The organism is Nannocystis sp. (genome assembly GCF_016714285.1).
GTDB lineage: Bacteria > Myxococcota_A > Polyangia > Nannocystales > Nannocystaceae > Nannocystis.
On the sequence record NZ_JADJNN010000001.1, the window covers coordinates 344,885 to 402,555 of the forward strand.

The window sequence follows — 57,671 nt, forward strand, 5'->3', positions numbered from 1 at the left end:
ATGGGGCCCTGCGGCGGGAGTGCGTTCTCGAAGGTGCTGAAGGGCCAGAGCAACCAGTTCATCGTCAACGTGGCCTTCGCCAAGGACAAGACCTTCATCGCCGGTCGCAGCTACCGCCTGGTGATGGCCGGCACGGCGGGGGTGGAGTTCAAGGTCGGGTTCAATGGGCCGGTGTTCGGGGGCAGCATGTGTGGGGTGCCGAACGGCGGCTTCGTCGGCGCCTGGGTGACCGCGCAGAAGCCCTGAGCCGCGGCGACGGAACATGGGTCCTGGGGCCGCGGTGATGGCCGTGGGGGCCGTCTGCTGGCTTGTTGTCGATTTCGCTCCGGTCGTGGTATCGGTCGCGACTTCCGCATGCGCGAGGTGCAACCATGAGATCGACCGTAGTTTCGCTGAGTCTCCTCTCCACGCTCCTCGCCGTCGCCTGCGGCAAGGACTCCAACCAGACGCAGGGCCCGACCAGCGACACCACCGGTGACGCGAGCACCAGTGCGGGGCAGTCCGAGACCAGCGCCGGGAGCACGGGCGGGCAGTCGACCAGCGAGGGCCCGCCGACCACCAGCGTGGCCGACACGGGCGGCGTGACCGGCGGCACCTTCATCATCCCGACCGACGCCGGCGCCGGCGGCGTGAAGGAGTGCGATGTGTTCGGCCAGGACTGTCCCAAGGGGCAGAAGTGCATGCCGTGGGCCGACAGCGGGACCGCCTGGAACGCGACCAAGTGCGTCGACGTCGACCCGGCGAAGGGCCAGCCGGGCGACTCGTGCACGACCATGGGCGGGGCGGTCAGCGGCTTCGACACCTGCGACCTCGGCGTGATGTGCTGGGACGTGAAGCCCGACACGATGATGGGCACCTGCGTGGCCCAGTGTAAGGGCACCCAGGCGGCGCCGATGTGCGACGCGCAGACCAGCTGCTTCGTGTCGAACGACGGCGTGCTCAACCTCTGCCTGCCGCGCTGCGACCCGCTCGCGCAGGACTGCGCGAACGACAACCTGTGCATCCCGAACCCGAACAACCAGGAGGAGTTCGCGTGCGTGCTGGACGCGTCGGGCGACATGGGCAAGGCCTTCGACCCCTGCGAGTTCGTGAACGCGTGCGACAAGGGCTTCATGTGCGCCAACGTGATGCTGGCCAAGGAGTGCAAGCCGGACGCGATCGGCTGCTGCCTGCCGTTCTGCGACGTCACCGAGATGCCGGCGATGTGCCCCGGAGCCGGTCAGGAGTGCATCGTGTGGTACGAGATGGGGACTGCGCCGCCCGGGCTCGAGAACGTCGGGATCTGCGGCATCCCGATGGGCTGAGGAGCGGAGCTCCGTGGCGCTGCGCGGCGCAATTCCGTTGCGCCGCGTGGGGCCTCAGTTGCGCTGCGTGGGGCCGGGTCCGGGAGCGGGCTCGGCGGCGGTGAGGCGCTGGAACTCGGGGTCGTCGGCGAGGGCTTCGAAGTCGGCGTCGTCGCGGATCGCGGCGCGCAGGACCGGATCGATGGCGACGGCGCGGGCGACGTCGGCGATGGCCGGCGTGGGCTCGGACTGCAGCGCGTGGGCGCAGGCGCGGGCGTAGTGGGCGTTGGCGTGGTCGGGGTCGATGGCGATGGCGCGGGTGAGGGCGGCGATCGAGTCGGCGTGGCGGCCGAGCTTGACCAGAGCGAGGCCGAGGCTGTACCAGCCCTCGGCGAAGTCCGGGTGGTTGGCGGTGAGCTGCTCGAGCAGGCCCAGGGCCTCGTTGCGGCGGCCGATCATCGCCAGGCAGGTGGCGCGGTTGGTGATGGCCTGGAGCGGCTGGTGGCCGAGCTCGGCGGCGCGGGCGAAGGCGGCCGCGGCCTCGGCTGGTTCGGTGTGGACGACGACGAGACCGCGGGTGAAGTGGGCGGCGGGGAGCAGCGGGTCGAGGGCGAGGGCGCGATCGAGGGCGATGAGCGCCTCGGGGTTGTCGTCGCCGGCGTGGAGCGCCTGGGCGAGCTGCTGCCAGACGCCGGCGTCGTTCGGGGCGAGCTCGGCGGCGCGGCGCAGCAGGCCGACGGCCTCGCCGGGGTTGTGCATGTGCACGCGGTGAAAGCGAGCCTGGGCGGCCAGCTCTGCGGCCTCATCGCGGACGATCGGGAGGCCGAGCAGGGCGGCGAGCTCGTTGCGCTGGGTCGGGATGCCGTAGCTGCGCAGGACGAAGAAGAGGTTGCCGATGGTCCACAGCTCGTGGGTGGTGGCCATCGCGGTGAGGGCCTGGCGCTGCTCCGGCGTGAGCAGCTGCGGGTCGAGCGTGGGGGTGGCTGTCTGTTCAGACATGTCCTCGAGGTCATCCTCGCTGCCCAGCTCGGGGCCCGGCTCGGGGCCCGGCTCGCCGAAGGTGAAGGCGAGCAGGGCCTCGACCAGGCCCATGGTGCCGAAGTCCTCGGCGCGCTCGAGGGCGGCGCAGAGGGCCGGGAGGGCGCGCAGGCCGAGCGCGGGCGGGAGGCTGCGCAGGACGTAGCCGATGTCGCCGGGGAGGTCGCGCTCGCCGCAGGGGAGGTCGTCGTAGCCGGGCACGCTGTCGGGGTCGTGGACGGCGGCGATGAGGGTGGCGACGGCGGCGGCCTGGGCCTCGCCGTCGGCGGCGCGGACGAGGCCGACGGCGGCGATGAGGCGGACCAGGGGGGCGGGGTCGTGGGCGTGGAGCTGGAGCAGCGCGGGGTCGGGGCCGCCGGCGCCTTGCAGGCGACCGAGGGCGAAGGCGAGGCTGGCCCGCGCGGGGGTGCTGGTCTCGCGGGCGAGCTGGGCGCGCAGCAGCGGGACGGTGACGGCGGCGCGGGTCCACAGGCACGCGAGCAGGAAGCTGGCGGCGGCGCGCAGGTGGGCGGTGTCGGCGTGCTGGACGAGGCCGAGGTAGAGCGGGAGGCCGGCCTCGGCGGCGCGGTAGATGTCGCGGAGGATCGTCGCGTCGTCGTCGCCGTCGCGGGCGGCGAGGCTCAGGCCGTCGTCGGGCTCACCGGCGTACATCACGGGGTCGGCGGCGACGCTGAACTGGCCGGTGACGAGGTGCGTGAGGAGGAGGAGCAGCTCGTGGCGATCGGGGGTGTGCGGGTCGGCGAGCAGCTCGAGCAGGAAGGGCACGGCGGGGGCGGTCGCGGGGTAGCGCGTGCCCTGGTGGAAGATGTTGCCGTAGAGCTCCCAGTAGGCGTCCTTGCGGGCCTGGTGGTCGTCGGCGGCGAGCGCCCGGAGCAGGCCGGGGACGTCGGTGGCGGCGCCGTAGGCGTGCGTCAGGCTGCTCCAGTCGATGTTGTGCAGGCGTTCGAGCATCGTTCCCTCGGCTGTCTGGCTATCACGGCCGCTTGATCGGCCGGTGATCATGCCCGGCTCGCGCGGCGGACGCGAGGATCGTGCAGTCCCGGCGGACGCTGATTCGTGGCGGGCGCGCGGGGCCGCGCTGGCCGTGCTAAGAGGCGGCGATGTCCGCGACGCTGCAATTCTTCGCCACCGCGCCCCGAGGTCTCGAGGAGCTGCTGGCGGCCGAGCTCGCGGCGCTGGGGGCCGCGGCGATCAAGCTGCAACCGTCCGGGGTGTTGTTTCAGGGGCCGCTGCAGGTCGGCTACCGCGCGTGCCTGTGGTCGCGGGTGGCCGGACGCGTGCTGCTCGAGCTCGGGCGCGGGCCGGCGAGCGACGCGGAGGAGCTGTACGCGGCGGCGCTGGCGATCGACTGGGCCCGGCACATGGACCGCACGGCGACGCTGGCGGTCGACTTCACCGGGACCAACGCGGCGATCGTGCACACCACCTTCGGGGCGCAGAAGGTGAAGGACGCGGTGGTCGACCAGCTGCGCGCGGGGACGCAGCGGCCCTCGGTGGACAAGCTGCGGCCCGACCTGCGGATCCACGTCCACCTGCGCAAACGGACAGGTCCTCCGGGACAGGCGCGGGAGGGCGGGCGCGACGAGGCGGTGCTGTCGATCGATCTCTCGGGCGAGAGCCTGCACCGCCGCGGGTATCGCGAGGAGGGGGCGATGGCGCCGCTCAAGGAGAACCTGGCGGCGGCGGTGCTGCTGCGGGCGGGCTGGCCGGCGATCGCGGCCGCGGGCGGGCCGCTGCTGGACCCGATGTGCGGCTCGGGGACGCTGCTGATCGAGGGGGCGTGGATGGCCGGTGACCGGGCGCCGGGGCTGGGGCGCGAGCACTTCGGCTTCCTCGGCTGGCGCGGGCACGAGCCGGCGATCTGGGCCGAGCTGGTCGCCGAGGCGAGCGCGCGCGCGGCCGCGGGGGCGGCGAAGATCCCGGACATCCGCGGCTACGACACCTCGGGCCTGGCGATCGCGGCGGCGCACCGAAACATCGAGCAGGCCGGGCTGCGCCGGGTGGTCCACGTCGAGCGCTTCGCCCTCGGTGAGCAGCTGCTGGCACCTGCCCCAAAGGACAGGCCCGAGGGGGCCTCCGTCGGCCTGGTGGTTTGCAACCCGCCGTATGGCGCGCGGGTCGGCGAGGGCGAGGACCTGCGCCCGCTGTACCGCGAGCTCGGCGAGCTGCTGAAGACGCGGCACATGGGCGGGGCGGCGGCGGTGCTGCTCGAGGACCGCGAGCTCGGGCACGCGATCGGGCTGCGGGCCCGCAAGATCTACGACCTCTACAACGGGGCGCTGCCGGTGCACCTGCTGCTGTTCAAGCTCGAGGAGGCGGCGATCCAGCGGCCGCGCGTCGATCGCCCGCAGGTCCGTAGCGAGGCGGCGGAGGCGTTCGCCAACCGGTTGGCCAAGAACCGCAAGCAGCTGGCGCCGTGGGCGGCCAGGGAGCAGATCAGCTGCTACCGCGTGTACGACCAGGACATCCCGGACTACGCGGTGGCGGTCGATGTCTACGGCGAGCACGCGCACGTGCAGGAGTACGCGGCGCCGAAGGAGATCGAGGCGGAGCGGGCCGAGTCGCGGCTGCGCGACGTGATGGCGGTGGTCCCTGAGGTGCTCGGCATCCCGCGAGATCAGGTGCACCTGAAGATCCGCGAGCGCAGCCGCGGCGGCTCGCAGTACGGCAAGCAGGCGGCGACCGGCAAGCTGCTCGAGGTCCGCGAGGGGCCGGCGCGCTTCTTCGTCAACCTCACCGATTACCTCGACACCGGGCTGTTCCTCGACCATCGCCTGACGCGCGCGGGTCGGGCAGCTGGCGAAGGGCCGTCGCTTCCTCAACCTGTTCGCGTACACCGGCTCGGCGACGGTGCACGCGGTGAAGGGCGGGGCGCTGGCGACGACGACGGTCGACATGTCACCGACCTACACGGCGTGGGCGCGCAAGAACTTCGACCTGAACGGGATCACGGGGCCGGAGCACCGACTGATCACGGCCGAGTGCCGGGCCTGGATGGCGCAGGAGCTGCGCCGCTACGGGCTCATCTTCCTCGACCCGCCGACCTTCTCGAATTCGAAGCGGATGGAGGACAGCTTCGATCTGCAGCGCGACCACGTGCAGCTGATCCGCGAGGCCGTGCGCCTGCTCGAGCGCGGGGGGATCCTGGTGTTCTCGAACAACAACCGCCGCTTTCGCCTCGACGCCGAGGCGCTCGCCGAGCTGGCGATCACGGACATCACGCGCGAGACGATCCCGCGGGACTTCGCCCGCAACCCGCGGATCCACCAGTGCTGGCAGATCGAGCGCCGGGGTTGAAGCTGGCCCCAGGGACAGGTTGTGGACAGGCGGTGATCAGGGCTTGCAGGCCTCGCGCAGGGCGTCCTGGACGCGGGGGACCTGGGCGCGGTTGGCCTCGCTGCGGGCCTCGTCGCGGCGGCCGAGCGCGCACAGGGCCCGCACGCGCAGCTCGGCGCGCTGGGTCGCGAGCTGGCTCTGCGGGTAGTCGCGGGCGTGCTGCTCGGCGTAGGCGAGGGCCTGGCGCGGGTTCTGGGCCAGCGCCTTGCGGCCGGCGCCGATCATCTCGAGCTCGATGATGATGGCGCCGGGGTCGCGGGCCTTGGCCAGCTGCTCGCGCTCCGCGAGGCGATCGCGGGCGGGGCGAGCTGGGCGGCGGGTCGGCTTGCGGGCGACGCGGACAGGCGAGGCTGGCTCGGGGGGCATGGCCGGAGGGACAGGTACGGGGAGGGGCGGGGCGACGACCGGCGCGGGGGGCAGCGGCGTGGCGCGGACGACCGGTGGCGGCACGAGGCGGGGGCGGGGCGCCGGCGGGGCGGGGCGCAGGAGCAGGAGGACGGCGATCGCGGCGAGGCCGAGGGCGAGGATCGCGGGCGGGCGGCGCAGGGTGTCGGCGAGGCTCGGGGCGGGCCGCGGGAGGCGGGCGATCAGGCGGGCGGCGTGGCGGCGCTGCCACTCGGGGTCGGCGACGAAGGGGGTGAGGCTGCCGAGGAGCAGCGCACGCGGGCCACCGAGGGCGAGGACCTCGCGATCGTCGGCGAGGGCGCGACGCAGGCGGGTGAGCTCGCCGCGCAGGACGTCGGGCTCGCGGCCGAGGACGACAGCGAGGGCCGGGACGGAGAGGCCGGCGAGCTCGGCGAGGATGAAGGCGGCGCGCTGCTCGTGGCTGGGCGCGTGGACGGCGAGCAGGCGCGCGAGCAGGTCGGCGGCGGGCGGCAGGACGGGGATCGCGGGCGTGGACTCGCCGGCGTGGCAGCGGGTGTCGTCGTGGTCGCTGCGGCCCGGGTGATCGCTGCGGCTGGTGACGCGCCAGGCGAGGCGGGCGAGCCAGGGCAGGGCGCTGGCGTCGGACGGGGTGCGGGCGTGGCGATCGGCGAGCAGGAAGGTCTGCAGGACGGCGTCGTCGATCGCCTCGAGCTCGGCGCCGAACCAGTAGACGAGGGCGCGTACGCGGCCGGCGTGGCGGCGGTGCAGGGCGAGCAGGCGACGGCGACGCGCGGCGAGTTCGGCGGGCGCTGGCCGCAAGGGGGATGCGGGCGTGGGCATGCGCGCGGGGCCATGGTAGCGCAGGCGCGCCCGCGGGAGGGGCCGTCGTCGCGGCGCCTGGTCGGGCGCTGGCGTTGGTCGGGCGTTGGTCGGCTCGGTCGGGCGTTGGTCGGCTCGGTCGGGCGTTGGTCGCAGCGAGGCTTGTGCGGGCGAGGGTCGGCGTGCGAGAGTCGTGCGCTCCGATGGGGATTCGCTCCGGTCTCGTGTTCCTGATGTCGGCGTCGTCCGCATCATTGCTGGCGATCTCGGCCTGCGGGGCGCATCTACATCGCCCGCACGACGCGGAGGCGGCGGATCAGGCGGTGACGGAGCTCCAGGGGGCGCGCCTGACCGAGGGCTTCGCGCCGGAGCTGGCGCTGGCGGCTGACATGCTGACGCAGGAGCTGGCGGCCGCCCGGTCGTGGGCGCAGACGGGCCGCGATCGCGACCTGCTCGACGTGCTCTCGGCGACGGCCGTCGACGAGAACGATCCGGACACGGAGATCCTGCTGCACCCGCGCTGCCGCGGGCGCTTCAAGGGCGACGGCTGGACCACGCTGTGCAGCAAGCTGACGCGGCGGATCGAGGAGCTCGGCGGGTTGACCTTGCCTTTCGGACAGGTCGTCGCGGAGCCGAAGCCGAGCCCCGGCCGCGGGCGCAAGGAGCTGCAGGCGCGGGCGCCCGCGGGGCCGGACGCGCTGGTCTCGCTGCTGGTCGCGCTGCGCGAGCAGATGCGGGCGTGGCAGGGGCCGCAGAGCGACGCGGCGCGGCTGGCCAAGGCGGGCACGGACTTCGTGGTGACGGCGCGGGCGGCCGGGTTGTCGGCCGGGAGCTCGCCGTCGCCGCGCTGCCCGGACGCGCCGGCGCGGCCCGGGGTGGTGCGCAGCCCCGAGGTGGAGGCCGAGGCGGCGCGGGTGCGCGGGCTGTGTGCGAAGCGGCGCGACAACCTGGTCGCGCTGGGCACGGCGAGCTGCGCGGGCGCGGCGGGGTGCAGCGGCGGGCGCCTGGCCGAGCAGGCGAACGTTGTGCTGGCGGTGCACGACGCGCTGGCGGCCTACGATGTCGAGCTGGCGCGGAGCCTCGACGTGTACACGGCGGCGCGGCGGCGCTGCGAGGAAGTGGCTGTGGCGGGTCCGGCCGGTCCAACGGGTTCGGGCGCGGCCGCGACCTGACGCGGCCCAGGTCGAGCGGGCCTTCGCGGGGCTCGCCCAGATCGCGGTGCCCGCTGGTTTGCGGGGGCGGGGCTTCGGTGTGCTCGCGCGGCAGGGGCGGGCGATCCAGCTGGGCGAGCAGATCGGGGTGCTCGACGAGCTGATCGAGCGCCGCGAGGATCGGGTCGCACGGTCACCCCCAGCGACGGGCGAGCTGCCGCGTTCGCGGGCGACCCCGGCGCTGATCCGGGCGCTGCACAGCACGATCACCGGCATGGATCGCGTGGAGGCGGCGGTCGACGCGTTTCATCTGGCGGTGCTGACCCTGATCCGCGAGACGCTGCGGGTCGAGCGGGCGGCGCTCGAGGCGGCGATCGGGCACGCGGAGCGTCGGCGCCGCATCGACGTGGCCAAGCTCGCGGCGCAGCTCGACGAGTACACCCAGCTGATCGCCGCGTACGCCGATCTGCAGCGGGCCGAGCGGGCCGGCTGCGGGGCGCGGCCGCTGGTCGCGGCCCAGGCCCAGGACGGCTGCCGCGACGAGACGACGCGCATGCTCCTGGCCTACAGCAACGCGTGGACGCTCGGACGCGCGGGCCAGCAGCAGGCCGACGTGCTCGAGCTGGGGGTGCACCACGAGGCCAGCATCGACCGCTCGCGCGCGGCGATGGCGGTGCGCGAGGTCTACCTGGCGGCCGGCGTGGCCGAGCTGGCGAAGTTCAACCACGGCGGGATCCGGCCCGAGGCGCTGGCGCAGATCATCGTCAGCGCGGTCGGCTTCGGGGTCGTCGCCGGGGGGGTGTACTGAGATGTCCCGAAGGACAGGTATCATCGCGGCGCTGGTCATCGCTTGGACGGTGGAGTCAGGGTGCGCGACGAAGGCGATGCGCGAGCAGGCCGGCGTGCTGGCGTGGGCTGGCGAGCGCCTCGAGGTCGAGACGGCCGCGTTCACGGCGGCGCGGACTGGCGTCGTCCAGCTGCGCCAGCGGGGTCTGGTCCAGCGCCGGCAGGAGGTCGCCGAGCAGGGCCAGTACAACGCGCGCACGCTGGCGCAGTGGAAGGTCGCTGGCACGGAGGATCGGAAGCAGCGGCTCACGCTGTTCGAGGGCGTGGTGGCGGCCAGCGAGGCGACGTACGAGGTCCGTGACCAGGGCCTGTTGTGGGAGGAGAGCGTGCTCTACTCGCGCTCGGCCCTGGCGATCGACCGCGCCGCGCTGCACCGCTTCATCCGCGGCCTGGTGAACCTGTCGCGGCCGCTCGGCTTCGTCGACGGCGCACGCTTTTACATCGAGTACGGGGCGCAGGTCGGTGCGCAGGTCGACGAGGACCTCGCCGACGTGAAGGCCGGGCTCGCAGCGGCGCAGGCGTCGACTCGTCCGCCGAGCGTCGGGACCATAACGGGTGGCACCGGTGGGGGCGGCACGGTGAACCCGACGCCGACGCCGACGCCGACGCCGACGCCGACACCGACACCGACGCCGAGGCCGACGCTGTCCGATACCCCGGTGCCGCCGACGCCTCCAGGACCGGAGCGTCCGGACGGGCTCAAGCCGGACCCTCACCGCGACCCGGCGGCGCCTTTGACCGCCAAGCCCCCCCAGCCGTAGGAGCGGACGATGAGCACACCACGCGATTCCACGAGCCTCGATGACATCGCCCGCGCGATCGACCGCCTCTCCGAGGTGGGACAGCTGCTCCGCACACGGCTCGACGCGATCGATCCGATCGAACATGCTGCGCGCTGGGCCGGGGTGAACGACGAGATCCGTGCGCTCGACGAGCGCATCAACGGCCTGCGCGACGAGCAGCAGCGGGTCGCGCTGCTGGGCGCCGAGCTGCGGCCGCTGCACCTGCGCGAGCTGGCGGCGCTGCGCACGGCGACCGAGGCGGTCGCGGAGCTCGTGCAGTCGGCGGCGCGGGTGGCCGCGGTCGCCGAGGCGGCGGCGCGCCTGGCCGACGCGACCGGGGCGGCGCTGCAGCAGCTCGGGCGCCGCGGCGCCTGAGCCCGCTGGCTCTCACCCCCCGGTCAGCTGGCGCTCACCTGTCTCTCAGGGCAGGCGACAGATGTAGGGCCGGGGGGAGCCGCAGCCGAGGTCGTTCCACTGGCCACCGGCGCCGGCGGTGATGTTGGCGCAGTCCTCCTCGCCGGCGTTGTTGGGCTCGCCGCCGTTCCAGTGGGTGTAGTCGAGCTTGGTGGCGTCGCTCCACACGAACTTGCCCTCGGCCTGGAGGTCGTTGAGGCCGATCCACCAGTCGCTGCCCTGGATCGCGAGGGCCTCGGTGGTCAGGAAGTCCTGCAGGGCCTGGCTGTGCACCGAGATGAGGTGGCCCTTCTGCTTGACGCAGTCGGCCTCGGCGGCGGGCCAGTCGCGTGCGCCGAAGCAGAACGCGGCGTTGCCGATCAAGGGGGCCGGCAGCTTCTTGGTGACGCACTGCGGGCACTTGGGATCGTTGTCCCAGATCCCGTCGCAGTTGTCGTCGTCGAGGTCGCACACCTCGGCGGCGCCGGGGTGGACGGCCTTGTTGTTGTCGTCGCAGTCCTCGCTGCAGCCGCTGTAGCCGTCCTTGTCGGCGTCGATGGCCTTGGGGTCGGTGCACTTGAGGGCGTCCATCACCGACTGGCCTCGGTTGGTCAGGAAGTCGATGTTGCTGGCGACGGTGCCGTCGACGCTGTCGATGCCGTACTCCTTGCGCGGGTCGGCGACGGCGGCGTCATGGAGGGCGTCGGCGAGGGTCTGGGCCTGGGCGGCGAGGCCGAGCTCGTCGACGCGGGCGACCACCGCCTTGAACTGCTCGGCGAGCAGCACGCGGCACTCGAGCGACGCGACGCACATCTGCTGGATCCGGCCGGTGCCGCCGAAGGCGTCGAGGTGGTCGACCATGATCTGGTCGATGCCCCAGGGGATGAAGACCCAGCGCTGGTCGCTCGGGCGGCGGTAAATGTAGTAGTTGTTGCGGGTCCAGGCGTAGCCGTCCCAGTGCCCGAGGTAGATCTCGGTGGCGGCGAAGGCGAGGAAGAGGTCGAGGTCGATGACCTTGCTGACCTCGGTGACGAAGTCGGCGGGGTCGGTGATCGCGTCGAGCGCGGCGACCAGGGCCTTGAGGTCCATGAAGTCGATGTTGGCGCCGTTGTCCTGATCGAAGGAGGTGATGCTGTCGGCGAACAGGTCGCTGCCGTAGGCGCCCTCGTAGAGGTTGCCCTTGTCGTCATCGAACCATTGCTTGAGGAAGTTCTCGTTGTCCGTGGCCTCGACGAGGGTGTAGAGCCCGTAGGGCGCGCCGTTGACGGTGACGACGGCGCTGCCGCTGCGCGGGGCCGGGACGGCGCCGGCGCGGAACAGGACGTAGCCGAGCTGCTCGCGCTGCATGCTTGGGTCCTGGACCATGTTGTTGACGGCGAGCTTCTCGATGTCGAAGAGGCGCTGGCCGTCGACGTAGCGGTCGAAGTTGAGGAGGAAAGCGGCCTTCTGGTCGAGGGTGCGGAACGATCCGTAGACGCCCTTGAGGCGCACGCCGATGTCGGTGAGCACGGTCGCCTCGCCGGCGATCGTGACGGTGAGGTCGCCGGCGACGTAGAGCTCGTGGTCGGCGTTGAGGCTGGCGATCGCATCGGGTGAGAGCTTGATGTCGAACTGCGCCAGCCCGGCCGGGTCGAACAGGGGCGCGGCGGGATCGGGCGCTTCACCGGTGGTGCCCGGGTCGCCGCTGCTGCCGGCCTGGGTGTCGCTGCCGCTGCTCGTGCTGGGGTCCGGCGTGCCGGTGCTGCTGGTCGGGGTGGCGCCGGTGCTGCTGGTCAGCGCCTCGCCGGATGTGCTGCCTGGGCCGCCGCTGGTGCTGGTGCTGGACTGGCCGGGGTCCTGGACCGCGTCGCCGCAGGCTGCCGCGAGGGACAATGTGACAGCGAGGATAGGCTTGATTGCGCGCATAAGCATGACGAACTCCCGAGCAAGACGGCCACTACAGCGGCGCTCCTGGGGGCTGTCAAGCGAGCGTCACGAGCCTGTGACTCAACCGAGCTTGAGGAGGTTGCCGCTGGCGTCCAGGAGCGCGCGCAGCAGCTCGGCGCGGTGGGCCTGCGCCTGCTGCACCATCTCGCGGTGCAGCGCCCACAGGCGATCGTCGAGGACGTCGCCGGTGGCGGGCACGCAGCTGTCGACGTCGCCGCCGACGCTGACGCGGGTGAAGGCCCGCAGCTCGGCGTGGCCGGCGAGCTCACCGGCCGACGCGGCGCCGGCGGCCTTGAGATCCTGGGCGACGAAGGTGCGGACCTCGAGGGTGCCGAGCTCGGCGAGGGCACGCTCGAGGGTCTGGGCGAGGGTCTGGGCGAACTGCTGGAAGGGGCCGAGCTCGGCGCCGGTCTTGCCGCGCAAGAGGGCCAGGAGGCCGAAGGCGCCGGCGGGCTCGCCGGCGGTCGCGGTGGTCGCGGTGGTCGCTGCCGCGGCGGGCGATGCGGGTGCGGTCGGTGTCGGCGTGGTGGCGGTGGTGGTCACGGGCGTGGCCGGTGGGCTCGCGGCCGGTGTGCTCACAACGGTCGTGGCGGGCGGCGTGCTCGCGGGTGCGGGCGCGGAGGCTGCGACCACCTGGGTCGCCGCGACGCTGGTGGTCGGGGCGGCGCTCCGCAGCGAGATCGAGGGCAGCTCAAGACGTCGCGTGGCGCCACCGGTGGGCGCGAGCGGCAGGCGCACGGCGGGGTCGCCGATGATCGTGTAGGAGCGGGCGTCGTTGTTGGCGGTCCACATGTCCGTCAGCTCGAGCGCGTTGTAGGCCCGGTTGAAGCTGATCTCCTCGAGCTCGACGCTGAGGTCGGAGGCGAGCTCGGCGTAGCGTTCGTTGAAGCACTCGAGCGCCGCGCCCACCGGAGCGCCGGACATGAGCTCACGCATGGCGCTCTCGAAGACGGCGAGCTGGGCGCTCGAGCCCGACTTCTTGCCGCTGCCGCGCCAGGCGAAGCTGGTGCCCCACGCGCGCTCGACGTGGCCGATCGTCGCCAGCGCGCCGCCGGTCGGGTGCGCGAGCAGGCGCTGCGGCAGCGCGGCGAGGAAGGGGTGGTCGGCGATCTGCTCGCGCTCCTTGGCGCCGCTGCGTTGACCGTAGTCGTTGTACAGCGGCGTGCCGGCGCCGTAGCAGGCGAAGTTGAACATGATGAGGCCGTGCGGGCGCGCGGTGGCCTGGACGTCCTCGCCGGCGTAGTAGAAGTCGGGCGTGAGGGGCTGCTTCCACGCGACGGGACCGGGCCAGTCCTGACAGAGGAGCGCGCCCTGGTGCGAGCGCTGACGGGCGTCGCCGCGATCGAAGCCGGCGCCGTGGCTGGCGGTGAAGAGTAGGGCAGGGGTCGCGTCGCCGCCGAGCAGGCGCGCCAGGTTGGCCTTGGTGGCGTGGGCGCCCTCGTAGCGGGTGATCTTCCAGTCGGGCAGCGAGGGGACCAGGAGGTCGGCGAGCGGCGCGACGAGGTTCTCGGCGCTGAGGCGAGTCGCGGGGTCGTCGCTGTTGGCGACGCCGAACATCGCCAGCTCGCGCGAGAGCTGGAGGCCGCCGGTCTCGGCCGCGACGACGCTGCGGGCGTAGTTGGCGTACGCGGCGACGGTGTCGAAGTGGATGCGGCCGACGGCGTATTGCACGTCGAGCTGGAACTGCACCGAGTAGGGCAGCTCGTCGGGACCCCCGACGATGAGGAGGTAGTAGGGCACCTTGATCGGGTCGGCCGGGCCCGGGCCCGCGCCGAGGCGGGCGAGGTACTTCTGCTTGGTCTCGTTGGGTCGGTAGCCGTCGATCCCGCGGTAGATCTTGAACAGGCGCTCGTCGCTGGCGGTGGCCTGCTCGCGGCGCAGCTGGAACAGCGGCATCAGGGCCTCGGCGATCTCGTCCTGCAGCCTGGCCTCGGGGGTGTCAGGGCGGTAGGCGGGGAACACGGCGGCCCAGCCGGTCTGCCCGAGGTTCTTGACGTCGATGCCGGACTTCACGCCGTAGTGGGCGGTGCGCTTGTTCTCGACGCGGTCCTTGAGCTCCGCGAGGTGGTCGCTTCGCGGGTCCTCGGGCGGCGGCTCGCCGGTGAGCTCGCGGGCGAGCGCCTCGGCGGTGACCGGTGGGAACAGGTAGGCGCCGGTGCTGGCGTTGATGCCGTTGAAGTAGAGCGGGTCGCTGGAGTCCATCGGTCATTTTCCTTGGGCGGCTGCGTGTTCGGCGAGCAGGTCGTGGAGGAAGCGCCACGCGAGTGGCAGGGCCAGGGCGGCGGTGCCAGGGCCGGAGAAGGCGAGGATCGTGGCGGCAAGCTCGAGGGTCGAGCGCGCCGCGTGCACGAGCGTGACGCGGGTGCGCAGGGCCGCCGCGACGGCGCGACGGTGCAGGTCGATCGCGGCTGTGGGGGCCGCCGCGTCGATTCGCGTGGCGCCGGGGCCCGTGGCGCCGAGATCGCTGACGAGGCAGAGCTGCTCGCCGATCCACGTCTCGACGCGGGCCGGAGCGGTGGCCCGGCGCCACAGCTCGACGAGGCCGTCGCTGATGCTGGCGAGGTCTTGTGGTTGAGTGCGCAGCTCGGCCTCGGCCCGCTGGAGCGAGGAGCCCGGCTGGCCCAGCGCGGCCCGCAGACGCGACGCGGCGTCGGCGAGCACGAGGTGAGGATCGCTGGCTAGCGAGAGCGTCGCATCGGCGCCGAGGCGCACGCGAAACAGCTCGAGAGGATCGTCGGCTTGAGGGGCCCGGTCGGCGCGGCGCCAGGGGCCCGCGAGCCACGCGAGCGCGGCCGGGCCCGCGGGGCTCGACCACTCGTGGCCGGCCTCAGTCACCTGCGACCCCCACACAGCCGTGCAGCTCGCGAAGCATCCCCATACACGCCACCGAACCCGACGACGATATCGAGGGGGGGGCAGCGGCGCAAGCGGAGGGGCGCGTGCTAGCGTCGCCGCGATGACGGGTGACACTGACGCGCTGCGTTGCCCGGCCTGCGGCGCGGAGGGGCCGAAGGTCGAGCCAGCGCGCGCGAGCGCCTGCCTGCCGTTTCCGCCGATCGAGACGCTGCTTTGCTGGCGCTGCGGTAACACGGGCACGCGCCTGCGGCTGCGCGAGCGCACGGTCGTGCAGTGGTCGCGCGGGGGGTGACAGCCGCCGCCCTGCGGGCGATCCTGTGTGCATGCACAACTCGCAAGCGCGTTCGTGGTCCGTCGCCCGAATGTCTGTCGCCCTCGCTGCGCTCGCGCTGGCTTGTCGCGCTGACACTGAGTCGAGCGCGGGCGCGAGCTCGACGGGCAGCGGCGCTGAGGCGACGAGCGGGACGGCGAGCACGAGCGGGACGGCGAGCACGAGTGAGGCGAGCAGCACGGCGCCGACCAGCGCCGGCCCCGACTTGCCGGCGGCGCGCGCGTGCAACGGTCACGCGGCGCTGTGCGAGCGGCGCTTCGACCAGGTCGTGTTCCCGTGCACGCACAACGCCTTCGCCGCGCGCGACGACGGGTTCGGGCAGATCAACGCGAATCAGCGCCACGGGGTCGCGCAGCAGCTCGCGGACGGCGTGCGATGCATGATGCTCGACGTGTCCGACGACGCCGGCACGACGGTGCTCTGCCACGGCGGCTGTATCCTCGGTCGGCTCGAGCACGCGGCGGTGCTGGCGGACATCGCCGCGTTTCTCGAGCAACACCCGGATGAGGTGCTGACGATCATCTACCAGGACGACCTGCCGGCGGATCGGGTGGTCGCGGACCTCGAGGCGAGCGGTCTGGCGGCGCGGGTCTATACCCACGAGGCGGGCGCGCTGTGGCCGACCCTCGCCAGCATGATCGATGCGGACACGCGGCTGTTCGTGACGGCGGAGAACGGCGGGCCCCCGCCCGCGTGGTTCCACCACGTGTGGGACTTGACCTGGGACACGCCCTACACCTTCCACAGCATCGAGGAGTTCACCTGCGCGTTGAACCGCGGCAGCGCCGACAACGAGCTGTTCCTCATCAACCACTGGGTGAGCACCGTGCTCGACACGCCGTCAGAACCAGACGCCGCGACCGCCAACGCCTACGATGTGCTGCACGGGCGAGCGACGCAGTGCCAGCGCGAGGTGGGTCAGCTGCCCAACTTTCTCGCGGTCGACTTCTATGATCAGGGCGACCTGTTCGCCGTGGTCGCGGCGCTCAATGGGCTGCCCTGAGGGTCAGCCATCGCTGCCGGGATCGTCGCTGCTCTCTGGCTCAGTGTCAGCTTCGGTGCCGGAACCAGCAGCTCCGTCTGCGGTCTCGGGCTTCGCCGTGGCGCCTTCCTGGGCGATCTGCTGGTAGAGCTCTTCGCGGTAGACAGGCAAGCCCTGGGGCGCCGAGATGCCGAGACGAACCTGGCGACCGCGGATCTCGCGGACCACGATCTCGATATGGTCACCGATGCGGATCTTTTGGCCGACTTTTCTCGTGAGCGTCAACATCAGGCCCCTCCGTGGCAGTACGGGTGCATTGGCGAGGACACAATCATCGCGCTCCTAGCTATTGGGGAAGTCGGTGATTTCTGCAAGAGCTAAATTCGCTTCACGTGGCTCTGGATGAGGCGTTGCCGCGGCCGAGTGTTTCCGCGCGCATGTCGCTGTGACGGCAGGCCGTGGCCGATGTGCTCGCGGGGGTCGATCGACGACATGGCCTTTGGGACAGGTCATTCGCGACACTGCGCCTGCTCGCGGCTGCGCTCGTCGGGGTCGTCGGCGAGGCGGGCGAGATCGCAGTGCAGCGAGGGGATGAAGGGGTTGACGCGGATCGCCCGGTGGAGCGCGGCACGAGCTCCGGCTCGGTCGTCGGTCTGCAGCAGGGCGCGTCCCTCGGCGGCGGCGACGTTGGCCTGCTCCGGGTCGTCGACGCCGGCGAGGCGGAGCAGGGGGACAGCGCGGGCTGGTTCGCCGAGCTTGAGGTAGAGCTCACCGAGCCGGCGCGCGAGCTTCGGGTCGGCCGCGACTCGTGGTTCGGCGGCGCGGGCCTTCTCGTATTGTCGGGCGGCCTGCCGGAGGTGGCCGCGCAGCGTCAGCAGCACTCCGAGGCGCGCGTGCTGGCGGGCCTTGCCGCCGCCGAGATGGGAGAACACGTCGCCGAGCAGCGAGGGATCCGCGTCCTCGGTCTCGCTCGCGGCGACCGTGGGCTTGGCGTCGCGAAACTGCAGCTTGCGGAGCGCGGCGTCGCTGGCCTTGCCGGCAGTGCGGCGGCGCATGGTGGTCTTCCAGTGCTCGTCGAAGGCCGTGAAGCTGCCGCCCCACGCGGCCGCGAGTGCGTCCTCGGCGACGCCGCCGGCAGCGACCTGGTCGAGCAGCGCGGCGAGGCCGGGCTGGCCCTTCTCCTCGCGCAGCAGCTCGAGCATGGTCTGGACCTGCGCGTAGGCGAGTGCCGCCCGCTCCTGCGAGGGCAGCATGGCGAGCGACGGGTACATCTCGGCGAAGCTGACGAGGTCGTTGCGGGCGAGGCCGCGGGCGAGCAAGCGGCGTGGGGCTGGCTCGAGCGGGAGCGGTGTCGGGCTGCGCCAGCGCGTCTCGAGCAGCTTGGCGAGGCCCTCCTGCAGCCACACGGGGGCACGGTTGCGGGTGCGCAGCGTGACGAGGTAGTGCACGTACTCGTGCACGGAGGTGTCGAGCCAGCCGTAGCCGTAGAGGAGCACGCGCGGGCTGACCATGATGATGCGGCGATACTTGGTGATGCCGACGGTGCCGGTGGTGTAGACGTTGTCGAGGGTGAGCGGGGAGACCAGCGCGAGCTTGGCGGGGTCGTCGAGGATCTCGAAGCGGATCGGGTGGTCCGGGAGGACGCCGAGTTCGCCGCCGAGAGCCGCACGCGCCGCGGCCATCGCGGCGAACAGGTAGGGCGCGAGGATCGCGTCGCGGGCGTCGGCGCAGACGAACTCGACGTGGCCGTCCGGACTCCGCTGTCGCAGGGCCGGGCCGAGCGCGCGTTGCTCCCCACGCGCGAGGTTCAGGTAGTGCTGGGCCTCCTGCGTGATGGCCCCGGCGTCGGGGAGCTGGCCCGAGCCGAGCGCCGCGCTCAGCAGGGCCTCCGCCTCGCGGTACTCGTCGCGGTGCAGCGCGAGCGCGCCGGCCTTCACGTCTCGCGCCGAACCAGCGGGCAGATCGGCGAGCAATGCCTCGGCCGCGCGCAGGTCCCAGGCGTCGATCGCCTGGTCGAAGCGCGTCGCAGCGTCGCTGAACGCCTCGGGCTCCGGTGCGTCGGGGCCCGCGGCCGGTGGGCTCGCGGCGACGGCGGGTCCGGCCAACGCGGTGACGAGGAACATGGCTGTCCGAAGGGACAGGTTCTTCAAGGCTGTCCGAAAGGTCATGTTCATCGCAGCAGCTCCTCATAGTAGCGCTCGACCTCGAGATCGAAGCCGTCCGGGGCGCCCTCCTTCATGGCGTCCATCAGCTCGTCTCGCAGCGAACGATCGCGCTCGGTCTCGGTGCTGGCCTCGCTGTGAGCCGCGGGGCGGGCGGACGGCGAGGTCTCGCGGAGGCTGTCGAGGGCGCGCTGGAGCGCGGCGATCGCCTCGCTCTGGGCGTCGATCGCGGAGCCACCGCGGCGCTGCTCGAGCGCCCCGGTGCTGGCCTGCATGCCATCCAACGCGGCGCGAAGCGCCTGCTTGCCGGTCTCGGACAGCTCGCTCGCGTCACTGCCCTCGAGCAGATGCGAGGCCCGTCCGCGCAGGCTCGCCTGGCGTTGCTGGGCGCCCTGAAACTGGGCTTGTTGGGCGGGGTCGAGGCCGCTGTCGGGGGCTGGCAGGGCCTCGCCGAGCTGATCGAGGAGGCGCTGGGCCTGGGCGCCGACGCGGTCGAGCGTACGTCGCTCGCTCGAGGTTTCACCGGCGCCGGCGCTGGCGCGACGGAGGGCCTGGGAGGAGCGTTGCGCGGCCTCGAAGCTGTTGAGGGCGCGTGCCGGGTCGGCGGACGCCTCGCCCTCCAGTTGTTGCAGCTGCTCGCGTGCCTCGTCGAGCGCGCGTCGACCGTCGCGGCCGAGGCGCGCGTCGTTGACGGCGTCGAGCTCCTTGCGCAGCGCCGCGGCCTTCTGCGCGACCTTCCGCGCCAGACCAGCCTCGAGGGGCTTTGCCTGGGCCTGCTGGCGCCACGCTCGATGCAGATCGCGGGTCTCGCTGCGAAGTCCGACCTCGTCGTCCTGGATGCGGCTGAGCTCGCGCATCAGCTCCATGCGGGCGCGCTCCTGCGGGGTCATCGAGGCGGCCCGGTTCGGCTGGTCGCCGCGGCGCTGTTGCACGTCGTCGCGGAGCTTCTTCAACTCCTCGAGGCCGTCGCGGGCCTGGTCGAGGGCGCCGTCGACGTCGCCCCGGCGCAGCTGCTCGCCGATGTCCTGGTTGCGCATGCGAGCCTCCATCGCCTGGAACGCGTCGACGTTTAGGAACTCCTGGCCGACCTCTTTGTCGAGCCGGGCGCGAGCCTCGGCGAGCCGGCGCAGGTCCTCGCGGCTGCGCTGTTGCAGCTGCTCGAGCTCGCCACGTACAGAGGTATCGCCGGCCTTGAGCGCCTCGAGCAGGTCGACGATCTTCTGTTGCGAGGCCTGCAGTCGGGCCACCAGCGCCTCGATCTGGGCGACGACCTGGTCGTCGACGAGGTCATCGAGGCGGATGATCTCATCCTCCAGCTGGGCGAGCTGCTCGCGGTTCACGGCGGCCATCCGCGAGAGCATGGGCGTGAGCGGACGACGATCTTCGCTGCCGGGCGGGAACTCGGCGTGGAGCTCGGCCTCACGGCGGTGGAGTTCGAGCAGACGGCGGTGGATCGCGGTGAGGGTGGCGATGTCGCGGGGCGGCGTGAGGGCGTCGACGGAGAGGGCGTCGATGGCGGACCGGAGGGCGACCAACAGCCGCTCGGATGCCGCGAGCAGCTCGCGGGCGGCTCGCAGCGCGCGCAGACCGGGGGCAGACTCCGGGCTCGCAGCGGGCAGCGGCGCAGTGGGCTCTGGGGCCAGATCTGGCGCTTCGGACAGCATCCGGCGTGCCAGCAGGTCGACCGTGGCGTCGCGTAGCGTGATCAGGCTCGCGAGGTTCTCGCTGTGCTCGCGCTCCTCGTCGCGGATCGTCAGGCGCATCCGAGCCGAGCGAGCCGGCTTACCCGGTGGATCTGTGAGCGGTAGGAGACCAAGGCCTGGGTCGTTGTCGCGGACTTCGATCCAGTAGCTGAGCTCACCGCGATCACCGAGCGGAATGCCGGCGAGGTCCCAGAGGTAGGTGCGTTGCCACGTCCGCGCCCCAGGTGGCGGCGGCCCGGCGTCGAGGCGGATCTCCTCCTCGTCTGTGCCGACGAACACGAGGGTGGCCTGTGCCAGGCCGAAGTCGTCGCGGGCCTTGAAGCGCAGCTCGACGGTGTCGCGCTCGCTCGGATCGCTCTGGGAGCGCGCGAGGGGGGAGAGCTCGACCTCGGGTGGCTCGTCGGGTTCGATCGCCACGGAAAAGGCGGGGCTGTCGTCGCCCGTGTCGGGCACCAGGCGCCAGCTTCCGGCGCTGCGGACGACGAAACTGCCGAGCCAGACGCCCTCCGGATCGAGCTTCAGCTCCGTGTGCTCGGGTGGCGGGGTCACGAGGGCAGCTTCGGGAGCGTGGGTCAGGGTGACGCGGAGTTGGGTGAAGGCTCGGCGAGGCGTGAGTGCGATCTGGACGCGGGTGCCAGCCAGCAAGCGCAATTCACCGCTCGGGTTGGTGAGCGCGCGTTCGGGCCGGGCCGCATGGGGGGGCGCGATGAGCGTGAGCTGCAAAGCCGACCACAGCGGCTCCGGCGGGCTCGGCGGACGGCCGTCGGTGGCCAACAGCAGCAGGGAGAGTCCGTGGGCAAACTCCGCGGTGCCGGACAGGATCGCCACAGCCAGAGCAAGGACGCCCAGAATGAGGGCTGGTGCGCGGAGACGTGGCGGCGGTGCCGCAAGCTCTGGCTCGCAGTCGCGCAGGCGCTCCGCAACGGCCTGAACGTAGACGGTGGCGAGCTCCAGGGAGCCCAGGGAGGCCCTCTGCGGCCGATCTCGGGGATGGTCGAGGCCCGGCGTGAGTTCGACAGCGCCAAGGATCTCGTGCCGCAGTGTAACGTCAGCCCGAGATTGAGGACTCGAAGCCCCGGACCTTCGAGTGAGCGGTCGTCGGTTTTGGGCTATGGTATGCGCCGCCCGATGCTTCGAGCCCACCAGCCGTCGTGTGCGTCGCAACGCCCGCACAAGCAGCAGTCCCGCCGTCAGGCCGGCGACTGCGGTCGTCAGGCGTGCGCCAAGGTCGCCGCGCAGCGTTGCCCCGACGATGACCACTCCAAGCGTGAGCGCGATGGTGATGCCAACGAGCGCCCAGAGACTTGCCGCTGCGAGCTCACGTCGCAGCACGATGGCCGCGACGCGGGCCAAGAACTTGTCCAGGGGAGCCTTCATGGGCACGTACCAAATGCCGGTATATCCGCCGCGAGAGCCACCGTCACTTTCATCCTGTCGATCTCCAGCCGGACTCCGGGTCATGTGCACTGGGGCGTCTCCCCTAACAAGCGCTGCGTGCGCCCTGAATAGTGCGGGCCCGCGCCCGTCGAAGGACGACCTTTAACGTGGTTTCCCCAGAAGCGGACGACCAAGCCCTGGTCGCAGCCTGTCGGACGGGCGATCGACAGGCTTTCAAGAGCCTGATGCAGCGCTATCAGCGGAAGGTCTACTCCGTGGCTTACGGGTTTCTGCGCAACCAGGATGATGCACTCGATGTCGTGCAGGAGAGCTTCATCAAGGTGCACAGGTACCTCGCCAACTTTGAGGGCAACTCCAGCTTCTACACCTGGCTCTACCGGATCGTGACCAACCTCTGCATCGACCACATCCGCAAGAACAAGCGCCACCGGGAGCTCGAGTTCGATGACGGCCTGCGTCATGACGGGGAGGACGGCGGGGTCTCGGCGTTGCCCCTGTCCAGCCTGGGCGATCCAGCCCAGATCCTACAGCGACGTGAGATCTTGGACGCGGTTCAGGATGGACTGCAGTACCTGAGCGAAAAGCACCGGGCCGTCATCGTGATGCGGGAGTTGCAGGGGATGTCCTACGAGGAGATGGCCCAGGCGATGAAGTGCTCAAAGGGCACGATCATGAGCCGTCTTTTTCACGCCCGCAGGAACATGCAGAAGCTCCTGGTTGAGCGGCTCGGGTACGTGCCCAGCGGTTTGGCGGACGGAAACCATGAAGATCACGGCGCGGATGGCGTCGCTACGCCCCAGGCGGTGCTCCCATGACGACGAGGCTTGCGAAGACGGTCAACGAGGAACAGCTGAGCGCTTACTTCGACGGTGAGCTCGATCCCGGGGAGCGTGCGGAGGTCGAGCAGTGGCTCAAGCGTGATGCGGCTGGGCGGGCAACCATCGTCGAGCTCGGTGTCATGCGTGAGGCGATCGTTGTCAGCCTCGAGGCAGCGGCAGCCAAGGTCCAGGGGGCTCGCTTCGAACAGATCTGGGACGAGATCGATCGAGCCCTCGATCGTGAGACGGCGGCTCATCCGCCTGCAACTGCAGTCCCCTCGTTTTGGTCACGAGTGTTCGGCGTGCTACGTCCGGCGTGGGCACCCGTCGCGGCGGTGACGGGGGTGGCGGTGGTGGCGATCGTATTTGTGAGCGACGGAGCCGTGACCCCCACGAATAGCCCGGAGGTCGTTGTGTCGAAGCCGACGACTTCAGCGCCGATTCGGGCGCAGCCCGAGCCTGCCGAGCCTGAAGTGGAGGCCGTGTTCCCGGAGCCTGACATGTACGAGGCAGAGATCGAGCGGATCGAATTCGGCGGCAAGAATGGCCGCATCGGCACCATCGAGGGCAAGCGCGGCACCACCACCGTGATCTGGGTGTCCGACGAGGATGCCACACCCGGCCAGCGTTCGCTGTGAATCAGTTCCCCTGTAGCTTGCATTGATGAGGCAAAACCATGACATCGCGGATCCTCGCTCCTGCTCTCTCGGTGTTTCTCCTCCCGGCCGTCATTCTCGGCGGCCTCTTGCTAGCGTCCCCGGAGGTCCGCGCGGAGGTCAAGTCGGCCGCCTGCAAGGTGACTGCGTTCCTCGCCACGAGGGATGGCGACGGCAGCATTCCGGAGGATCTCAAGTTTCTCGAGGAACAGCTGCGTGACGATCAGTTCGCCGCGTTCAAGGGATTTCGCTTGCTGGAAGCGAAGACTCTCAAACTCGGGCTCGACAAGGCTGCGGTCGCTGCGTTGCAGTCGAGTTTCAAACTGCAGCTTCGCTTGCTAGGTGAGGAGGACTCGAAACTCAAGTTGCACGCGAACCTGATGGCCGCGGGACGGGACAAGCCGCTGGTGGACACGGCGTACAAGATCGATAATAATGGTGTGCTCCTTGTTGGTGGGGTCCGCCACCTAGACGGGAAGGTCTTCTTCGCCATCCACTGTCGCGGCGAGGGCTGACGGAGACTCTGGCTTCACGAAGCTCGGGAAGTGTCCCCGGTGTATTGCGTTGGTTGCGAAGACTGTGCGCGCCCGCGCCCTGTCGTTGATTTGCGGGGGACGACGCAGGGCGTTACTCTGCAAAGCCTTCGCTCATGCCACCCGTAACTCCAGTGAAGCTACGTTCGCGGTGGCGGTGCGCGGCGCTCCTGATCAGTGGCCTCGTGCTCGTCGCCAGCGCTTCCGTGGCCACCTACCCGATCTGGGCCGATTCACTGGTCGAGGCGGCAGTTGTTCAACGACTCGAGCGGCTCACCGGAACCAGGGTGACGATCGAGTCCTTTGATCTCGAGTACAGCACAGTGGCGGTGCGCGGCGTGTCGCTGGCGATCGACGCTGAGACGTCGATCGATCTTGATGCTGTTGATGTGTCGCTGGATCAGGATGCACTGTGGTCAGGTCGCGCGATCGTCACGAATGTTGCGGTGCACGGCGGGACGTTAAGAGGGGATGTGGCGACCTTCGAGCGTGTGGCCGCGGATGTGTCCGGTCGGCTTGGGGGGGGGGGGGGTGGTGGTACAGGGCGGGTCAAGATCGTGCCGCAGCATGCCCAGGTTCGGGACCTGAAGATCGATCTGAGGGGCTCGTTCGGTGACCGCTCGGGGCACCTCGGCGCGGTCGCCACCTCTGACGTGACGTTCGGCGAGGGGCGCGTCGAGCTCTTGCTGCGCCATGTCGACGCGACGCTCGGAGAACGGGCATTGAAGGCCGCGCGCCTGACGACAACGCTCCGGCGGAAAGAGGGCTTCACGCTGGAGTTTCCGTTGCGCGTCGAGATCGAAGGCGGAGCGACTGCTGTGACGCCGCAGATCGCGGTCAGCGATATCCGTGGGAGCATCGAGCTGGCCGACATGGCGCTGAGCACAGTCTCGGTCGACCTCGCTGGCAGCTTCTCGGATGAGCCGCGCAGCGAGGCCGTCGGTGCCAATGCGCCGCTGTGGACGCTCAAGGGCACAGGCGCACGGGATCTCTCGGCCGGCAGCGTCACGCTGACCATGGCGGCCTTCAAGCTTGGCCGGATCCCTGCGGTGCTGGCGCACCTACCGGTGGTGTACTCGGAGGAGGCGACGGTCGGTGGGGATCTGACGGTCAGGTTGGCGGACGGCAAGGCGGATGTGGAGGGCGACGTCCAGCTCGCGGGTCTCAACATCGATCACCCGCTGCTTGCCAGACAACCGGTTCTCGGAGTGGGGTTCGCGTTCAACTTTACGGGCGAGGTCGACCCAGCGCAGCGGAGGGTGGTGATCGCGGCCGCGACGCTGCGCCGTGGGGGCCTCGAGATCGACTTCGACGGCGAGATAGTCCACGCGGCAGAGGTAAGCCAGCGCAGGTACAGACTGCACGTGGCTGTTCCGAAGGTGACGTGTCAGGAGGTGATCGCGGCGATTCCGGCCGAGCTAGCGCCGAGCCTGGTTGGCTTCGAGCTGAAGGGGGATTTTGAACTCGATCTCGAGGCGAACATCGACCTGGGTGATCTCGAAAAGCTCAGTTTGACGGGGCGCGTTGACAAGGACAAGTGCAAGGTGGTCAAGACCCCCGCGCTGGTATCGGCAACACGGCTCAGTGGCGCCTTCGTGCATCGAGTGACGATGCGAGACGGCTCGGAGCGGACGGTGGACTTGCGCGAGGGGTCGTCGACCTACACGCCGCTGGACCAGATCTCGCCGAACATGATCGCGGCGGTGATGACCACGGAGGACGGTGGGTTCTGGAAGCACAAGGGCTTCATCACATCTCAGTTCCAGGCCGCGCTGAGGCGCAACCTCGAGGCCGGCAAGGTCCGACTCGGCGCGTCGACGATCACCATGCAGATGGTCAAGAACGTGCTCCTGTCTCACGAGCGCACCCTCTCACGCAAGCTGCAGGAGATGTTCCTGACCTGGTACGTCGAGCAGTCGCTCAGCAAAGAACGGATCATGGAGGTCTACCTCAACGTGATTGAGTTCGGCCCGGGGGTGTACGGTGTCACGCGGGCTTCGGCGCACTACTTCGGCAAGGCTCCGGCCGACCTCACGCCGCCCGAGGCCGCCTACCTCGCGTTGATGTTGCCGAGTCCGGTGCGACGGCACGTCAACTACTGCGAGGGGGGACTGACGCCGGTATTTCAGGCGAAGATGAAGCGTCTGCTGGGGATCATGCAGACCCGAGGGCGCCTCGACCCCGCTACCTACGAGCAGTGGAAGGATGGCATCATCACCTTCGACACAACCGAGCTGGTGTCCAAGAAGGAGTGTCTCGCCGAGATCCAGCGCCTGCTCGCGGCTTCGGAACAGCAGCGGTCACTGTCCGGGCTGCTCGACGACAGCGGGCTCGACGACGACGCCATCCCGCTGACACCGGACGAGGGCACTGTGGTCGTGCCCGTACGCAAGCGCGTGAAGACGACGACCGATGAGCTTGACCCTGCGATCGAGGCGCTCGGCGAGGACGCGTTTCTGCAGGCAGGGGAGCGATGATCCGGCGCAGCGTCGGCGTCTCGCTGGCGCTCTATCTGTCTCTTGGGCCCGTTGATGCGCGCGCCCAGGAGGTGCTCGTGGAGGCCGATGCGAGCCCGCGCGAGCCTGAGTTTCGCGGGCGCAAGGTCCACGGGGACATCCGCTTCGGGGCTGGCTTCGGCTTCATTGTTGAGGATCCGATCGCCAGCCTCGAGCCTTCGCTGGGTCTCGATTTTCGCGACCTGGCGCCGGTCGAGCTGCGCATCGGTGCGCCCGTTCGACTGCGCATGTACGACCGCGATCCCCAGCAGGGACCGGTGCTACGGAGCACCGAGTGGGACGAAGTGGGTGACTACCTGGCGATCCTGCAGCAGCTTTCTTACAACGGTGACTACGTGTTCGCCGAGCAGGGGCGGGCCGTGATCGATCTGCGGGTTGGCAATCTTGGGCGGGTCCATGTGGGCCACGGCAGCATCGTGCATGGCTACGCGAACGGCCTCGATCTCGATCGGCGGCGAACGGGCATCGACCTCGACGCGCGGGTCGAGGGCGCGCTGCTCGAGCAGACCGCAGGGGCCGAGCTGGCCCTGGTGATCGGTGACCTTGCTGGGCAACAGGTGTTCGGCTCGCGTCTTGGCGCCGACTGGGCGGGCGCCGGGATCGGCCTGTCGGTGTTCGGCGATCCGCTTGCGCCACGCAGCGTCGTGCCGGTTGTCGCCGGCGGGCCGGCACTGGCGGTCGATGCACAAAACCGGCTGACGACGGGTGGTCAGCGCGGTGCGACCGCGGTCGGCCTCGATCTCAGCTACCGATGGACCGACCGCTGGCGCTATCTGGTGATACCGTACGTCGATCTCAATCTGATGCCCGGGCTCGGGCGCGGGATGCACCTTGGGGTGGACACAGAGTTTACGCTCGGGCGTCGCCGGGCGGCCCGTCTCGGTGTGGTCGGTGAGTTGACGGTCGGTAGCCGTGGCTACGACCCCAGCTACTTCGATGTGTTTTACAACGCGCAGCGCATGCAGGGGCAATTCGTGGCGTATCCGGGGGACTTGCCTGGGGGCTTCTCGGATGTCGCGGCGAGCAAGTACGGGTTTATTCTGGCGAACGACCTCCACGGCGTGGGTGGCTACGGGGCGTTGCGCTTCTCGCACGAGGAGGGGGCGTTCGTGGAGTCGGGCTACCGTTACCGCCCAGGCCCGCTCGGCCACACCTGGGAGACGCGGGTCGGCGTCGATCTCGAGGTGGTGCAGCTCTCGGTGCTGGCGGCGCACAAGGGTGGCATGGGCTTCAACATCGTCGACCCGGCTGGCACGCTCGGACGACTCGATCTCAACGTGCCGGTCAATCCATACCTCGACGTCACGGCCCAGGCGGGGTGGCAGCCAGTGGTGCGGCGTGCGCCGGGGGAGACCGCGGCCGCGCGGCAGCCCTCGGGTGGCTTTGTCGGCGGCGCTGGGTTGGTCCTGCTGGGTATCGCGGGGCGCTTCGGCTGGTGATTGCCATGGCAGTGGGGATCGGACATGTCCCGAAGGACAGCTCGCATGGCTTCATGGACACGCTGGAGCTGGTGGCCGCGATCGCTACTCTGGGAGCCGAGACGGTGGCGCGGCGGCTCGCGCCGAGGCTCACCCCGGAGCGTAGGGAGCGCATCGAGGCGGTGCTGCGATCGCGGGTCGATTCGCTGCAGGTTGCGATCGAGGCCACGCAGGACCCGCACAACGCGGCGGCTGTGCTGCGCACGGCCGAGGCGCTCGGGGTCGGCTGTGTTCACGTCATCGCCGCGAAGGCTGGGCTGCCGCGCCGCATCACGCGAGGCAGCTCGTACTGGGCCGAGACCCGAGAGCACGCCGACTGGGACTCCTTCCAGGCGGGGCTGCCCGCGGGAATGCGGCTCGCAGGTGCGTGCGTCGATGCCAGGACTGTGGAGCTCGCCGCCGTGCCCGTCGATCGACCGTTGTGCATCGTCTTCGGGAGTGAACAGGTGGGCCTCTCGGCAGAGGCGCGGGCTGGTTGTGGGCTGCACTTTCGTATTCCGATGTTCGGGATGGTGGAGAGTCTGAACCTCTCGGTGGCGGCAGGCATCGCGATGCAAGCGCTGCTGGAGCGTCGACGCGCGGTCCTCGGCGCTGTAGGTGACCTGAGTGCCGAGGAAGTGGCACGACGACGCGCGCGCTGGTACGCGAAGACGGTCGACCCGCGGCTGGCACGCCAGGCGCTCGGACTGCCGGTCGACGCATTGAAGGATGGAGCATCATGATCGGACGACGGTGGCGCAAGATCCTTGGCTGGACTGCGGGGCTAGGCCTGACCGGCCTGGCCCTTGGGGCAGGTGGTATCGCCGGCGTGTTCTGGTATTACGGACGCGACATCGAGCACGTCGACGTCTCGGTGATCCGCGACTATCGACCACCGCAGGTGACCCGGATCGTCGCCCGCGATGGCACCGTGTTGGGGGAGATCTTCAGCCAGCGGCGCACGCTGATCCGCTTCGAGGACATCCCGAAGCACGTGGTCGACGCCTTCCTCGCTGCCGAGGACGCCGACTTCTACAACCACGAGGGCATGGACTACTTCGGCATGGCCCGGGCCGCGCTGAGCAACATCGAGGCGGGTGAGCTGCGCCAGGGGGCGTCGACGATCACGCAGCAGGTGGTCAAGAATTTCCTGCTGTCGCAGGACCGGACCTTCGAGCGCAAGATCCAGGAGCTCCTGCTGGCGCGGCGGCTCGAGCACGCGCTGTCGAAGCACGAGATCCTCGAGCTCTACTTGAACGACATCTTCCTCGGGCATGGGCGCTACGGCATCGAAGAGGCGAGCCGCTTCTACTTCGGCAAGAGCGTGCGTGCCATCAACATCGGCCAGGCGGCGATTCTGGCCGCGCTGCCCAAGGCGCCAGGGAGGTCGACGCCGATCAAAGAGCCCGCCAGGGTCAAGGCGCGCCAGGTCTACGTGCTCGAGCAAATGGTGGCCAACGGCTTCGCGCAGCCCCAGGAGGTGGAGGCGGCGATCAAGGGGGAGATGGAGCTGAGCCCCGCGACCGAGGCCGTGCAGGCCGGGGCCGACGCGCAGGAGTTCGTCGACGCGGCGCGCGAGTTCCTGCTCGCCAAGTATGGCGAGGAGCGCCTCGATCGCCTCGGGGCGACGGTGATCACGACGGTCGACCTGCAGGTCCAGGCGCAGGCCCGCTTCGGCTTGTTCGAGGGGCTGGTCGCGCTCGACAAGCGGCAGGGCTACGGCCACAAGATCAAGCCGGTCAAGCCCAAGGAGCAGGCCAAGGTGCTCGAGAAGGGCAGGGTGCCGCTTGCGATCGGCGCCGTAGTGCCGGTGGTGATTCAGGCCCGTACGACGACGACCCCGGCCGATGCCTTCGTGGCGAAGGCGGGCGACTCGGACCTGCTGGTGCGCGTGCCCGAGGGCACCCGCTATGACGACCCGAAGCTCACGCACGACGAGCAGTTCCCCGCGGGCGGGGTGACGATGGTGACGATCAGCGCCTTGGCTGGTACGCCCGAGGCGGAGACCGCAGGCGCGCCGAAGGGCTTCGCGGCCGGAATCATCGGCTCGGGGCCACAGGCGGCCGTGGTGGTGGCCGAGGCCAAGACCGGCGAGATCGTGGCGATGATCGGCGGCGACCACTACCGCCGCGGAGAATTCAACCGTGTGCTCGCTGCGAAGCGGCAGCCGGGGTCGTCGTTCAAGCCCTTCATCTATGGCGCGGCGCTGGCCACCGAGAAGTTCACGGCGGCCACGCTGGTCAGCGACTCGCCGGAGATCTACGAGAAGTGGAAGCCGACGAACTTCGAGGCCGACGAATACCGCGGTGACATTCGCCTGCGCGTGGCGCTCACGTACTCCGTGAACACGATCGCCATCAAGTTGCTGGACGCGATCGGCTTCGAGGCGGCGCACGCGTTTGCGCGGGCCGCAGGGATCCAGGCGCCGCTGGCCGAGAACCTGGCGCTGGCGCTCGGGGTCAGCGAGATGACGCCGCGCGACCTGCTCGCCGGCTACCTGACGCTGGCACGCGGCGGCTCGTACCTCGAGCCGACCTTCATCCGCGCCATCGATGTCCAGGGCGAGGAGCGCTGGACGCCCGAGCGCGTGGCGCAGCAGACCCTGCGGGACGACGTGGTGTTCGTGCTCACCTCGATGATGACGAGCGTCGTGCAGGAGGGGACGGGCACCGGGGCCAAGGCGTTGAAGCGGCCGGTCGCGGGCAAGACCGGCACGTCGGCGGAGCACCGGGACGCGTGGTTCGCCGGCTTCACGCCCGACCACGTCGCGGTGGCGTGGGTCGGCTTCGATACGCCGAAGAAGCTGGGCAAGAGCGAGACCGGCGGGCGTGCGGCGCTGCCGATCTGGCTGGCGGCGGTCAAGGCTGCGACCGGCGATCTGCCAGTACGTGGCTTCGTTCCGCCTGCGTCCGTGCAGGTGCGTACGATCGACAAGCGCACCGGCTTGCTGGCGCCCACCGAGGTGCCGCAGCCGGATGGCACGATGGCGCCGCCGAAGCCCGAGGAGGTGATTGAGGAGTACTTCGTGCCCGGCAGCGAGCCTGTCGATGTTGCGGAGCCCGCGGCGTTGCCAGCTGGTGACGCGCTGCTCGACCTGTACGGCGACGGCGACGAGAAGCTGCCCTCGGATCAGCCGATCGCGGCCGACTCCCTCGACCCGGTGCCGGCGCCAGAGCCGGCTCCCGAGGCCCCGCCGAACGCGCCCAACCCCCGCCCAAAGGGCAGCCTGCCGAGTGTGACCGACGAGCCCGATTGACCGTCACAGGCCGGGGCTTTCGCCGGGGCATCACAGTGCTAGTCTCGCCGCGATGGCTCAGCAAAAGGTCGTGGACCTTGTGGTCCAGCGCGGCTCGCTGCAGATCGTTCCGCGCGTGCAGACGACGCTCCCGGCTCGCGATTCGGCGCCGGACCTGCGGGGCTGGTTGGTGCGATCGCCCGGGAGCTGGCGTGGGCTTGCGGCGGTGGGCCTGGCCTCGACCGGCGCAGGCGTGCTGCTCGACTTGCTCGGGAGCCGGATGCTCACGTTCTGGTTCGCCAATTCGCTGCTTTCGGCGGGTTTGTGTCTGATCTTCCTTGGACTGCTCAAGCGGATCCTGACGGCGGGTCCGGTCGTCGCCCCGCCACCGGAGGCGATCGACCCGCGGCTCCTGGCGGAGCGCTCAAGGCGCGTGCGAGCGATCCTGGCCCGGGGGAGCTCGGCCACGCCGCAGCACACCTTCGAGAGCCTGGTGAAGGAGTCGCGCTGGACGCAGGCGGCGATGTTGTCGACGCTGCTGCACATGAAGGAGCGCGGCGAGGTGATCGAGGACCTCAACCTCGACACGGGCGAGTGGGTCTACTCGCTTGCGGAAGATGCGGTGGCAGCCGGGCCCGGTTCCCTTATGCTGGAGGAGCGCACGGCCCAGGCCATTCCCCCGGAGCGGCAAGGATGAAGGACAAGAACATCGCGGCCATCCTGGCGTTTTTCTTCGGATGGATGGGCGCCCACAAATTCTATCTCGGCCAGATCGGGTCCGGGGTCGTCTACCTCGCGTTCTCATGGACGGCGATCCCGCTGTTCGTCAGCTTCATCGAGTTCATCATCCTTGCGCTCATGGACAAGGATGAGTTCAACCGCCGCTTCAACGGTGGCCACAGTCTGACGGCTGGCCCGGTGGTCGTGAACATGCTGCCGCCCGCGCCGAACTACTACCCGCCGCCGCAAGCCCCCGCGCCTGGGATGTACCCGCCCGGGATGTACCCGCCCGGGATGTACCCGCCCGGCGTGTACCCGCAAGGGATGTACCCACCCGGCATGTATCCCCAGGGCGGTTATCCGCCGGGGATGTACCCGCAGCCGTACCCCTCCCCGTACCCCCAGGGGCAAGGCACTGGGCCCTTCGCGTCGGTGCCGGCGCAGCCGCTCGACGTGGTCGGTCGCCTGGAGAAACTCAACGAGCTGCGGATCGCCGGCCTGCTCACGGACGAGGAGTTCGCGCAGCAGAAGGCGCGGATCCTCGACCAAATGTGAGCGTATCCCCGGTGATGCGAGCGAGCCCTTGCCGCGTCGGCCTCGCACTGTGGGTGGCGAGCGTCGTGGCATGTGCAACGAGCTGTGCGCCCGGCGGCCTCGAGCGGGTCGAACACCTCGATGCCGACGGCGTGCTGCGGCGGGTGGAGCTGCCGACGGGCTCCAGCGCGGCGCAGGTGGAGGCCAGCCTCGGGCGCCCGAACGTGATCCGGCGCGGCCCAGGGGCGACCACCTACTGGCTCTACACCTTCGATCACGTGCGGCATCAGTACCTGCTCACGTTCCACGGCGAACACCTCGCGCACGTGCGTTACGTGCCGCGGCCCGGGGAGGCGAGGTAGTCGCATGACAGCTCTCCTGTGGATCATTTACGCCTTCATCGCGCTGATCTTCGCGGTGTCGCTGCGCCGTCCGATCGGTGCCTTGCGGGCGGCGCTGCGCCAGAGCCTCAACGTCCGCCGCGAGATCAAGGCGCTCAGCGAGGCCGCGGAGGTCGAGGCACCGCAGCACCTGAGCCCGACCCTGGCGCGGATGCTCGAGGAGACGCGGATGCTGCGGATCGCCCTCGCCGAGCCGCTTCAGGCGGCCCAGGCGTGGCACGCCGCGGACGCGAGCCCGATCCTCGCGCACGTCGACGTGGGCGACGGTTCGGATCTCGATCGCTGCGACGAGGTGGACGTGGCTCTGGTCAACGCCCGCCGCGCAGTGTGGGACTGGGTCAGCGCCGTCGAGCGGCTGCCCGAGCACGATCAGCGCCTGCTCGAGCGCCTCGGCTTGCACACCGCCACCGCCCGCAACCTGCTCAGCGAGCGCAACGCGCTGCAGCGGACCAGTCGGGCGCCCCGGCGCGAGCTCGAGCGGATCGAGCAGCAACTGCACCCGGTGGTGGCCTCGCTCGATCGCTTCGAGACCGGCCTGCTGCAGGCGACCCACATCGGGCTGTACCGCTGACACCTGTTCGCACGGACATGTCCCGTGGGACAGGCGCGCTCAGCCGCCCCAGTAGACCAGCCCGAACTGCAGCATGTTGGTGACCGGCCACTCGCCGCGCAGCGAGCTGACGAGCGCTTGGTAGCCGAGGCTGAGGCCGAAGCCGTGGAACAGCTTGCGCGCGCGGGCGGAGTTGCCGAGCAGGCCCATGTTCAGGCTGAGGCGCGGACCATGGGGCGCGCGCAGGCCGTCAGCGATGGCCATGCCGTCGACGATGGCCCGGGTGGGCGCGGCGAAGAAGTCGTAGCCGACCCGGACGTCGAGGAAGCCGCGCTGCAGCAGCGCGAGGCGGCCGAGAGAAAGTGTCGGGCCGCCGCCGACGAGGGCGATGCTCTGGGTCTCACGGTCGGGCTTGGTGTGGATCACGCTGCCGAACTGACCGACCAGGGTCACCGCGTAGCCGAACTTGTTGAAGCTCTGGCCGATGTCGGCCGAGAGCCCGCCGAGGCGGCCCGACAGGGTGTTGTCGACGCTGCCAGCGAGGACGTACACGGCGCGGGCGACGATGTTGAACCGACCCGGGTTGTTCGCGGGACGGTAGAGGTTGCGGTACATCGCCGCGATCGCGGCGTCCTCTTCTTCAGCCGACTCGGCCTCGCTGCGCACCGGACCGGCGGCGCGCTCGGTGGGATGACGGTTGACCGAGGGTCCGAGCAGCTGTTCGGCGAGGCCGGGGGCCGGCGGGACTGCAGGGGTCGCCGGGTCCGGGGTGGAGCCGGGTGGGTCGCCGGGATCGCTCACCGCCGCCGGCTCGGCGGGCGTGGGGGTAGGGACAAGAGGAGCGCTGGGGGGCGGAGTTCCAGGGGCCGCAGGGGTCGGGTTCGGGGCCGTCGTCGCGGGTGGCGGTTGCGCACTCGTGGGCGTCGCGGGACCTGTGGGCGCCGTGAGACCCGGGGTCGTGGGTCGTTGTAGAGGCGGTGCGGTCGGCGCTGGCGATGCGCTGCCAGGGGCTGGCGCCGAAGCGCCGGCGGTGGCGCCTGGGACCGCGGCCGCCGGCGCGGCGGTGGCGAGGACGGGCGCGAGGACGAGGCTGGCGGCGAGCAAGGAAACGACGGTCGGCATGGTGATCCGGACGCACGGGCGCGACGCAAGGCGTGCCCAGACGAGACAAGACTGGTCGAAAGGCTACCCGCAAGCGGCCGCCTGGAGCGAGGCATTTCGTTGCACAGGCTCGGACATGTCGGTCACAATGCGGCCAGCGTGGGCCCCGCCCCGCGCCTCAGCTTGTTTGCGTCGGGCCCGGGCTCGCCGCATCCACCGCACCACGGAGACTCTTCGATGTCCATCACCCGCACCTCCCGAGCCACCTCGACGTTGCTCAGCTCTCTGACCCTGGCCGCGGCGCTGCAGCTGGTCGCCTGCGGTCCGACCGTGTTCGAGGACGCCACTGCGCTCACGGTCCTCGGTGATCCGCCGCCGCCGCCGCCCAAGCCAAAAGTGGTGGTCGCCGAGAAGCCCAAGCGCGTGGTCGTCGAGGACAACCGAATCGTCATCAACGAGAAGATCCAGTTCGACTTCAACAAGGCGACGATCAAGCCGGAGTCGGACAGCCTGATGGAGGAGATCATCAAGGTCATCAAGGACCACCCGCACATCAAGAAGCTGGCGATCGAGGGCCACACCTCGAGCGAGGGCAGCGACAAGTACAACCTCAAGCTGTCCGACAAGCGCGCGAAGGCCGTGCTCGAGTACCTGGTGAAGAAGGGCGAGCTGCCCAAGGAGATGTTCACGGCCAAGGGCTTCGGCGAGACCAAGCCGATCGGCGACGAGTCGACCGAGGAGGGCAAGGAGAAGAACCGCCGCGTCGAGTTCAACATCACCGAGCAGGACGTGACGCGCAAGAAGGTGGCGATCGACCCGGAGTCGGGCGAGAAGACGGTCGTCGATGAGAAGACCAAGACCGTGACCGCCGGGGCGGGGGAGTAGGAGCACCATGCGCAACAGCACCCTGTTTAGCCTCATGTTCGTGGCCGCCTCGGCGGTGGTCCCGGGCTGCACCTGCATCGCCCGCGACGCCGAGACCTACCGCGCCGACACCCGCAGCCTGTTGGAGACCCGCACCCGGGCGATCAAGGACTGCTACGACGTCGCCCTCACGACCGATCCGAAGCTCGACGGCCAGGTGGTGGTCACGTTCAAGGTCGAGAAGAAGACCGGCAAGATCATCGACACTGGCATCGACAGCGCGCGCACCAAGGCGCCGGAGTCGCTCAGCAAGTGCATCGTCGAGGCGGTCGACGGCCTCACCCTCGATCCGGTCGATCAGCGGGAAGGCCAGGCGACCTTCAGCTGGACCTTCAAGGCCAACGAGCCCAAGCCCGCCGAAGAAGCCGCTTCCTGAACTCATCGTCACGGGGGCCCGCGTCGGATCCGGCGCGGTCATTTGCACGCCTGTGCCGCCACGGGTAGCGTGCACGGTCCATGCTGCACACCATCGAACATCGGTTCGAGGTCCCCGCGGATCGGCTCTGGCAGGTGTTCTTCTTCGATGACGCGTACGGCGATGCTCTGGCCGAGCGGCTGCGGCTGCGCGTCAGCGAGAGCGAGTTGCAGCACGAGGGGGCCGGGCCGACCTTGCTCGTGCGTCGCCGGCGATCGTTGACCCCGACGCGAGTTCTGCCGGCCCCGCTCGACCGGCTGATGGGGGCGCAGCGGAAGATCACCGAATCTGGAGACTTCAGCGCGCAGCGCCGCCGCTACACGGTGACGCTGGAGCTGCCGGCGATCGGGCCTCGGGTCCGCTGCGACGGCGAATACACGTGGGAGACGCTCGCGGACGGCGGGTTGCGCCGCGTGTGGCAGGGCCGCTGTGAGGCGAGGATCCCGGTGCTCGGGCCGACGATCGAGCGCTACCTGCTCGGCGAGATCGCGGCCAACCTGGCCGAGAGTCACGCCTTCACGTGCCAGTGGCTGCGAGAGCACGCGCCACGGGCCGCGACGTTGCTGTGAACGTCGCGGCCCGCGGGTGGGAGCTGCTCAGCGGTCGCCGAAGACGAGCGCCTTGACGAAGGCGCCGTGGACGAGCCGGCCTGCCGCCTCGGCGAGCTTCGCCAGCTCGTCGTAGCGACGGGCGTCGCCAGCGAGGGTCCGGATCTGCGTGAGCAGGTCGCGGTAGGTGGCGAGGAGGACGTCACGCGTGCGTGCGAGGACGTCGGTCGCCAGTGTCGACGCGGCGGCCTCGATGGGCGGGGCGTCGGTGACGTCGACGGGGGTGGCGGCCGGGGCGTCGGCCGGTGCATCGGTGAGGTCGACGGGAGCGTCGGCCGGTGCATCGGTGAGGTCGACGGGAGCGTCGGCCGGGGCGTCGGCCGGTGCATCGGTGACGTCGACGGTGGCGTCGGTGGCGTCGGCCGGGGCGTCGGTGAGGTCGGCGGGCGCGTCGGCCGGGGCGTCGGTGAGGTCGACGGTGGCGTCGGCCGGGGCGTCGGTGACGTCGACGGGCGCAGCGTCGACGGGAGCATCCGCAGGCACGTCGGCCGGGGCGTCGGTGACGTCGGCGGGCGCAGCGTCGACGGGAGCGTCGGTCGGTGCATCGGTGACGTCGGCGGGCGCAGTGTCGACGGGAGCGTCGGTGCTGGCGGGCGCGTAGTCGACGCGGGAGCGTCGGTCGGTGCATCGGCCGGGGCGTCGGTGACGTCGGCGGGCGCAGTGTCGACGGGAGCGTCGGTCGGTGCATCGGCCGGGGCGTCGGTGACGTCGACGGGCGCAGCGTCGACGGGAGCATCCGCAGGCACGTCGGCCGGGGTGTCAGTGACGTCGGGGGGCGCAGCGTCGACGGGAGCGTCGGTCGGTCGGCCGGGGCGTCGGTGACGTCGGCGGGCGCAGCGTCGACGGGAGCGTCGGTCGGTGCGTCGGCCGGGGCGTCGGTGACGTCGGCGGGCGCAGCGTCGACGGGAGCGTCGGTCGGTGCGTCGGCCGGGGCGTCGGTGACGTCGGCGGGCGCAGCATCGACGGGAGCGTCCGCAGGTGCATCGGCCGTGGCGTCGGTGACGTCCGCGGGCGCAGCGTCGACGGGAGCATCCGCAGGCACGTCGGCCGGGGCGTCGGTGACGTCGGCGGGCGCAGCGTCGATGGGAGCGTCAACAGGCACGTCGGCCGGGGCGTCGGTGACCTCGACGGGCGCAGCGTCGATGGGAGCGTCAACAGGCGCATCGGCGGTGGCGTCGGTGACTTCGGCGGGCGCAGCGTCGACGGGAGCATCCGCAGGCACGTCGGCCGGGGCGTCGGTGACCTCGGCGGGCGCGTCCGACGGTCCGTCGGCGACGGTGGCTGGAGCGGCGTCGACCGGGGCATCGGTGGGTGTGTTCGACGGGGCGTCGGTGACGTCGGGGCTCGCCTCGACGGGCTCGGCGGGCGCCTCGGGGCTGCTCTCTGGGGCCGCCGCGATCTCGTCGTCGGCGGTCGCGGGGACGCTGTCGCTGATGACCGGCGTCAGCTCGACGACCGTCCCGGCGTCGCCGTCGCTGGCGGCCTCGGTCAGCTCGGTCGCTGCGGGCGGCGCGGCGTCACTGTCCTCGGGGACAGGTTGTGCCGCCGCGATCAGATCCGTGGCGATGGAGGCGAGCGGTTCGACCGGCCTGTCCTCGGAGACAGGTTCTGGTGCATCGCTGGCCGCGCTCTCCAGGTCCGTCGGGCCGCTCGCCTCGGGCGAGCTGACCACGTTTTCAGGCTCGGTCGCCGCCTCGGCGGTGACCTCGAGTGTGTCTGTTGTTTCGCTGTTCTCGACCACATTCACGGTGTCGTTCAGTTCATCGATGCTCATCTCGCCCCCCTCGCTGCTGGCAGATCGTCGTCGTGTTTTGCTAACCGGAGCTACAACGTTGAGTTTTCTAGACCGACATCTATCGGCCATCTCGAGACGGCCTGTCAATCGCAGCGCTGCGTGTGACACGGTCGCGGGCTCGCGCGCTGTCACGATCGAGATCACGCGGCGCTGTGATCGCGCCTTGTGACAGTGAGGCGCGCGTGGGCATGCGTGGCGACCAACGGGTAGCGAGTCCGGCGCGCGAAGTGGCGGCCACGCGGTCGGCTGCGCCTGGGTGCCGGGTTCGCACGATCTGTCCTATTGGACAGGTTAGGTACCGACGTGGGGACGCTCCGCGGGTGAGTCGGTCAAGTCCGGGGCCGAGTGACCACCGCGACGAGGGAGCGAGGGGTGTCATGTCGGCGGCCCGACAAGACGGCGTTCGGGTGACGCGAGGCCTCGTCTCGATTTCCCCACCATCATCGTATGTTCGGTCGGGCGCGTTCGGCTATAGTCGCGGCTCAACCTCACTGGTGGCCCAAAGGAGTGCTCATGTCCGAAGCGATTTCAGGTGCGATGCCAAGGATCGGGGAGATGGCCCCCGACTTCACTGCGGTGACGACGCACGGTACGATCAAGTTCTCTGAGTGGCAGGATGGCAAGTGGGTCATTCTGTTCTCGCACCCGGCCGATTTCACGCCGGTCTGCACCACCGAGCTCTCGGAGTTCGCACGGCGCTCCGAAGAGTTCGCGGCGCGCGGCTGCAAGCTCATCGGGCTCTCCATCGACTCGATCCACAGCCACATGGCGTGGTTGCAGAACATCAAGGAGAAGCTCGGGGTCGAGATCCCGTACCCGATGATCGCCGACCTCGACATGAAGGTCGCGCACAAGTACGGGATGATCCACCCGGAGGCCGACACCACCGCCACGGTGCGCGCGGTGTTCGTCATCAACCCTGAGCGCAAGATCCAGGCGCTCATCTACTACCCGCTGACCAACGGACGCAACGTCGACGAGATCATGCGCCTGCTCGACAGTCTGCAGACCTCGGCCAAGAACGGGGTCGCCACGCCCTGCAATTGGCGCCCCGGGGAGCGCGTGATCGTACCCCCGCCGCGGACGGTCGAGGCGCTCAAGGAGCGCATGGCCCGCACGGACATGGAACACGTCGACTTCTACCTCGGCTTCAAGAAGCTGTCCTGAAGGACAGGTGCCGGCACGGCGACGGCGCGGCCTCCTCACGGAGCCGCGCCGTTATCACGTCCAGATGATGATGATGATGATGGCCCGCGTGGTCGGGCGCCCACAGCTCAGCGCTTGCCGATCTCGGCGTCGAGGCGCTTCTCGATGGCGTCCAGCTCGCGCATCTTGCGGTCGAAGTCGTCGCCGCTGTTGCGGCTGCGGCCGGCGCCGAGGGCCTTCTGGCTGCGGCGACCCCCGACCGCCCGCTGCTTCCCGCCGCCCGCGATCATGCGGTAGCCGAGGTATCCGGCGCCGCCGAGCAGGCCGAAGAACAGGACGTTCTTGAGGAGGAAGAGGCCGACGCCGACGAACATCCACAGCGCCGCGATGCCTCCGAGCGTGAGCAGGACGCCCTTGAGGACCGCGCCAGTGTTGCCGGAGTCGTTGTTGCCGTCGTCGTCGTGGGCCATGGGGGCTTTCAGCATAGGGGAGCGCCCGCTTGCTGGCAAACCGGGCGGGCTCACTCGAGGGCGACTCCGGCGGCCTCGCAGGCGAGCTGCACCGGGCCGCGATCGGCAGCTGCCAGGTGGGTGCGGGCCCAGCGGGCCTTGTCGGCGTCGCCCAGCTTGCACGCCAGTTTACCGGCGAGGTGGAGGGCGCTCGTGCTCGGCCCGGCGTGGTAGCTCTGGATCGCCAGGCTGAGCGCGAGGCCTTGTTCGCCGCGCGCGGCGGCTTGCTCGGCCCGCGTCAGCAGCGAGGCGGCCCGCATCGGATCGTGATCGAGGGGAGCCGCGAGCTCGTGGCCCGCGTCCGGGAGGCGTGCGCCGGGGGACGACTTGCGCGGGCCTGGCGGCGGGTCAGCGGACGTCTCCGCGGAGCTTGTGGGCGGGATACGAACGGTTCGGGCACCGGGCCTCGGCGGAGTGATGGCGGGCTGACTTGCATCGCTGGCGGGCAGCACTGGTGCGACGACTCGTGGCTCGGGGGTGGTGTCCGCGGGCGGCGTGACGGAGGAGGCAACTGCGGCTGGCGCGACCGCGACCGCGGGCTCGGGCGAGGGGGCCGCCACGGCCACGGTGGGCTCCGGCGGGCGCTGACTGACCCGACCTGGCCACTGTGTCGGCTCTGGATCGCGCGCTCGACGACTGGATGTCTCTTGGGACAGGTCGGTGACCGGGGCCGCGCTCGCGGATGGGCCTGTCCCGGGGGACAGGTCGGTGACCGGAGCCGCGGTCGCGGATGGCGCTGTTGCGCGGGACCTGTCCCGGGAGCCCGCGAGCGGCGCATGGACGGGGGTGGGTGTGAGCGCGACGATCGGCGGGGTAGCGGGCTCGCGCGGGCGAAGCAGGCGGACGCCCCCGGCCACGCCCGCGAGGGTGACGAGCAGCGCCGCGGCCCAGGCGATCGGGCGGGCCGGGCTGCGCACGACCAGTGAGCGGCTGGCGAGCGGCCACACCGTGGCGGAGCGATCGATCGCCGCACGCAGCGAGCCTGCGCTGTCGGTCGAGCCATGGCTGCTCGCCGCGACCTCGGTCACGGACGCGTGGCCAAAGGGGGCCGGCTGGTCGAGGGTGCTCCCCGCGGCGGCGAGGCCCACACCGGTTGCCGGTGCAGACGCCGGCACCGAGCTTGGTGGGGCGGCGGGTCCTGGCGTCCCGGTCGTTGGTGCCATCGTGGTCGCGGCCGTGTTGCGGACCGTGCGGGCGCGCCGGCTCGTGAGGGTCGGCAGGTCCGCGGCGCTGTCGCCCGCGGGGTCGTCGATGTCGCGGAGGTCCGCGTCGTCGAGCTGCAGGGTGGTGCTCGCAGCGGCGACCTCCGCGTCCGCGCGCAGGACGAGGGTCCGCGGCAGGATCACGGTGGCGCTCTGGGAGGAGGCCGCGTTGCGGCGCCCGCGGGTCATCGAGGCGGTCGCGGCCTCGCCGCTGTGCAGGAGTCGCTCGGGGATGAACACGCCGCTGTCGCCGGCGGTGCCGGAGGTGGCGACGCTGGCGACGGCCGCCACCGCCTCGTCGGCGGCGGCGAGGATCTCCTCCCACGCCATCGTGCTCGATGAGCCGGGGTCGCGCGGATCGGGGCTGGCCGAAAGGACAGGCGAGCCTGGCGGCAGGGGGTCGGCTGGAGTCCGCGAAGATCTGTCCTCCGGGACAGGTGGTCGCGGGGCCGCGGTGGGTCGCTCCGCCCGGGCTTCGGAGGGCTGCGCGTCGGCCATGAACGCGTCGCGCAGGGGGGGCAGGGTCTTCGGGCGAACGGCGGGCGAGGGCGCGTGGCGGGCACTCGGATCGATGCGCATGCTCGCCGACGAGGCGGCGGGCGTGGGCGGCGAGACATCCTCGACCTCGAGCACGCCGCTGGCGTCGCAGGGCCCGAACTCGATCGCGGCCATCGCGTTGGCGAGGGCTCGCATGGTCGGCCAGCGATCCTCCGGCGCCTTCGCCAGCGCGCGCGCGACGATCGCCGCGACGGCCTCAGGGATCGGGCCGCCGGGGCCGGTGGTCAGCAGCGGCGCCGGCTCGAGCAGGTGGCGCGCGCAGACATAGGCGGGGCGTGGATCGGGGAAGGGGACGCGGCCGGTGAGCAGCTCGTACATGATCACGCCGAGCGCGTAGACATCCGTGCGGGCGTCGACGTTGCCGCCAGTGACCTGCTCTGGCGCGGCGTAGCGGAGGTGGGCGGCGGCGGCGGCGGGGCTGAGGCTGGCCCACAGGTTGTCGCCGAACACGTCGCCGATGCCGGTGCTGAGGATCTTGAGCGTGCTGGTCCGGCTCTTGTCACGGATCGGGAAGAAGTGGCGCGTCTGCAGGTCGAGGCGCAAGCGTCCGTGCTGGTGCGACAGGTGGATGATCTGGCAGGCGCGGACCATCAAGGGGCGGAGCGTGCGCCACGCCATCGGGCCCTCGCGCGCGAGTTGGGTGGCGAGGCTGTCACCGGCGAGGAACTCGGTGACGACGAAGACCAGCCCGGCGTCGGTGCGGCCGAGGTCGGTCAGCTCGATGATGTCGGCGCCGAGGTCCTCGCGCGCCATCACGGCGCCGGCCTGCAGGCGGGCCTGCATCCGGCCGAGCACCGCCTCGTCGCGCGACAGCGCCGGCGTCAGGATCCGCAGGGCCACCGTGCGTGAGAAGGCGAGGTCCTCGGCGCGGTGGAGGGTGCCCGCGGTGCCGGCGTGGATGCGCGCGAGCAGGCGGTAGCGGTTGGCGATCAGCGCCGCGGGCTCCTCCGGGCTCAGCGATGATGTTGCGGGATCCACCGGCCCGAGCTGCGCTCTGTCCGGCCGTTCGTGGCCTTGTGTTGCTCCCATGCGCTCACAACAATAGCGAAGCCAGGGCACCGCGCCGAGCGTCTTCGTGCTGGCCTGCGACCTCGCTTCGGACCCTTGCATGGGCAAGATCCCGACGGCGTGGCTGGGGGCCGCAGAGGACATGCGAGCGCGGAAGCGGACGGGGCCAGGACCCTGGCGACCGCGTACGCCGGTCATGGATCAGGCATACTGCGGGTCCACGAGAGAGGGACGGCGAGTGGCTCAGCGCGACGATCAGGGTCCGAAGTCTCCACCTGCTGCCGGGCTGCCGGTCACGACGGGCGCCCGATTGCCGCAGGGGCAGGGCGTCGAGGACGACTTCCCCCGGGACGCGGGCGACCTGTTCGATGCGATCATCGTCGACGATCACCCGCGCCCGGTGCAGGTGCCGGCCAAGCCCCCGACCGAGCCCAGTGGCGCCGCGCCGCTGTTGCCGCCACCGCCGACGGCGCCGGACATCGACGTGGACATCGATGAGCCCGAGCCGCCAGCAGTGACGCTCAAGCCGCGACCCGGTGCGCCGGTGCCTGCGTCGCTGTTCACCCCTGGTCTGGTGTCTGGCCCGGTGTCTGGCCCGGTGTCTGGCCCGGTGTCTGGCCCGGTGTCTGGCCCGGTGTCTGGCCCGGTGTCTGGCCCCGTGTCTGGCCCCGTGTCTGGCCCGGTGTCTGGCCCCGTGTCTGGCCCGGTGTCTGGCCCCGTGTCTGGCCCCGTGTCTGGCCCCGTGTCTGGCCCCGTGTCTGGCCCCGTGTCTGGCCCGGCTCCCGGGATTGGCGCGATGCATGGGAAGCCCGCCGTCGGGTCGCCGAGCAAGCCCTCGCTGTCGGCCGCCTCGCTGTTCAGTCGCAGTCACGACGAGGACAGCGGCCAGGGTCCGGCGAGTGCGATGCCCTCGCGCACACCTCCACCGCCGGCCGCGAAGACGATGGCGATCGAGCTCGACCCGGAGATGATCCCGGGTCTGCGTGGCCCGCCGAAGCCGCCGGGCGCCCCGGTGCCGCCCGCACTGCGTCGGCCGGAGGCGAAGGGCCCCAGCGTCGAGGAGCCACGCTCGCTGATCGAGCGCAACGCCGAGCCTGCGCGGCCGGTCACCGAGCGCGCCCCGAGCCTGGGGGAGCCGCGTGCCGAGAAGGCCGCGAGCCCGGCAGAGTCGTCGCGTCCGGTCACGGAGCGGGCCGTAGTTCCGGCGGCAGTGGAGCCGCGACGCCCGACGACGCCGGTCAGTGAGCCCGCGCGGGCGCCCGCGCCTCGGGCTGAGCCGCGTGCGAGCGACTCGGGTTCGCGGCCGCAGATCGATCTGCGCCCGGCATTTACGCCGCCCGGCGGCGCCGCCCCGGGGACACCTCCCGCAAACCCGTCGGCAAGCGGGCCAGGCCCGACCGCAGGCTCAGGTCCTGCCGCGGGAGCCCCGGCGGGTCCGGGCGACCCGCGCACCCGGATGATGGGGCGCGTGCCCCCGCCGGGAGCGTTGCGGCCGCCCGGCGCGGCGCCGGCATCTGGCGCTTCAGACAGGTCTCTTGGGCCAGGTCCCTCGGTACCTGGCGCTTCGGACAGGTCCGATCGTTCACCCGTGCCGGCCTCCCTTGGCTCGCTCACCGAGGCGAGCCCCGACCCGACAAGGCCGCGCCTGCGCCAGACGCCGGGCTTCATGCCCGCCGTCGAGTCCGGGCGTCCGCCAGCGGCGCCCATCGCTCGCGGCCCGGCGCCCTCGGGCCCGGTCACCCGTCACGTCAGTAGCCCGTCGCTCGCGGCCGAGAACCCGTTCCTGCGCTACGCGACGGCGCAGGTTCAGGCGTGGGAGGCCGAGCTGGCGACCCAGCCCGACCTGTTCCGCGCGGCGCGACTCAACTATGAGATCGCCCGCTTGCTCGAGTACCCGCTCGGCGACCTCGGCCAGGCCTCGACCTACTTCTTGCGGGCGCACGGCCTGCTGCCGGAGTATCTACCGATCCTCCGCGGTGCCCGACGCGTGCTGCTGGCGCAGCGCAACTTCCAGCGCGCCTTGCCGCTGTTCGACGCCGAGATCCGCCTGACCGCCGACCCGCGGCGCAAGGCGGCGCTGATGTACGCGAAGGGCAGCCTGCTCGCCGACACCATGCGCAACGAGTCCGAGGCGCGGGCCGCCTACGCCGCCGCCCGCGAGCTCGACCCGGGCAACGTCTCGATCCTCAAGGCGCTCGAGCAGATCGACACCCGCATCGGCGCGTGGGAGCCGCTGGAGAAGGAGCTGGCCCACATCGCCAGTTCGGTCGAGAAGGACCCCAAGCTGCGCTCGGCCCTCGTGGTGCGCCGGGCCCACCTGTTCGAGCTGCGCCACAAGAACGTGCCAGTGGCGATCGAGCTGTTGGAGACGGCCCTCGACCTCGACCCGCAGGCGCCCGGGGCCTTCGCCGCGCTCAAGCGCCTGCACCACGGGCAAGGGCGCTGGCGCGAGCTCATCGCCGTGCTCGAGCGCGAGGCGCAGCAGATCAACGACCCCGACCTGCGGGCGATGGCCTACTACCGGGTCGCGCGCCTGCACTCGGAGCGGCTCGGCAATCGCGACAAGGCGATCGTCGCGCTCGAGCGCTCGGTGGCCGAGAACCCGAAGTACCGCCTGGTCGTCGAGGAGCTGATCCGCCAGTACGCCGCGGCCGACCGCCACGACGCCCAGGTGCGCACGCTCGAGGTGCTGGTCGCCAACATCGACGCGCCGCAGGAGCGCATCTCGATCCTCTACCAGATCGGCGATCTGCACGAGAACCGCCTGTACAACGAGGACGAGGCGATCCGCTGGTACGAGGCGGCGCTGGAGCTCGATCCGACCTTCCGCCCGAGCCTGCGCGCGCTCAGCAAGCTGTACACCCGGCGCAAGATGTGGGAGCCGCTCATCCACATGCTGCACGCCGAGGCCGAGGCCGCGGACGACAGCTCGCGGGCGGCGGCGGCCCTCGCCCGCATGGCCGAGATCTTCGAGGTGCAGCTCGGCGACGCCGAGCAAGCGATCGACCACCACGCCCGCGCGCTCGCGCTGCAGCCCGGCCTGGCCGCGCCCTTCAAGGCGCTGGCGCGCCTCTACGGCAGCGCCGGCCGCTACCACGAGCTCATCGAGCTGCTCGAGCGTGGCATCGACGAGGCCTCCGAGGAGGACCGCCGCGTCGCCTACCTGTTCCGCGTCGCCGACCTCTACGCCGACTATCTCAACGAGCCGGTGCAGGCGGCCCACACCTACCGCAGGATCTTGAAGATCGACCCCGACCACCTCGGGGCGATCCACTCGATGCAGCGCGCCTTCGAGGTCGCCGGTCGCTACAAGGAGCTGGTCGACGCGCTCGAGATCGAGGCCAGCAAGACGCTGGACAAGCAGCGCATCGTGGCCCTTCTGGGCCGCGCCGCCGACCTCCTCGACGACAAGCTCGAGGATCGCGAGGGCGCGCTCGGCCGCTACCGCCGCGCGCTGGAGCTGGACCCGAAGCACGCGCCATCGCTGGCCGGCCTCGGCCGCCTCTACCACCGCCTCGGGCGCTGGGAGGACCTCCTGGCGGTGTACGAGCGCGAGCTGGCGATCACCCCGCCGGGCCGCTCGTCGGTGGCGCTGCTGCACACGATGGGGCAGCTCAGCGAGGACAAGCTCGGCGACGACGCCCGGGCGATCGACTGCTATCGCCGCGCCATCGGCATCGACCCCAAGCACGGCCCCTCGCTGCACGGGCTCGCGCGCCTGTTGCAGGAGCGCCGCGCCTTCGCCGAGCTGGTCGAGGTCCTGGAGCTTGAGCTCAAGAGCCTGAGTGACCCGAAGTCGCGGGCGTTGCTGGCGTACCGCATCGGTCGCGCCCACGAGGAACACCTTGGCGAGCCGAACAAGGCGATCGTCGCCTACCACAAGGCGACCGAGGCGCTGGCCGACTACCGCCCCGCGCTCGACGGCCTGGCCCGCGTGCGCGCGACTCAGGAGGCGTGGTCGGGGGTGGTCGAGGACCTGGCGCAGGAGGCCGCGACCTCGCGCGAGCCGACCCTCGCCACCGCGGCGCTGCTGCGTGCCGGCGAGATCTTCAGCGAGCAGCTCGGCCAGCCCGAGCGGGCCATCGCCGCCTATGAGCGGGTGCTCGAGCGCGAGCCCGGCAACGTGACGGCGATGCTCGCGTTGGAGCCGCTGTACCGCCAGCAAGGCCTGTGGAAGTCGCTGGTGGAGCTGTTCACGCGGCAGAGCAGGGTGCTGATCGATGACGGCGCCCGCGTGGCCTCGCTGCGCGAGGTGGCCCACCTCTACGAGAACCAGGCCGTCGGCGACGCCGACCAGCTGCGCAGCGCCTACACGGCGATCCTGCAGCGCCTGCCGAGCGACCCGATCGCCCTCGCCGCGCTCGAGCGCCTGGCCCTCGCCGCGCGCGACGATCAGCTGTTGACCCGCGTCGACGCCCAGCTCGCCAGCGGCGACGACGACCCGGGCCTGCTCGGCGCCTACTACACGCGCCTGGGCGAGACCTTGGAGCGCGCGCAGACCATGGCCTCCGCGCTCAAGGCCTATGAGATGGCACTCGCCCACGATCCCGACAGCCTCGGGGCGATGTACGGCCTGGTTCGTGTGGCCACCGCGCTCGACGATCCGCGGGCGCTGGTCGCCGCGAAGACCCGGCTGGCCACGGCGGAGCGCGGCGGAGAGGCGGCGGCCAACCTCCTCGTCGAGACGGCCAAGACCCGCCTGCAGCGCCTCGACGACGCCGAGGGGGCGACCCGCGACCTCGAGGCCGCGCTCGAGCGCTGGCCCGACCACGTCGAGGCCGCGGACATGCTCTACAAGATCCTGCTGATGCTCGACCACGGCACGCGCCTGGTCGAGAAGCTGTCGCTCGCGGCCGAGGCGGCGCGCTCCACCGAGCGATCGGGCGCGCTGTGGCTGCGCATCGCGGAGCTCTACGCCGACGAGCTCGGCAACATCGCCGGCGGCATCAGCGTGCTGCGCCGGGTCCTGCGCGACCGCCCGCAGCACGTGCCGATGCTGATGCTCCTGGCCGACCTCTACAACCGCAACCAGCAGTGGGGCGACGCGTCCGAGACCTACAGCGAGGTCGTGCGCATGTCGAGCTCGGCCGACGCCCTGTTCAACGCCAACAACAACCTCGCGTCGATCCTCGCCGACCACCTTGGCGACCTCGCCCGCGCCCGCAGCTGCCTCGAGGCGGCGCTCACGATCCGCGCCGACGACCGCGTCACGCTGCTCAAGCTCACCGATATTCAGGCCCGGCTCGGCGACGGTCCAGCCGCCGCCGAGACGGCGCGCCGACTGCTGCGCGCCGCGACCTCGACCGAGGAGCGCGTCGCCTCGATCATCCACCTCGCGAACATCGAGCAGAACCTCGGTCATCGCCCGCAGGCGCTCGAGGCCCTGCTGAGCGCCGTGATCCTCGAGGGCCCCGACGGCAAGGCCGCCCACCGTTACAAGGGCCTGCTCGGCGACGATGACCCGTGGGACGCCTACGAGCAGGCGATGCTGACCCACCTGCGCCAGGTCGCCGGCGACGACGCCCGCATGTGCCGCGCCTACCTCGAGCTGGCCGCCGTCCAGGCCGACTCCCTCGGCCAGCTCCAGCGCGCTCTGGCCACCCTCGAGATGGGCATCAGCGAGGTCAAGGACGACATCCCGCTGCGCGTCGAGTACGGCAACCGCCTGCGCGCCGACGGCCGCATCGCCGAGGCGATCGCCGCCTATCGCCAGCTCGTCAGCATCTATCCGGCCAACGCCGAGGGCTGGCGCGGCCTGGTCTCGGCCTACGTCGAGCGCAGCCGCATGGGCGAGGCGGGCCTCGCCCTCGCGCCGCTGTGCGTGCTCGGTGCGGCCAGCGAGTCCGACATGCGGGCGCTGACCAAGATGACCCCGAAGCCCGCCTCGGCGACGCCGGGCAGCTTCACGCCGGAGCTCCTGCGCGGGCTGTGTGATCGTGGCCCGCAGGCCGTGGTCGCGGAGAAGCTGCTGTTCGCCATCAACCAGAGCCTCGCCAAGCTCTACCTCGGCGACCTGCAGCGCTTCGGCGTCAACCCCAAGGAGAAGATCACGGCGCGCTCGGGCAACCCGCTGCGCACCTTCGTCGACCGCATCGCCGCGCTGTTCGGGATCCCCGACTACGACCTCTACGTGTTCCGCGGCGCCGGCACCGTGGCCAGCCTCGAGTTCGGCGCGCTGCCGGCCCTGCTGGTCCCCGCGACGGTGCTGCGCCTGCCTGAGCCGCAGCAGGCCTTCGTCCTCGCCCGCGCGCTCGCCGGGGTCCAGCGCGGCCTGCAGGCGCTCGGCCGCTTCAAGGCCTCCGAGCTGATGCTGATCCTCGCCGCCGCGGCCCGCACCGCCGCGCCCAACTACGGCAGCAACCTCGCCGACGGCGCCGCCCTCGACGACCTCCAGCGCCGCATCGTCAAGGCGATGGCCCGCAAGGACCGCCAGCTGCTCAACGACGCCTCCGCCGAGTACAGCCAGTCGGCCCCGGTCGACTTCAACGCCTGGTACAACGACCACAAGATCTCGTCGACCCGCGCCGCCGCGGTGATCGCCGCCGACCTCCCGTCCTGCGTCGCCCTGCTGCGCCAGGAGGACCAGGCGCTGGTCTACCTCGAGGGCGAGGACCTGGTCGTCAACTCCGAGACCATCAGCGACCTGATGCGCTACTGGAGCTCCGACGCCTCGATCGAGCTGCGCCGCCGCGTCGGCATGCTGCAGGCCTGAGCCGGGCGAGGGCAGGGCAGCACAGCCCCCGGAGCCCCGCAAGTTCCTGAAATTTGGACGCGCCGCGCGACTCCTCTACGAAGGGAGCCGTGCACCTGCGTCGACCGCTCTCCGCCCTCCTCCTCGCCGCTTGCGCCGCCTGCGGAGACGACCCGCAGGTCGAGGTCGTCACCCGCACCGGCGACGCCGCGCCGCCGGTCGCCGCCGCGGACCTCGTGACCCGCGCCCAGATGCTGCGCGCCGATCGCGAGCGTGAGGTCGGCGACCCCGCGCTCGAGGCCCTGCTCGGTGAGGTGCCGGCCGACGACGCCCCGACACCGCGACCCACCCGCATCCCCCGGGCCAGCGCGCCCGAGCTCGTCGAGGCGCCCGTGGCCGAGCCGCTGGCTGGCGTCCTTTCTGGCCTTCGGGGCATGTCTGTAGGGCCAGGTCCTGAAGGACAGCCCGCGGTCGCCTACGCCGCCGCGAGCGATCCGGAGAGCTTCGCCGCCCTGCTCGAAGCAGCCCGCAAGGCGCCGCAGGCCGAGCTGCCGGCGATCGCCGACGCGCTCGCGCGCACGCCCACTGAACTGTGGCCCGAGCTCGAGGCCCGCCTACTCGCGGCTCGCAAGGCCCGCAAGGCCGACTACAAGGCGCTGCTGGCCGGCATCGGCGGCGATGTGCCAAACCGCTACGGCCACTTCGAGCTGGCCTGGAAGCGGGCCCATGGCTTCACGGTCAAGCTCTCGGAGGACTGGTACGCCGATCTGCTGGCGCTGCCGCCGGGCCGCGTCAGCAAGGCGCTTCGCGGCATCCACCGCGACTGTGTGGTGACGGCCGCGCTGCTGCGTGCCGCGGCGACGATCGGCCGCGAGCCCGCGCGCAGCGAGGCCGTGGTCGACGCGCTGCTGGCCGCCGCCTACTCGCACGAGGGCACCTTCCGCGACGAGGTCGGCCGGGCGATCCGTCGCCTCGGCGAGCCGGCGATCCCGGGCCTGCTGCGTCGCTCCCTGACCCCGCCGCTACCCGCCGACGAGAAGGAGGCCGCGACGGTGAAGGCCAGCGACGCCTACCGCAAGGCCGAGTACGCCCGGGTCCAGCTCGACCGCATGGACCGGCTGCACCCGCCGAAGGCGATCGCCGCGGTCCGCGACGACCCACGCCTGCTCGCCGATCTGCTCGCCGCCTACGGCGTGGTGCGCATCGAGGAGGCCGCGGCCCCGCTGCTAGCCCACGTCGACGCGCCGATCCCCCGGGTCCGCGCGGCCGCCCGCGCCGCCTTCCTCGCCTACGTCCAGGGCCCCGCGCCCCGGGCCGAGCGCAAGACCGTGCGACTGCTGGGCGGCCGCACCACCGAGGCCCCCGCGCGGCTGACCCACCGTGACTTCGCCCGCCTGGCGATCCGCGAGCGCATCGCCGCCGAGGCGCCCGACCTGCAGGAGCCCGAGTGCAGCACGATCGCCGCCGACGGCACCCGCGATCGCGTGTGCGAGGCCCAGCCCGAGCGGCTCGCCGTCGCCTACTTCGCTCGCATCGAGGCGGCCCGGCGCACGCGCGAGCAGGCCCAGGTCGACGACGCACTCGCCCAGCCCGATCGCGTCACCACCGTGGCGATGCTCGACGCGCTGCTGGCCGACAACCCTGAGCTCGAGATGCGGGCCCAGCTGGTGCCGAGCTACGAGGCCGCCGCCGACGAGGCCGAGGCCGCTGGCGAGCGCCGCCGGGCCGCCGGTCTGCTGCGCAAGTCGGCCGCGCTGCTCAGCGAGGCCGACCCCGGACGCAGCACGCGGCTGCGTCTGCGTGCGCTGCTCGTCGAGGCCGAGATCGACGAGCTCCCGGCGCAGGGCAGGGCGATGCTGCTGGCGACCGCCGAGAGCCTCGCGCCTGACGACCCGTCCGTGCACGCGGCGCTGGCACGCGTCGCCGAGCGCCCCGCGACCGCCGAGGAGGCCGGCCTGCGCCGTCGCTTCGGCCTGTTGCTGCTGGCCTTCGCCTCCGGTCTGGCGATCTTGCTCGGCCTCGGCTATTTGCTGCGTGCCAGTCGGACACGCGCCGCCGCGCCAGCGATCTGACCTGGCAGACATGTCCCAAGGGACAGCCGACGAAGCGCCCGCGGCACAAACAAGAAGGGACCCGGGCAGCCGGGTCCCCAAGCACGACCAACTCGTCCGGCCTCAGGGGCGCAGATCGGCGTCGGTGCACTCCTTGTTCTCGGGCTGCACACAATCCTCGACCTTCCCGGCCTGGAGGCGGAACTTGCCGTCGCTCTTGTTCTCCTCGCACGGGGCCGTGGCGGCGCAGGTGTAGTAATCCTCGCAGTCCGGCTCGATGTTGTCGCAGAGGTTGAAGCCGTAGACCGGAGGCGGATCGCCGTTCAGGTCCTCGCACGCGTTACGGGCGTCCACGAAGGACTCACACGCGTCCTTCAGAGAGTTGTTGCAGGCGCCGCCGAGGGCGGCCGAGCCAACGAACGCGACAAGGAACAGCAGCTTCTTCACGGGAGCGTCTCGCTTTCTCGGGGGACGGACGCTCCCTTGGTAGCATCTTTGCCCGCGCCTCGGCTAGCCCCCCGGGGCCCAGATCCGGTGCAGATCCGGCGCTGGTCCGGCCGAGGTCCGATCGCCGACCGAGTGCCGACCGAGTGCCGACCTGCCGGCGGATGCGGTCAGGAGGCCGGCACGCACTCGGTGCCCTCGGGCATCGTGCACGCCTTGGACTCGAGCCGGAACACGCCGCCTGACTCCTTGCACTCCGCCTTCGCCGCGCAGCTGAAGTACTCCTTGCACTCGACGGCCACGTCGTCGCACAAGCCGTCGAGCTCGTCCTTCGGGTCGCCGCTCATCAGGGCGCAGGCCTGGGCGGCGCTGACGTAGTCCTCGCAGGCCTCCTGCTCGGGCGGCTTGCAGCCCAGGGCGCTCACGAGGGTCGAGACGACGAACGCGACGACGAGGTGAAGGGGCTTCATGGGTGCTCTCGGTCGTACACCTTTGCCGCCGCGGCCGCCAGAGCCAAGCCACCCCCAGACCCAGCCAGACCCGGCCCGATGACGATCTGGCGCGCGCTGGCGGCCTTCCCCACACACAAAAACCGCGGCCGTTCGCGCCGCGGTTGGGGTGGCCAGACTTCGCGTGACCGGCAGACAGGCGAGGGGTGCCCGGGGGACGGGCGCCCACCTTGGCGGGCCGTTTCGCTCCGGCCCGGCCGCCGATCGTCTACTTGCCGCGGTTCTTCGCCGCGTCCTTGTTGACCTTCTCGATCAGCGCCTTCTGCTCCTCTTCCTGGCGCAGGATCTCGAGCGGGTGCCAGGCGGCGCCGGGCGGCGCGACCCACGACTCAACGCCGGTCTCCGGGTCCTTCGCCTTGTAGGCCACGAAGTCGAGGAGCCCGCGCGCGTCGGCGAAGCCGCTGTCGGAGAAGCGCTTGAACTTCCCCTTGAAGGTGTACTGCTGGCCCTTGGCGAGCATGACGCTCGGGACCTTCTCCCAGCGCTTCACGTCGTACTCCGGGATCGTGAAGGCGTAGTTGACCACCATCATCGCCCGCTTCTTGCCCTTATCGTCGGGCTTGTCAGTGATCCACACGTGCGGCTGCTTGCCGGGCGGACACTGCTCACCCTCGGGGCACACCGGCGGCTCGTAGATGTCCTGCACGAAGCCACGGACCTCGATCTCGACGCCCGCCTCGCCTTGCTTGACGTTCTCGTCGAGCGCCTTGCGCAGGCCGTAGACCGACCACGCGCCGTCGTCTGCCTTCTCCGGGACCTTGCCCTCGTCGAAGTCGGGCGGAGGCGGGAGCTCCACCTTCACGTTGTCCGCGGCGTTGGGCGCGTCTTCCTCGCCCGACTTTTTGACCTTGGGTGCCTCCTTGCCGCAGCCCGCGAGGCTGAGACAAAAAAACGCAGTGAGCAGAGAGATGGAAGAAGTGCGCGTCATCGCCAGCGTTGACCTCCAAGCTCTCCAAGGCGGAGAGCCGTTCGCATGGAGCCTGTAACACGCGCGCAAGCGGGTTTTCAAGTGCCCGGGAAACGCGATAAGGGATCGGCATGCCGCCGCGGCGCGGTTCCTGCCCGAGAAGGCCGGGCTGGACCCCACCCGCCACCATCATGCCGAACTCACCCGTGATCACCGCGCCGCTGCCTGGCCCCTCGCTGGGCGCCCAGGTGCGCGCTCGCGCGTGGGCTCACACCCGGCGCCGGCAGGTCGGGGGCTGGCGGGGGAGTTGGGCCCGCTGCCGTGGTTCATGTCGGGCAGCGCTGGGCGTGGCGTCGGGACTCGGGCTCCTTGGTTGGCTCGCACGCTGGCTCCCGGGTTGGCCCGGACGCTGGCTCCCGGGTTGGCTCGGGTCCTGGCTCGGATCCTGGCTTGTTCTGGCCAGCTGCGGGGGGGGGGGCGGGGCAGGGCCGGCCGCCACGGGCCCCGAAGCGACCCCGAACAGCCCCGGAGTGGAGCCCACGCCAGTGGTTGTGCCGACAGCCGATCCCCCGGTCGTTCTCGGCGACACCGTGGTGATCGCCCTGCGCCGCCTGCCTGTGTCGCTCGATCCCACCGATGAGCTCGACCCTTGGGGCCAGCGCGTCGTCGACGATCTCCTGTTCGAGGGCCTGACCCGGCGCGTGGACGGATCTCCATGGGGGGCGCCGGCCCTCGCCGAGCGCTGCCTGGTCGAGCACGAGGGCCGCAGCGTCGCCTGCCAGCTCCGTCCCGGCGCCCGCTTCCACGACGACCAGCCAGTCACCGTCGCCGACCTCCTGTACAGCATCAACCTCTGGATCGGTCCTCGCGGCGCAAACCTGCGCCAGCGTTATGGTCTCGACGCCATCAAGTCGGTTGAAGAGGGACCGCCCGCAGGGGCCTCTGGCGACGGCTGGGTGCGCATCAGCTTCGCCCACGCCGACCCGCTGGTGCTCGAGCGCCTGGCCGCGCTGAAGATTGTCCCCCGAGCCCGCCACCCCGGGCCGCGCTTCGCCCAGCAACCGATCGGCAGCGGGCCGATGCGCCTGCTGGCCCAGAGCGAGACGCAGATGGTGTTCGTTCGCAGCGAGGCGATCCCGGGCCGGGCCCAGCGCCTCGAGCTCCGGGCCCAGATCGACGGCGCCGCCAGCCTCACGGCCCTGCGCCGCGGCGAGATCCACCTCCTCCCCGAACTCGCGCCGACCCACGTCCCACGCGAGCTCGGCAAGCCGGGCATGGCAGCCCGCTTCGTCGCTTTCCTATTGAGTCCGCCACGTTATGACCTGGTTCTTTACAACTTGCGTGAAGGGCCCCAGGCCGGCCCACGGCTGCGTGGTGCGCTCGATCAGGCGGTACCCCACAGCGAGATCGCGGCCCTCCACGGCGAGCCAGGCCTGGCGATCGTCGCCCCCGTCGACCTCGACGCGCCGAGCCCGATCGACCTCGTCGCCATCGCCGAGGACCGCATCCTCGAGGCCGGCCTCGGCCCGTTCACCCCCCCCAACCAGGCCCCCGACCGCGAGACCGAGGCCGCCAATCGCCTCGCCGCCGACCTGGTCCTCACCGAGCTCGGCTGGATCGACCAGCGCGGGCAACGCCGTCGCGGCACCACGGCCCTGCGCCTCCCGCTCAGCTGGGACGGCAGCGCCGGCCTGGCCACCAACACCGCCAGGGCCCTACGCGCCGCCTGGAAGCAGATCGGCGTGGCCGCCCCGAGCGTCACCGCCGGCTGGGCCTACATCCTCAGCCTGCTGCGCGTCGGCAAGTTCAGCCTCGCCCTGGCCCGCCTCGCCGGCGCCAGCGACATGGACCTCTCGCCCTGGTTCCACAGCCGCGGCGCCCACAACCTCACCGGCATCGCCGACAGCGAGCTCGACGCGGCCCTCGACGCCTACCGCCACGCGAACAGCCGGGCCGAGCGCGACGCGGCCAAGCGGGCCGTCGCGGCCCGCCTCGCCGCGCTCCACCCGGTCAGCGTCCTGCACGCCCCTGTCGCGGTGCTGCTGGCCTCCCGCGCGCTCACCGGCCTCGAGTTCATCGACGACCTGCCGCGCCTCGACAGCCTCGGCCTCGGCGCGGCCCCACCGGTGCTCCTGCACGCCAGCGGGGACTGATCCAGTTTTCGCGGTCGGCATAGCAGCCCGCGATGATCCAGTTTCTTGGGATCATGTAGGTCCGTCCGCTACAAGCCCCCTTGCACCCCGCATCAGGAGTTCACGATGGCGACCTGGATCTTGATCCTCCACCTGGTTTTCCCGCTCAGCAGCACCCTCCCGACCCCCGTCACCCCGGCGACCGAGCCCGCCGCGGAGATCGTCCGCTACCGCGGCCTCGAGCAGATGTTCGCCCGCTTCGAGGCCGAGGCCGACTCCGACATCGAGATCGTCGAGTGAGCCTCAGAATCGATAGGCCACGCCGACCGAGCCGAGCAGGTAGGTCTGGAACACCGCGACCGGCATCCGCCGCTGTGCCTCCGAGGCGCCGTCGAAGAGGGCCCCGCGCGCGCGCGTGCGGGCCACGTCCGTGACCACCCCGAGCGCCCGCAGCGAGGCCGTGAACGCGATCCTTCGCAGGCGCAGCTCGAGGTCCGCGCCGACGTGCACGAGCCCGCCGCCGACGATCTGCGCGCCGTTCGGGCGCCCCGTTAGCTCATAGCGGACCGCGTGCACGAGCCCGCCGCCGCCAGCGTCGACCGCGAAGTGCCCGACCTTGCCGCGCAGCAGGTACAGCAGCACCCCGAGCTCGGCGAGCACCATGTCCTGCGAGATCACGTCGGACCGGTTGCGGTAGCGCAGCGAGCCCGAGCGCACGCCGAGCTCGAGGCCGATCCGCGGCGCGGCCTGGAAGCGGCCGAAGAGCCCGACCCCGCCGAGGGTCACGCTGCTCCCGAGGTAGCGCGCGTCGAACGCGGTGATCCGCGGGCGCAGGGCCGGGGCCATGACCCCGAGACCCTCGATGCCGATCAGAAAGCGGCGCTCCCGCGGCGCTCCCGGCGACGGATCGGCCGCGTGCGTCGGCGCGGCGGCGAGGCCGAGCGTCGCGGCGAGCAATCCGGCGACGGCCGTGCGAACGAGGCGGATCACGGGCCTCGCAGCATACGGCCGCGATCCGCCGTCGCGGTAGTCCGATCGCTCGAACGACGCGTCGCACCGCTGCGGGGCTTGCGGTCGCGGCCCCGAAGCGGCTAGCAAGACGGGGTGCCGCTGCGGAGCATGACTGGTTTCGGCGCTGCGACCCGGGTCATCACGATCGACGGGCTGCCGCAGGTCCTCGGGGTCGAGCTGCGCTCGGTCAACCAGCGCTTCCTCGAGATCAAGTCGCGGCAGCCCTTCGGCCTGGCCAGCGAGCAGGAGCTGCGGCGCATGATCGAGGCCCGCCTCGGTCGCGGTCGCGTCGACGTGCTGGTCCACCTCCAGCCTCACGGCAGCGGCGGCGGCGAGTCAGGCCTCGACCCGGGGCGCGTCCTGCCCTTGCTCGTCCAGCTCCGCGAGCTCACCGCGCTGGCTCGCTCGAACGGCCTTGAAGTCGCGCCGCAGAACCCTCTCGATCTATTGCGGTTTGTGACGAGCCCACGCGGCGCCACGACGAACCCACAGGAGCCTCTTCACGAAGCCCCGCCGGAGCTCGCCGAGCTCATGGAGGAGGCGCTCGCCGGCCTGTGCGGGATGCGTGAGCGCGAGGGCGCCACGCTGGTGCAGGTGCTCGGCGGCCTCGCCGACGTGCTGGCCCAGCAGGCCGAGGCGCTGCGTCACAGCCTCGGCGGCGAGGCCGAGCGGCTGCAGGACCGGCTCGCCGAGAAGATCGCCGCCCTGTGTGCCCGCGCCGGTGTGAGCCCGCCGTCGCCCGAGCGGGTCGCTCAGGAGGTTGCCGTGCTGGTCCAGCGCGGTGACATTGAGGAGGAACTGGCGCGCCTCGCCAGTCATCTTGGCCAGGTTTGGGGGGTTCTGACCGCGCCGGCCCAGGTCGGGCAGGGCAAGACCCTGGACTTCCTGTCCCAGGAGCTTTTTCGCGAGATCACCACCATCGGCAGTAAGATCACCAGCCACGCCGGCAGCGCCGCCGTGATCGCCGCCAAGGCAACCATCGAACGCATGCGCGAGCAGGTTCAAAATGTCGAATAAGTACCGCGGACTCCTGCTCGTCGTTTCGTCGCCCTCGGGCGCCGGCAAGACGACCTTGTGCACGCGCCTGCGCCAGGAGTTCGCCCAGCTGCGCTTCAGCGTCTCGTACACCACCCGCCCGCCGCGTCCGGGCGAGGTCCACGGGCGCGAGTACTTCTTCGTCGACCCGGCCGACTTCACCGAGATGGTCGCCCGCGACGAGTTCGCCGAGTACGCCCTGGTCCACGGCAACAATTACGGCACCTCGGCCGCGCTGGTCAACGACGCCCTCGGCTCCGGCGTCGACCTCCTGTTCGACATCGACTTCCAGGGCGGCCGCCAGCTCAAGGCCAAGTTCCCCGGCGACGTCGTCCTCGTGTTCATCCTCCCGCCCTCGCTCAGCGAGCTCGAGCGACGCCTGCGCTCGCGCAACACCGACGCCCCCGAGGTCATCGATCGCCGCCTCCGCGTCGCCCGCGACGAGCTGCGCCACTACCAAGAGTACGACTACATCATCGTCAACGACGACCTGACCCGCGCCTACGACGTGCTCCGTTCGGTCTACGTCTCCGAGACCTTCCGCTGCGTCCGCCAGCGCGCCGCCGCCGAGGCCGTGCTCTCGGGCCAGCAGGTCCTCAACATCGGCGGCCGCGCCGTGACCGGCTCGGAGGGGGCATGAGCCTGGCCCACATCGACGCGACCGTCCGGGCCCGCGCCGTGACCGGTTCGGAGGGGGCATGAGCCTGGCCTCCGACCTCCTCGATCCAGGCGCGCCCGCGCCCGCAGCGACGCCCGCCGCGCCCGCAGCGTCGCTCGCCACAGCGCCCGCAGCGTCGCCCTCGGCCGACGCCGGCCCGAGCGTCGCCGCCATC

Annotated in this window: 47 protein-coding genes and 1 pseudogene (2 of these 48 running past the window's edge); 32 read left to right on the top strand and 16 right to left on the bottom strand. The window is 71.2% G+C overall.

Annotated features, from left to right (window positions below; translation table 11 throughout):
* Positions 1–246, top strand: partial view of a hypothetical protein gene (locus IPJ59_RS01480; RefSeq protein WP_293269461.1) — the 3' end only. Its footprint begins 954 nt before the window's first position; 246 of the gene's 1,200 nt are visible here — the last part of the coding sequence; the start codon falls outside the window, past its left edge; its stop codon occupies positions 244–246.
* A gap of 125 nt (positions 247–371) precedes the next feature.
* On the top strand, positions 372–1,304 hold the full coding sequence (locus IPJ59_RS01485) for a hypothetical protein (protein ID WP_293253856.1): 933 nt from the start codon (positions 372–374) through the stop codon (positions 1,302–1,304).
* 54 nt (positions 1,305–1,358) lie between these two features.
* On the opposite strand, the gene IPJ59_RS01490 is transcribed toward IPJ59_RS01485, so the two are convergent.
* Positions 1,359–3,272: a TPR end-of-group domain-containing protein gene (locus IPJ59_RS01490; protein ID WP_293269462.1), complete on the bottom strand. Its 1,914-nt coding sequence runs from the start codon at positions 3,270–3,272 to the stop codon at positions 1,359–1,361.
* Between the two features lie 149 nt (positions 3,273–3,421).
* Between IPJ59_RS01490 and rlmKL the strand changes: the two are divergent.
* A pseudogene (gene rlmKL, locus IPJ59_RS01495) lies at positions 3,422–5,618 on the top strand (bifunctional 23S rRNA (guanine(2069)-N(7))-methyltransferase RlmK/23S rRNA (guanine(2445)-N(2))-methyltransferase RlmL).
* A gap of 36 nt (positions 5,619–5,654) precedes the next feature.
* Here rlmKL and IPJ59_RS37480 read toward each other — a convergent pair.
* On the bottom strand, positions 5,655–6,863 hold the full coding sequence (locus IPJ59_RS37480) for a hypothetical protein (RefSeq protein WP_366524516.1): 1,209 nt from the start codon (positions 6,861–6,863) through the stop codon (positions 5,655–5,657).
* Between the two features lie 182 nt (positions 6,864–7,045).
* Between IPJ59_RS37480 and IPJ59_RS01500 the strand changes: the two genes are divergently transcribed.
* The 4 genes from IPJ59_RS01500 to IPJ59_RS01515 all read left to right on the top strand — a co-directional run bounded on the left by IPJ59_RS01500 (position 7,046) and on the right by IPJ59_RS01515 (position 9,996).
* Positions 7,046–8,014 (top strand): hypothetical protein, encoded by a 969-nt coding sequence (locus IPJ59_RS01500; RefSeq protein WP_293269464.1) that lies wholly within the window; start codon positions 7,046–7,048, stop codon positions 8,012–8,014.
* Between the two features lie 79 nt (positions 8,015–8,093).
* Entirely contained in the window at positions 8,094–8,801 is a 708-nt protein-coding gene (locus tag IPJ59_RS01505; protein WP_293269465.1) for a hypothetical protein, read from the top strand.
* A 76-nt stretch (positions 8,802–8,877) separates the two neighbouring features.
* Positions 8,878–9,600, top strand: a complete 723-nt coding sequence (locus tag IPJ59_RS01510) for a hypothetical protein (protein ID WP_293269466.1) — start codon at positions 8,878–8,880, stop codon at positions 9,598–9,600.
* 9 nt (positions 9,601–9,609) lie between these two features.
* Positions 9,610–9,996: a hypothetical protein gene (locus tag IPJ59_RS01515; RefSeq protein ID WP_293253874.1), complete on the top strand. Its 387-nt coding sequence runs from the start codon at positions 9,610–9,612 to the stop codon at positions 9,994–9,996.
* 45 nt (positions 9,997–10,041) lie between these two features.
* Here the strand turns inward: IPJ59_RS01515 and IPJ59_RS01520 are convergent, their stop codons facing one another.
* The 3 genes from IPJ59_RS01520 to IPJ59_RS01530 all read right to left on the bottom strand — a co-directional run bounded on the left by IPJ59_RS01520 (position 10,042) and on the right by IPJ59_RS01530 (position 14,775).
* Positions 10,042–11,886 carry a CotH kinase family protein gene (locus IPJ59_RS01520; protein WP_293253877.1) on the bottom strand — a complete coding sequence of 615 codons (1,845 nt, stop codon included), beginning with the start codon at positions 11,884–11,886 and terminating at the stop codon, positions 10,042–10,044.
* A gap of 114 nt (positions 11,887–12,000) precedes the next feature.
* Positions 12,001–14,142, bottom strand: coding sequence for a C25 family cysteine peptidase (locus IPJ59_RS01525; protein WP_293269468.1), 2,142 nt, complete (start codon positions 14,140–14,142; stop codon positions 12,001–12,003).
* A gap of 3 nt (positions 14,143–14,145) precedes the next feature.
* Positions 14,146–14,775: a hypothetical protein gene (locus tag IPJ59_RS01530; protein ID WP_293269469.1), complete on the bottom strand. Its 630-nt coding sequence runs from the start codon at positions 14,773–14,775 to the stop codon at positions 14,146–14,148.
* A 121-nt stretch (positions 14,776–14,896) separates the two neighbouring features.
* On the opposite strand from IPJ59_RS01530, the gene IPJ59_RS01535 reads away from it, so the two are divergent.
* Positions 14,897–15,088, top strand: coding sequence for a hypothetical protein (locus IPJ59_RS01535; protein ID WP_293253886.1), 192 nt, complete (start codon positions 14,897–14,899; stop codon positions 15,086–15,088).
* Between the two features lie 70 nt (positions 15,089–15,158).
* Entirely contained in the window at positions 15,159–16,130 is a 972-nt protein-coding gene (locus tag IPJ59_RS01540) for a PI-PLC domain-containing protein (protein ID WP_293269470.1), read from the top strand.
* 3 nt (positions 16,131–16,133) lie between these two features.
* On the opposite strand, the gene csrA is transcribed toward IPJ59_RS01540, so the two are convergent.
* The 3 genes from csrA to IPJ59_RS01555 all read right to left on the bottom strand — a co-directional run bounded on the left by csrA (position 16,134) and on the right by IPJ59_RS01555 (position 21,435).
* Positions 16,134–16,397: a carbon storage regulator CsrA gene (gene csrA / locus IPJ59_RS01545; protein ID WP_293253892.1), complete on the bottom strand. Its 264-nt coding sequence runs from the start codon at positions 16,395–16,397 to the stop codon at positions 16,134–16,136.
* 221 nt (positions 16,398–16,618) lie between these two features.
* A complete protein-coding gene (locus IPJ59_RS01550; protein ID WP_293269471.1) occupies positions 16,619–18,283 on the bottom strand; it encodes a peptidase MA family metallohydrolase in 1,665 nt (554 codons plus the stop codon).
* Entirely contained in the window at positions 18,280–21,435 is a 3,156-nt protein-coding gene (locus IPJ59_RS01555) for a DUF4175 family protein (protein ID WP_463673343.1), read from the bottom strand. Before IPJ59_RS01555 ends, IPJ59_RS01550 begins: the two co-directional genes overlap by 4 nt.
* Positions 21,436–21,518: 83 nt before the next feature.
* On the opposite strand from IPJ59_RS01555, the gene IPJ59_RS01560 reads away from it, so the two are divergent.
* From IPJ59_RS01560 to IPJ59_RS01610, 11 genes are all read left to right on the top strand, one after another.
* On the top strand, positions 21,519–22,187 hold the full coding sequence (locus tag IPJ59_RS01560; RefSeq protein WP_293269473.1) for an RNA polymerase sigma factor: 669 nt from the start codon (positions 21,519–21,521) through the stop codon (positions 22,185–22,187).
* A complete protein-coding gene (locus tag IPJ59_RS01565) occupies positions 22,184–22,828 on the top strand; it encodes an anti-sigma factor family protein (protein WP_293253905.1) in 645 nt (214 codons plus the stop codon). Before IPJ59_RS01560 ends, IPJ59_RS01565 begins: the two co-directional genes overlap by 4 nt.
* A 38-nt stretch (positions 22,829–22,866) precedes the next feature.
* Positions 22,867–23,361 carry a hypothetical protein gene (locus IPJ59_RS01570; RefSeq protein WP_293253908.1) on the top strand — a complete coding sequence of 165 codons (495 nt, stop codon included), beginning with the start codon at positions 22,867–22,869 and terminating at the stop codon, positions 23,359–23,361.
* Between the two features lie 203 nt (positions 23,362–23,564).
* Positions 23,565–25,856 (top strand): transglycosylase domain-containing protein, encoded by a 2,292-nt coding sequence (locus tag IPJ59_RS01575; RefSeq protein WP_293269474.1) that lies wholly within the window; start codon positions 23,565–23,567, stop codon positions 25,854–25,856.
* On the top strand, positions 25,853–27,334 hold the full coding sequence (locus IPJ59_RS01580) for a hypothetical protein (RefSeq protein WP_293253914.1): 1,482 nt from the start codon (positions 25,853–25,855) through the stop codon (positions 27,332–27,334). The genes IPJ59_RS01575 and IPJ59_RS01580 overlap by 4 nt, the downstream gene beginning before the upstream one ends.
* A 5-nt stretch (positions 27,335–27,339) precedes the next feature.
* Positions 27,340–28,095: a TrmH family RNA methyltransferase gene (locus IPJ59_RS01585; RefSeq protein ID WP_293269476.1), complete on the top strand. Its 756-nt coding sequence runs from the start codon at positions 27,340–27,342 to the stop codon at positions 28,093–28,095.
* A gap of 86 nt (positions 28,096–28,181) precedes the next feature.
* A complete protein-coding gene (locus IPJ59_RS01590) occupies positions 28,182–30,608 on the top strand; it encodes a penicillin-binding protein 1A (protein ID WP_293269477.1) in 2,427 nt (808 codons plus the stop codon).
* Positions 30,609–30,660: 52 nt separating this feature from the next.
* Entirely contained in the window at positions 30,661–31,284 is a 624-nt protein-coding gene (locus IPJ59_RS01595) for a hypothetical protein (RefSeq protein ID WP_293253923.1), read from the top strand.
* The gene (locus tag IPJ59_RS01600) at positions 31,281–31,862 is read left to right on the top strand and encodes an NINE protein (RefSeq protein WP_293253926.1); all 582 of its coding nucleotides are present in this window, start codon (positions 31,281–31,283) and stop codon (positions 31,860–31,862) included. The genes IPJ59_RS01595 and IPJ59_RS01600 overlap by 4 nt, the downstream gene beginning before the upstream one ends.
* 14 nt (positions 31,863–31,876) lie before the next feature.
* Positions 31,877–32,203, top strand: coding sequence for a hypothetical protein (locus IPJ59_RS01605; RefSeq protein WP_293253929.1), 327 nt, complete (start codon positions 31,877–31,879; stop codon positions 32,201–32,203).
* 4 nt (positions 32,204–32,207) lie between these two features.
* Complete coding sequence (locus IPJ59_RS01610; protein ID WP_293253932.1) at positions 32,208–32,813, top strand: hypothetical protein; 606 nt, start codon at positions 32,208–32,210, stop codon at positions 32,811–32,813.
* 39 nt (positions 32,814–32,852) lie between these two features.
* Here IPJ59_RS01610 and IPJ59_RS01615 read toward each other — a convergent pair whose 3' ends face one another.
* Entirely contained in the window at positions 32,853–33,593 is a 741-nt protein-coding gene (locus IPJ59_RS01615; protein WP_293253935.1) for a hypothetical protein, read from the bottom strand.
* 537 nt (positions 33,594–34,130) lie between these two features.
* Here IPJ59_RS01615 and IPJ59_RS01620 point away from each other — a divergent pair.
* From IPJ59_RS01620 to IPJ59_RS01630, 3 genes are all read left to right on the top strand, one after another.
* Positions 34,131–34,778 (top strand): OmpA family protein, encoded by a 648-nt coding sequence (locus IPJ59_RS01620; protein WP_293269478.1) that lies wholly within the window; start codon positions 34,131–34,133, stop codon positions 34,776–34,778.
* A gap of 7 nt (positions 34,779–34,785) precedes the next feature.
* Positions 34,786–35,193, top strand: coding sequence for an AgmX/PglI C-terminal domain-containing protein (locus IPJ59_RS01625; protein ID WP_293253942.1), 408 nt, complete (start codon positions 34,786–34,788; stop codon positions 35,191–35,193).
* Between the two features lie 80 nt (positions 35,194–35,273).
* Entirely contained in the window at positions 35,274–35,801 is a 528-nt protein-coding gene (locus tag IPJ59_RS01630) for a DUF2505 family protein (RefSeq protein ID WP_293253945.1), read from the top strand.
* Between the two features lie 27 nt (positions 35,802–35,828).
* Here IPJ59_RS01630 and IPJ59_RS01635 read toward each other — a convergent pair whose 3' ends face one another.
* Complete coding sequence (locus IPJ59_RS01635) at positions 35,829–36,323, bottom strand: hypothetical protein (protein ID WP_293269479.1); 495 nt, start codon at positions 36,321–36,323, stop codon at positions 35,829–35,831.
* 824 nt (positions 36,324–37,147) lie between these two features.
* Between IPJ59_RS01635 and IPJ59_RS01640 the strand changes: the two genes are divergently transcribed.
* Positions 37,148–37,804 carry a hypothetical protein gene (locus IPJ59_RS01640; RefSeq protein ID WP_293269480.1) on the top strand — a complete coding sequence of 219 codons (657 nt, stop codon included), beginning with the start codon at positions 37,148–37,150 and terminating at the stop codon, positions 37,802–37,804.
* Between the two features lie 344 nt (positions 37,805–38,148).
* On the top strand, positions 38,149–38,802 hold the full coding sequence (locus tag IPJ59_RS01645) for a peroxiredoxin (protein WP_293253949.1): 654 nt from the start codon (positions 38,149–38,151) through the stop codon (positions 38,800–38,802).
* A 107-nt stretch (positions 38,803–38,909) separates the two neighbouring features.
* On the opposite strand, the gene IPJ59_RS01650 is transcribed toward IPJ59_RS01645, so the two are convergent.
* A complete protein-coding gene (locus IPJ59_RS01650; protein WP_293253952.1) occupies positions 38,910–39,251 on the bottom strand; it encodes a hypothetical protein in 342 nt (113 codons plus the stop codon).
* Positions 39,252–39,301: 50 nt separating this feature from the next.
* Positions 39,302–42,028: a serine/threonine-protein kinase gene (locus IPJ59_RS01655; RefSeq protein WP_293269481.1), complete on the bottom strand. Its 2,727-nt coding sequence runs from the start codon at positions 42,026–42,028 to the stop codon at positions 39,302–39,304.
* A 1,618-nt stretch (positions 42,029–43,646) separates the two neighbouring features.
* Here IPJ59_RS01655 and IPJ59_RS01660 point away from each other — a divergent pair.
* Positions 43,647–48,770, top strand: a complete 5,124-nt coding sequence (locus IPJ59_RS01660; RefSeq protein ID WP_293269482.1) for a tetratricopeptide repeat protein — start codon at positions 43,647–43,649, stop codon at positions 48,768–48,770.
* A gap of 89 nt (positions 48,771–48,859) precedes the next feature.
* Positions 48,860–50,821 (top strand): hypothetical protein, encoded by a 1,962-nt coding sequence (locus IPJ59_RS01665; RefSeq protein WP_293269484.1) that lies wholly within the window; start codon positions 48,860–48,862, stop codon positions 50,819–50,821.
* Between the two features lie 102 nt (positions 50,822–50,923).
* On the opposite strand, the gene IPJ59_RS01670 is transcribed toward IPJ59_RS01665, so the two are convergent.
* The 3 genes from IPJ59_RS01670 to IPJ59_RS01680 form a co-directional block, all read right to left on the bottom strand.
* Complete coding sequence (locus IPJ59_RS01670; RefSeq protein WP_293269485.1) at positions 50,924–51,247, bottom strand: hypothetical protein; 324 nt, start codon at positions 51,245–51,247, stop codon at positions 50,924–50,926.
* Between the two features lie 167 nt (positions 51,248–51,414).
* Positions 51,415–51,714 (bottom strand): hypothetical protein, encoded by a 300-nt coding sequence (locus IPJ59_RS01675; protein WP_293253969.1) that lies wholly within the window; start codon positions 51,712–51,714, stop codon positions 51,415–51,417.
* Between the two features lie 247 nt (positions 51,715–51,961).
* On the bottom strand, positions 51,962–52,681 hold the full coding sequence (locus IPJ59_RS01680) for a hypothetical protein (protein WP_293253971.1): 720 nt from the start codon (positions 52,679–52,681) through the stop codon (positions 51,962–51,964).
* A gap of 524 nt (positions 52,682–53,205) precedes the next feature.
* Here IPJ59_RS01680 and IPJ59_RS01685 point away from each other — a divergent pair.
* On the top strand, positions 53,206–54,813 hold the full coding sequence (locus IPJ59_RS01685) for an ABC transporter substrate-binding protein (protein WP_293269486.1): 1,608 nt from the start codon (positions 53,206–53,208) through the stop codon (positions 54,811–54,813).
* 105 nt (positions 54,814–54,918) lie between these two features.
* Complete coding sequence (locus IPJ59_RS01690; RefSeq protein ID WP_293253976.1) at positions 54,919–55,092, top strand: hypothetical protein; 174 nt, start codon at positions 54,919–54,921, stop codon at positions 55,090–55,092.
* Positions 55,093–55,095: 3 nt separating this feature from the next.
* Here the strand turns inward: IPJ59_RS01690 and IPJ59_RS01695 are convergent, their stop codons facing one another.
* Complete coding sequence (locus tag IPJ59_RS01695; protein WP_293253978.1) at positions 55,096–55,782, bottom strand: hypothetical protein; 687 nt, start codon at positions 55,780–55,782, stop codon at positions 55,096–55,098.
* Positions 55,783–55,896: 114 nt separating this feature from the next.
* On the opposite strand from IPJ59_RS01695, the gene IPJ59_RS01700 reads away from it, so the two are divergent.
* The 3 genes in view from IPJ59_RS01700 to IPJ59_RS01710 are tightly spaced (at most 58 nt apart) and all read left to right on the top strand, a layout consistent with a single transcriptional unit that may run on beyond the window.
* On the top strand, positions 55,897–56,820 hold the full coding sequence (locus IPJ59_RS01700; RefSeq protein WP_293269487.1) for a YicC family protein: 924 nt from the start codon (positions 55,897–55,899) through the stop codon (positions 56,818–56,820).
* Positions 56,810–57,478 (top strand): guanylate kinase, encoded by a 669-nt coding sequence (gene gmk / locus IPJ59_RS01705; protein ID WP_293253984.1) that lies wholly within the window; start codon positions 56,810–56,812, stop codon positions 57,476–57,478. Before IPJ59_RS01700 ends, gmk begins: the two co-directional genes overlap by 11 nt.
* A 58-nt stretch (positions 57,479–57,536) precedes the next feature.
* Positions 57,537–57,671, top strand: the 5' portion of a protein-coding gene (locus IPJ59_RS01710; protein ID WP_293269488.1) for a RelA/SpoT family protein. It continues 2,391 nt past the right edge of the window; the window shows 135 of its 2,526 coding nt (coding positions 1–135); its start codon is at positions 57,537–57,539; its stop codon lies beyond the right edge, outside the window.

Coding starts and splice junctions, on each gene's coding strand:
- IPJ59_RS01485 (WP_293253856.1), top strand. CDS start 372: ATGAGATCGACCGTAGTTTCGCTGAGTCTCCTCTCCACGCTCCTCGCC.
- IPJ59_RS01490 (WP_293269462.1), bottom strand. CDS start 3,272: ATGCTCGAACGCCTGCACAACATCGACTGGAGCAGCCTGACGCACGCC.
- IPJ59_RS37480 (WP_366524516.1), bottom strand. CDS start 6,863: ATGCCCACGCCCGCATCCCCCTTGCGGCCAGCGCCCGCCGAACTCGCC.
- IPJ59_RS01500 (WP_293269464.1), top strand. CDS start 7,046: ATGGGGATTCGCTCCGGTCTCGTGTTCCTGATGTCGGCGTCGTCCGCA.
- IPJ59_RS01510 (WP_293269466.1), top strand. CDS start 8,878: ATGCGCGAGCAGGCCGGCGTGCTGGCGTGGGCTGGCGAGCGCCTCGAG.
- IPJ59_RS01515 (WP_293253874.1), top strand. CDS start 9,610: ATGAGCACACCACGCGATTCCACGAGCCTCGATGACATCGCCCGCGCG.
- IPJ59_RS01525 (WP_293269468.1), bottom strand. CDS start 14,142: ATGGACTCCAGCGACCCGCTCTACTTCAACGGCATCAACGCCAGCACC.
- IPJ59_RS01535 (WP_293253886.1), top strand. CDS start 14,897: ATGACGGGTGACACTGACGCGCTGCGTTGCCCGGCCTGCGGCGCGGAG.
- IPJ59_RS01540 (WP_293269470.1), top strand. CDS start 15,159: ATGTCTGTCGCCCTCGCTGCGCTCGCGCTGGCTTGTCGCGCTGACACT.
- csrA (WP_293253892.1), bottom strand. CDS start 16,397: ATGTTGACGCTCACGAGAAAAGTCGGCCAAAAGATCCGCATCGGTGAC.
- IPJ59_RS01550 (WP_293269471.1), bottom strand. CDS start 18,283: ATGAACATGACCTTTCGGACAGCCTTGAAGAACCTGTCCCTTCGGACA.
- IPJ59_RS01555 (WP_463673343.1), bottom strand. CDS start 21,435: ATGACCCGGAGTCCGGCTGGAGATCGACAGGATGAAAGTGACGGTGGC.
- IPJ59_RS01565 (WP_293253905.1), top strand. CDS start 22,184: ATGACGACGAGGCTTGCGAAGACGGTCAACGAGGAACAGCTGAGCGCT.
- IPJ59_RS01570 (WP_293253908.1), top strand. CDS start 22,867: ATGACATCGCGGATCCTCGCTCCTGCTCTCTCGGTGTTTCTCCTCCCG.
- IPJ59_RS01580 (WP_293253914.1), top strand. CDS start 25,853: ATGATCCGGCGCAGCGTCGGCGTCTCGCTGGCGCTCTATCTGTCTCTT.
- IPJ59_RS01585 (WP_293269476.1), top strand. CDS start 27,340: ATGGCAGTGGGGATCGGACATGTCCCGAAGGACAGCTCGCATGGCTTC.
- IPJ59_RS01595 (WP_293253923.1), top strand. CDS start 30,661: ATGGCTCAGCAAAAGGTCGTGGACCTTGTGGTCCAGCGCGGCTCGCTG.
- IPJ59_RS01600 (WP_293253926.1), top strand. CDS start 31,281: ATGAAGGACAAGAACATCGCGGCCATCCTGGCGTTTTTCTTCGGATGG.
- IPJ59_RS01605 (WP_293253929.1), top strand. CDS start 31,877: ATGCGAGCGAGCCCTTGCCGCGTCGGCCTCGCACTGTGGGTGGCGAGC.
- IPJ59_RS01610 (WP_293253932.1), top strand. CDS start 32,208: ATGACAGCTCTCCTGTGGATCATTTACGCCTTCATCGCGCTGATCTTC.
- IPJ59_RS01620 (WP_293269478.1), top strand. CDS start 34,131: ATGTCCATCACCCGCACCTCCCGAGCCACCTCGACGTTGCTCAGCTCT.
- IPJ59_RS01625 (WP_293253942.1), top strand. CDS start 34,786: ATGCGCAACAGCACCCTGTTTAGCCTCATGTTCGTGGCCGCCTCGGCG.
- IPJ59_RS01630 (WP_293253945.1), top strand. CDS start 35,274: ATGCTGCACACCATCGAACATCGGTTCGAGGTCCCCGCGGATCGGCTC.
- IPJ59_RS01645 (WP_293253949.1), top strand. CDS start 38,149: ATGTCCGAAGCGATTTCAGGTGCGATGCCAAGGATCGGGGAGATGGCC.
- IPJ59_RS01650 (WP_293253952.1), bottom strand. CDS start 39,251: ATGGCCCACGACGACGACGGCAACAACGACTCCGGCAACACTGGCGCG.
- IPJ59_RS01675 (WP_293253969.1), bottom strand. CDS start 51,714: ATGAAGCCCCTTCACCTCGTCGTCGCGTTCGTCGTCTCGACCCTCGTG.
- IPJ59_RS01680 (WP_293253971.1), bottom strand. CDS start 52,681: ATGACGCGCACTTCTTCCATCTCTCTGCTCACTGCGTTTTTTTGTCTC.
- IPJ59_RS01690 (WP_293253976.1), top strand. CDS start 54,919: ATGGCGACCTGGATCTTGATCCTCCACCTGGTTTTCCCGCTCAGCAGC.
- gmk (WP_293253984.1), top strand. CDS start 56,810: ATGTCGAATAAGTACCGCGGACTCCTGCTCGTCGTTTCGTCGCCCTCG.